Genomic DNA, 56,393 nt, shown 5'->3' with positions numbered 1-56,393 from the left:
AAAGGCCTCGGCATAACTTGCAATGGCGCGAGCAATGCGGCCATAGCCATAGAGCCCCAACTGACGCCCCCTCAGCGTCTTGCCCACGCCCGCCTGCCAGTGCCCTGCTTTGACCGAGGCCATTTGTGCGGGCAAATTCCGCATCCCGGCCATGATTAACGCCCAAGTAAGTTCGGCTGCAGCATAAGACGGCGTCCCGCCATGCATGTTTGAGCACAGCAGCACGTCGTGATCTGTGCAGGCCTCAACATCGACATGAGGATAAACGCTGCGCTGGCTGATCAGTTTCAGGTTTGGTAATTTCTCCAGCAAGGCGCGGGTGACTTTGGTACGTTCGCGGAACAGGACAAGCACCTCTGCGTCCTGCAGTCGTTCGGCCAGAGTGTCAGCGTCTTCGACATGATCCGTCCATACCGTCACCTCATGAGCGGTGAGTTTCTCAAAACAAGGCAGGCCACGCAGCGTGCCAAACCAGTCATCAAGAATGTGGACCTTCATCGGCTTTCTATACCCTGCTCGGTGTTCAGTTTTCTTGGCGTCGGGACAAAATGCGGTGCGTCAAGGGCGGCCAGAGCGTTTCGGACCCGTTCGCTTTGATCCAGCAGATGGTTGAACTGCTCATCACACCCGGCGATCGGCGTTGGGTATTCTGCCATATCTCGCCGCAAGGCCGCTTGCGCCAGCTTTAGTTCCAGACGCGCGATACCGAGGCATTCCGAATAGTCGACCATCGTGACCTCCTCTTTTGTATACCATAGTATACTTTATGGCTGCCACCTAATCAACTCCCGTCCCAAACAGATTGCGGCACATAAACATGCCCGTCAGCCAACTTGCGCGCAGTTCGAACTAAGCCCGCCGCGTTCACGGTGAAACCTTCGTCGGTAGAGAAATTGACCAGCACGTCTATTTTGCCCGAGGCGTGTTCCAGAACAACTTCGGCTGGGCTTTTAGTGGGGCGATCCAGCAAACCGTCGGCGACGGTTCCGGGCGTCAAAGCACAAGACGCCATGCATTGCGCGCCGGTGACCGCCATGGTCGGGTGGGTTTTCCACGGCATGAAATACCGCACCGCAAGCGTTCCGCACTCTCTGGCCGGAGCAACAAGGCCGAACTTAGGGGTGACCGATTTGGACACATCCCCCATACCCATCCGCTGGCCTGCTTCGATCCTAACGGCCTCCATCCGGTCAAAGAACGCGCGGTTTGCGTCCAGCTCCTTGGCGCTCTCATAGCCCGTCAATCCGAAATCTGTGGCGCGGGCGATAGCCATCGGCATAGCGACATCCATGCAGGTCAGTTCGACGCCCTGAACTGCATCGCGCAGGTTGCCCGTAGGCAGGAACGCTCCGGTGGCCGAGCCCACCACGCCCATGAAACTCAACTGCACCGGCGCTGAATGACCGGGAACGCCGGCGATCTCCGCATCACCCTCATAGGTCAATTCGCCCCCGGGTGTATTCACCTTGGCCACGACCCGAGCCCCAGTGTTGACGGCCCGAATGCGAACTTCAGTTTCATCGCCCTGCGGTTTGAACAGGCCCATCTCGATAGCCGCAGGGGCAACCCCGGACAGGATGTTGCCGCAAGTCGGTTTGAAATCGACCAGCTTGTCCTCGACCGAGACCTGAGCGAAGAAATAGTCGATATCGGCCCACTCATCCTCACTGACCGACAGCATCGCGACTTTTGTGGTCACCGCCGCGCCGCCGCCGATGCCGTCGATGTTCAGCGACTGCCCGGAACCAAGGGCGGCTATCAGCACCTCGGCTAGCGCGTCCAGATCCTCGGGCAAATCCGAGCGACGGAAATACGGGCCTTTCGACGTGCCGCCACGCATCAGCATATAAGGGATTGCGGTTTGAGTCATTTTGAACCCCTCACTTCAACGGCCAGGGCAGGCTGACCATGTCCTGCAACAGACCCGGCGGGAAATCGCGGTTCAGAGCGCCCGCCATCAGGCACATGAACCCGATGCCGCAGGCGGTCAGGATCAGAGTCATCTGCCAGCTGGACCCGGCGCGGATACGGAGAAAGGCGATCAGGAACCCTATCAGGGCGAGGATGAAGCCCACCACCCACGTGGCCGCGATCAAACTGGCGAACCATGCCAGAGTGGACCACAGACCGTGGGGTGCGCTGGCGTCTTCACCGGCGATTTCCTTGTCGGCAAAGATCGCGTCACCCTCGGGCCGCCGCATCATCTGGATCAGAAGGATCACGCAACAGAACAGCGAGACGCTGCCGATCACCAGCGGGATGATCTTGTCGGTCATATTGTAGTCGGGGATCATGTTGGCGTTGACCAAAGCGACGATCAGATAGGCCATGATCACCAGCAGAAAGATAAGCGGCGCGCGTTTGGTACCGGCCTGAACATCACCCTCGGCCATGATCATCTTGGCCTGCCGGATACCCAGAATGACCGAGACGACTGTGACCACGATCAGGACGATCACGATGGGGCTGAATACATACTCCATCCCCTCGCCAAAGCTTTTGCGGAACCGGAATGAGGCGATCTGGAACGCCTGATTGGTGAACTTCTCAACCGGGTTCGACAGAACGAAACCGATCAGGAAGGCGGGGCGCGACCAGTCGAAGCGGCGCAGGAAGATGCCGATCAGGCCGATCACGAACAAGGCCAGCAGGTCTTCGAAGTTCTGACCGGACTGGAACGCCGCAAAGCTGATCAGCATGAACAAGAACGGGGCCAGATAGGTGAAGCGGATGGTCGTCAGCTTGGCGATCCCGCCCGATGCCGCGATGCACAAGATCGTGCCCACGACGTTGGCCAGCGCCAGCAACCAAACGATTGAATAGGTGATGTCGAGATTGTCTTTCAGCATGCTTGGACCGACCTCGATATCGCCAGACCCCAGCAGGGCCACCGCGCCGATAAAGATCGCCATTGAGCCGGAACCGGGAATGCCAAACAGCAAAGTTGGCACCAGCCCGCCGCCCTCCTTGGCGTTGTTTGAGCTTTCCGGGCCGATGACTCCGCGCACTTCGCCTTTGCCGAAATTGCTTTTGTCCTTGGTGGATTGAACCGAATGGCCATAGGCGATCCAATCGACGACCGAACCACCAAGACCGGGTATGACGCCAACAATCACGCCAATGATCGAACAGCGGACAGAAAGCCAGATATTGGCCGCCCAGTCTTTGACGCCGTCCAGCCAACCGGCGCCCAGTGAGGCCCCTTTGGCAATCGACCGATCTTGACGCAACAGCGATACGATCTCGGGCACGGCAAAGATGCCCAAACCGACGATGACCAGTTTCAGGCCATCCGTCAGGTAGGGAATGTCATAGGTCGCCATACGGAGTGAGCCGCCCGCGTCGGCCTCACCAATGGTACCGACCATCAGGCCCAATCCGGCGGCGGCGACGCCTTTCAGTGGGATACGCCCGGCAAGGATCGCAACCATAGAAAGGCCAAGAATTGTGATCATCAACATCTCGGGCAGACCGAAGGCAAGAACGATAGGCCGCGCGATCAGGATGAACATAGTCAAGAAGGTCGCGCCGACCAGGCCGCCGAACAAGGATGAGGAAAAGGCAGCCGACAGCGCCCGCGCGGCCTCGCCCTTTTTGGCCATAGGGAAGCCGTCCAGCACCGTCGCTTGCGAGGCGGAACTGCCGGGAATGCCCATCAGGACGGACGCGAATGTGTCCGAGGTCGGCACCACCGCCACCATGCCGATCATCAGTGCCAGACCAAGGATCGGGTCCATTCCAAACATGAAAGGCAGCAACAGCGAAAGGCCGGCAATGCCTCCAAGCCCTGGGAAAACACCTACAGCCAGCCCCATAACGACGCCGAGCACAAGATAACCCAATACGATAGGTTGCAGGATAAGACCCCACGCGTCACCAAGCGCAGGTAGAGCGGTGGCGAAAACCTCCATAGCGGCCGCCTTTCATTAACTGTTTTGTATGTAGAGAAACGCGCGCCCTTCGTTGGGCGCGCGACGACGTGTCAGCTTAGTTCAGCTCGACGCCGTAGGCCTCTTTCAGCCAGTTCAGGACGTATTGCTTGGCATTGTCGTCCACATTGGTCGCCGTCTGCAGAGCAGATTTTGAGCCTTCGCCGACAAAAACAGGATACTTACCAACGCGTTTCGAGGAGATATCAGCAAAATCGCCTCGCTCGGTCACAGCTTGGAACGCTGCTGTATAGGCATCGACGACCTCTTGCGGCGTGTCACCGGGCAGGAAGGCCAGCTTCTGAACCGGGAAGCCTGCCACGAAGAAGGCTTTCCACGCATCCCAAGCCTCACCGCTGGTTTCGCAACCATCTGTGGCCTCGCAAACCTCTTTAAAGGTCGGAATATCCGGGAATGTCGGGTCGCGCACGATATTGCCATCCGCATCCAACGCGCCCCACGTCATCATCGGAACGGCCTGACCAGCCTCGACCAGCGGGGCCGAGCCGCCCAGATAGCCCGAGGACGTTTGGTAATCGATATTGGCTTCACCACGTTCGAACATCAGGCGGCCATCACCGCGGCCCTTGATGCCAAAGACAGGCTCAACATTCATGCCCAGCATCTGCCAGGCCAGCAGCGGCACAAGGTCTAAACGAGTCGCGCCCTGCGAGCCGTAGATGAAGTTGGTGTCTTTCAGCGCATTGGCAGAACCATCAAACTTGGCTCCATCCTCGGCGTTCAGATAGGCAACGCCACCGGTACCCGACGCCATAACCGGAATCCAATCGTTGTATTCGTAGCGCACACGCGGGTCGCTCAGCAGATACGGGAACTGTGTTGAACCCGACGTGCCAAACAGCAGGGTGCCATCGTCGTGCTCCTGCTCCTGAAACCAGTTCGCACCTTTGGTCGATCCTGCACCGGGCATGAACTTAACTACCACAGTCGGCTGACCCGGCAGCGCCTCGGACAGAAGCGGGGCAAAGAAGTTGGCCCATTTGGCCGACCCGCCCGTTTCCGAGAACGGAATGACCCATTCGATGGTCTTGCCCGAGAAATCGACCTCGGCAGCGGCAGGTGCGGCGAGTCCGGCGGCGGCAATCAGCCCCACGACGGCGCGACGGGTGAAGTTGGAAATGGCCATTGGTTCCTCCCTGTTGACCAGACAACCACGTCAGCGCCCTCCGCACCACCGTGATTGCAAATAGAACTGTGGGGTTGATTCCCCCTCCCATCTGGCAATCATGGAGCGCCAACCTTGCGCGAAACTTGCAGGAGCCCGAATGCGGATCGTCATCGTCGAGGATAACGAGACCCTCGCCAACGCCATTGCCTATCGCCTGCGGGACAGGGGCCATGCCGCTGACGTGCTGACAGATGGTGTCGCGGCCGATTTGTATCTGGAACAGGAAGGCGCAGACCTGATCGTTCTGGACATCAACCTGCCGGGTCGGTCAGGGCTTGAGATCTTGCGGTCCCTGCGCAACCGGGGCGACAGCGCGCCTGTCATCCTGCTAACCGCACGTACCGAGACCAGCGACCGTGTTTCCGGTCTGGATATGGGCGCTGACGATTACCTCGTGAAACCCTTCGAAATGGACGAACTCGAAGCCCGCATCCGCGCGCTGTCCCGTCGCAAACAACTGGATTATGGCGCGCGCGAGACCATCGGAGATCTTGAGTTCGACCGCACCGCCCGGCAGGTGAGCGCAAAGGGCCAAATTCTCGATGTGCCGCGTCGGGAAATGGCTGTGCTTGAATGCCTGCTGGAACGGCGGGGCAGGATCGTCCCCAAAAGTCAGTTGACCGATTACGTCTACGGCGTGGGCGCCGATGTCGACGATTCAGCCGTCGAGCCGCATGTGTCACGACTGCGCAAACGCCTTCAGAACCTTGGCATCCGGATCAAGACCGCCCGTGGCCTTGGATATCTGCTAGAGGTGCAGAAGTGATCCGGCACGGCTCACTCAGGCTCAGGCTTTTCATTCTGATCCTGACGCCATTGGTGCTGCTCGCAATCCTGCTTGGATACTGGCGCTACACCGTGGCCCAGAAAACGGCGCAGGAGTTATTTGACGACAGCCTGCTATCCGCCGGTCTGGCCATTTCGCGCGACGTGGCTGTGTCAGAAGGCGATGCCTTGTCGCCCACCACGCGCAGCTTGATCCGCGATGCGTCAGGCGGGGAGATTTTTTATCACGTGACCGGACCCGGTGGCATCTACGTCACAGGGTATGCATATCCTCCGGCCGCTGCAAACCCGTCAGAGCAAGACGCATACCAGCCGCAATTTTTCGAAGCAGTTTATCGGGATGAGTCGGTGCGCGTGCTGAAAATGACTGAGCGGGTCACGTTGGATAACCTGGTGGGCGATGCGACAGTCACAGCGTGGCAACGCGTTGCGGACCGCAACGCTTTTGCCAACGAACTGTCGATCCGCGCCGCGATCCTGATGGGTATTCTGCTGGCCACCCTTGCCGTTGTCGTGTGGTTCGGGGTCGCACGCGGGTTGCGCCCCTTGCTGGATTTGCAGGATGCGATCGACCTACGCTCACCTGACGACCTGAGCGAAATCAGACGCCCGGTCCCGGTCGAGGTTCATGGAATTGTTCAGACGTTGAACCGGCTGTTTGGACAGGTCGAGCACAGCATCAACGCCCATCAGGTGTTTATCTCAGAAGCCGCGCATCAATTGCGAAATCCGGCGGCTGCGGTCCAGTCCATGGCTGAGGCATTGCGCGATGCAAAAACAGATGAGGACAAAGACAAACGGATAATCGAGCTGGTGGCAGCGGCAAAGAATTCGGCTACAGTGGCGGAACAACTATTGTCACTGGAACGACTGCGGCAACCTACGCATCAGGATCAGATGGACAAGATTGATTTCCGTGCGGTTGTGGAAGAGGCCTGCGCTGACATGGGCGTTCATATCCTCACACAAGGGATCGATTTTGAAGTCACATTGCCAGAACCAACAATCTTGGTCTCGGGAGATCGGATCTTTTTGGCAGAGGCTATCAAAAACCTGCTGGACAATGCGCTTAAGCACGGCGGCGCTGAACTGAGTCGAATATCAGTTGTACTGCGTTGTGACGCGGGGAACGTCAAACTAACCGTATCTGATGACGGAACCGGCCTTTCACCCGACCAAAGCGAAGCCGTTTTCAGTCGATTTTCGCAGCTGGAATATTCCGAAGGTAGCGGTTTAGGGTTGTCGATTGTCTCAGCTGTCGCGAAGCGTCACGGAGGAGTGGTCGCAATCAACCAAGTCGAGCAAGGAGCAAGCGTTACGCTCGAGCTTCCCATAGCCCTATAGTTTGTTTCTATTTCTGCCCGGAACCCGAAACCTTTCATAATCAAAGAGAATTATTGCGATTACAGCGAATGACCGGTTTCCGCCAGTTTCATTAGAATAACAATGCGTTCTTGCGCAAACAGTAAGGGCGCAGCCTGCTCCGCTGCACCTGCTTTGGGTCATCGGCATATGGACAATCCAAACGCCTCTGGCTGTAAAGGGTAAGACGCTGCCTTCCCACTCGGGCAACCCTATTAGACAACACCGTGTCCTCGGCTACGCCTGCGGGCCGCACCACTATTGTCGAATAGCATTGCCTCGCCCCCATCCGCGTTCGCCACGTGGCAGATCAGCAGGAACAGGCGCTTTCGGCGTCTGATCTGCAAATCAGCCCTGATTTTCCCAAAAAGAAGTCAGGATCAATGAGATCGGTCCAGGTGTTAGATGAAGGAAGTGAGGCGAAAATGGAAAGGTTCTGTCGCTGGTGGCAGAACTATGTGTCGCCTTACACAAGCACTGTGGAACGTCACTGATTCCTGACTCAATCGGCGCACAAAACCTCAATAAATGGGCAAATCACGTCATTCAATTCTGACCCAAACGTCAAGCATTTCTGACCCAATACCGGTAGCCCCTATTTATTGACACTGCGGCCAAGGTGTGTGGAGAGCCCATTTTGACAAATGCTGCGCGCGCACGAGCGACTTCGAAGCTCTGATTGCTGCCTTGGGTCTGCGCAAGGATCACACCTTGTAGAAGCCAACCAGACTATCTCCACGCTACGGTGCGGTCCGCCTAAGCTGCCATTGAAGTACTGCGACACAATCGCCGAAAGAGAAATTTTTTGTGGAAATTAATGCGAACTCTCCTCAATCGTCACGCAGAACTAGATCTTTTGACAGTTATTCGGTTTTCACCGAAAAACCAAAACAGACCCGCCTGAGGACGGGTCTGTATTTCGGCCGAACGATGTTTTGGGAGGAACATCGATTGGCCGTTTTGGTCTCGCCAGAGGTTCAACCAAAATGCTCTTTGAAGCGATCGATACAGCGGCGGAAACCGTCTTCGAAATTTCCGTTACCGGGATGGTAGACACTTTCGAATGATATCACCCCATCATAGGCGTCGGTTTTCAGAGCATCCGCCATCGGCTGAAACTGATCGGCCAGTTGGCCTTCGCCCATTTGTTTGACCGTCAATGTTGCGCGGGGCGTGTCGACTTGAACGTCCTTGATGTGGATGTGCCCGAGATAGCCATCTTTTACCTCGTCATACCCAGCAGGAAACGCTTGTTCGTGACACCAGCAATTGTTGGCCGGATCCCAAAGTACCTTTAACGTGTCTTTGGCATCCAGATCATCGATCAGCTTACGGGCGGTGTAATTCGAATTCACCATGGTCCCGTTGCCCGTTTCGACGACCAAAGTCACTCCGCCGTCCTTGGCAACGTCAATCGCCGGTGCAATCAGGGGCAGCATCGCGTCCCATGCACCCTTGGCGACGTTCCATTTTTCTGCACCTCCGGACCCCCACAGAATCTGCTCTTTCTTCGGAGTCATAATGCGCACCAATGGGCCGCCGACCACATGCGCCATGTCGATCACGCGCTTCAGAGCATCCATATGCTTGCTATGCAGGTCGTCCCCTGGTTTGTTCGCCCCGGTCATTCCCGCGAAGATGTGGCGCGACAGACAGGATACAGGCTTGCCCCGATCCCGAAGCAGCGCGTCAATTTCCCTGATCTCATCCGCAGAGTGATCGCCAACCTCCGTATCGCCGACAAATTGCAGTTCGGCATATTCGAGGTCAAACTCATCCATCACATCGACCGCGTGTTTCAGGTCGCGACTGATGCCATCACAGATAACGCCAAGTTTCATGTTCTTGTCCTTTCTCAGCGATGCAACTCAGCGCCGACAATGTCTTCGATCACGCGGGTGCAGGCCCAGTTGTCGCCATCGGGGAATTTGGTTTTGCCAGCATGGAAAATCTGCATGGCAGATGAAGCAGTATGCATTGGAACGCCGAGCTCTTCGGCCAGATCCAGTGAGATGGTCAGGTCCTTGTGCATGGTGCCGATGCCCGAGCCAGTGTTTTCGAATTTACGGTCGATGATGTTCTCCAGCGCTGTGTTGGTGCATCCGCATCCCGCGCCAGAGGTCGAAAAGACCTTGAACAGGTTTTCGCCCTTCACGCCCGCCTTGGCGGCAAGAACCGACGCCTCAAATGTTGCCGAAAAGATTGAACCGATCAGAGTCTGCAGACATGCTTTTACGGTCTGACCTTGGCCGGGCCCGTCCCCTACGCGGTGAATGGTGGCCGAGACCGCCTCCATCACTGGTTGGAATTCGTCCAGTACGGTATCAGGGGCCGCAGCCATCATGGTAAGAGTGCCGCCCTGCGCACCCGGAAAGCCGCCAGAGACAGGGCTATCGATCAGGTGAATGCCAGAACCGGCCACGGCCTCACCAATCTCGCGGGCTTCACGCGGTTTGATCGTGGCTGTCAGAATGACCGCCCCGCCCTGCGCCATGTGACGGACCAGACCGTCTTCACCAAGAATGACAGCCTTGGCCTGGTCGCCATTCATGACCATGACATAGACAGCATCCGCGTTGGCCCCCACATCTGCCACGCTGGTAGCAGGCACTCCGCCCATTTCACCTAGCGTCTTCAGTCGCGCCTCACTCAGATCAAACCCCGTGGTTTCGAACCCGTTTTTGATTAGGTTCCTGGCCAGCCCGCTGCCCATGTCTCCCAATCCTATGACACCTACACGTTGCATAATTGTCTTCCTAATGTGTCGCCCGGCTTGGCCGGCGTTGAGGTTTGGCGCCCAAAATTTTTGGGCGTCGATGTGTGCGGGGATTTCAGGCTTTGGCTGACCAAGGCCGGGCAGGTCCGGAAGACACCCCGCTGCCCAATTCTGTGTCGTTACGGTCCCATCACCGCGTCCGGTATCCACATAACCAGTTGCGGGAAGATCGCGATCAAAATCAGCACCACCACATTTGCCAGCAGGAACGGCGCGGCCCCGACGAAAATCTTTCCGATCGGCATACGGCAGATCGCAGCGCAGACATTCAGGCAATTTCCTACTGGCGGTGTGCATGCACCAACCGCGAGACCCGAGACCATCACCACACCAAAATGCACGCCGGAAACGCCCAGCTTTTCAGCAACCGGCAACAGAACCGGTGTCAGTAATAGAATGGCGGGACTAACGTCGATGAACGTACCCGCCATCAGGATCAAAATGGCTGTCAGAACCATGAAGGCGACCGGGCCAAGTCCGAGGCCCGAAACGAAATCGGCCAGTTGATTGGGTACACGTTCCAGCGCCAGTACAGTGATGAACACCTGACTGAACGCGATGATCATCATGATCTTGGCCGACATGATGATGGCGTGGCGCATGGCTCCAGGCAGTTCTTTGAGAACGCCGAAGCCGACGATGAATAAGCCGATGATCAGGCCATATACTACCGCAGCTCCGGCAGTCTCGGTCGGGGTCACAAAGCCGAAGACCACCGAGCCCACGATCAGGATCGGCATCAGCGCCACGGCGGCAGAACGTCTGGTCTGCCGACCGGCTTCAGCCAATGTGAACGGTACGTCTTCGGTCGGGTAATCGTTCCTCTTGGCCAGCACCCACACGACGATCAGCTGAAGTAAACCAACCATGATGCCGGGAATGATCCCGCCCAGAAACAGGCGACCGATGCTTTCTTCCGCGGCGACAGCGTAGATAATCATCGGCACAGACGGCGGGATGATCATGCCCATGGTGGATGAGGCCACCGTGATCCCCGCTGCGAAACTCTTGGGGTATCCGCGTTTTTCCATCTCGGGGATCAGAACGGACCCGATGGATGCGGTGTCGGAAGCGGAGGAGCCAGAGATACCGCCAAAGATCATCGAGCCAACCACGTTGACCAGACCCAAACCGCCCTTCAGGCGACCGACGAAGAACATGGACAGATCCAGTAGCCGCCGCGTGATGCCCCCGGAATTCATCACCAAGCCCATCAGGATGAAGAAGGGCAGTGAAACCAGCGGGTAGTTGTTGATGCCAGAAAAGAAGCGCTGCACAACGAACCCAGTCGCCGCAGGAGCCTCGATCAAGAAATACGCCAGCGATGCCAACCCCAGCGAATACGCAATCGGAACGCCGCAGACCAACAATATTCCAAGTGTGGCGAACAGGATCAGCATGTCAGTCCTCCGGCATCCAGAGAACATCGATGGAATCCCGACCGCCCAGTGTCAGAACCACACGAACGAAGCAGTAGAACACGGCAATCGAGCAGGAGATCGGAACAATGATGAACACATAAGCCTGAGGCATCCCGAAGGGTTGCCACATGTTTTTGCCTGGCCCCGCGATCCAATCGATGGACAGCCAGACCAAAGCCGCGTTCATCACTCCCACAAGGACAAGCCCTGCCACGTAGAAGGCCATTTTGACGTAGTAGGGCATCATGTCGATGAAGAATGTGATCGCGATATGCTCACGCTTCGTAATCGCCACGGCACCGCCCAAGGCCGAGGTGCAAAGAAACGCGATCTTGACCTGTTCGTCGACGCCGTAGATCGCCATGTCAAAGGGGCGCATCAGGACTTTGGTGACGACAATCACCAAAAACACCCCAAACAGCACGACCATCAGCGCTTCGATAACGCGCGTCAGTACACGGTCAATTGCAGAGAGCGTATCCATAAACCGGTTCCGTTAAAAAGGGACTCCGGGCGCAGAGTTAAGGCGCCCGGAATTGCCGTTTCAGATTAGCCGCAGGACGCCGCTGCAGCACGGGCAGCGTCAATATCATCCATCGTGAAATGACCTGCGTCGATCATCTGTTGATAGACTGGCGCAACGGCTTCCTGGAAACCCGCCAGGGCTTCGGGCGTCAGTTCGTTGATCTCCATGTGCTTGCCGAGTTCGCCGACGATGTTCGTTTCAGCATCGCGATACAGCTTGTCTGACATCGCCATCGCTTCGACCGCAACCTCGTCAAAGGTGGCCTGTAGGTCTTCGGGCAAACCGTCATACCATGCCTTGTTGACGATCAAAGGATCGGGGCCGGTCATGTGGTTCGACAGCGTCAGATACTTCTGCACTTCGTGAATATTGAAGTCCCAGATATTTTGCGGCGGGTTGTGCTGCCCGTCGATCACACCTTGTTTGAACGCCTGATATGCTTCAGAAAACGGCATGGCGACCGGAACAGACCCGATGGCCGTGCCCGTGGCGATCATCAGATCAGATTGCGGTTCGCGAATGCGCAGACCTTGCAGATCATCAACCGATGTTATTGGCTGAACGTTGTTGGTGTAGGCCCGGAACCCTTGGCTGATACCGGTGGCAGGGATGTGATATCCGTTCGCCTCGGCACGGGCCTGAACGCCCTTGGTGAAATCCGAACCCACCAGACATTCCATCTCATCCCAATTCGCGACGAGGAACGGCAACTGGTACAGGTTGAATGCCCCGGACGCGTCGGCAAAGAAACCGCCACGCGTGCCCTGCAGCAAACCGGCCGTCACCTGATCCATCATTTCACGCTCATTACCAAGCGCGGCACCAAAGAAATTCTCGACTTCGATACGACCGTCCGTACGTTTTTCAAGTTCGGTCTTGAACCAGTCCATGGATTGCGAACGGATCGAGGTTTCTGGCTGCTCATTGCCATATTTAAAGGTGAAATCCGCCGCCAGTGTAGTATTGGCCGTCATTATTAGGCCGGTTACCCCGGCCAGTAATTTAGCTGTGTAGGTCATATTATCCTCCCTGAACGGGACTCGATCCCGTTGCATGACGTTGGGATAAGCCCCCTTACAATTCGGTGGCAAGAAAAATTGCATCAAATGACGGTAATGATGGTTTTTGATGTTCTTAGAAGTTTATTTGAGGATGATTTTGATCGGGAATGATGTTAGCAGAGGCTTATGAGCGATGAAGCTGTAATAATCCCAAAGAAGGCACGTGTCTCCGAGATTGCGAGGATTGCGGGGGTCGGTACCGCTACGGTTGACCGGGTTTTGAACAACAGATCTAACGTAAAGCCTGAGACCCGCCAGCGTGTTTTGCAGGCCAAGCATGCGATCGAATCCGGCGCTCAATTGGACCAGCCTGCGCGGCCCTGGCGGCTGAAGATATTTCTGCCAGAGGAAGCCGGGCCCTCGACCGAATTTCTGGGCGACTGTTTCCAAAGTGTTTTTACCAATGGCCGCGCCACCGTCGAGTGTGTGTTTTCAACGAAACTGGAACCATCTGTGTTGGCGCGAAAACTGAGAGCCTGCGCCGGGCAGGGAATTGATGCAGTTGGCTTTCAGGCTTTGGATGATCCGCGGGTTCGCGACGCAGTTGAAGAGCTGCACGGTTTGAATATTCCCTGCATACCTGTCGTCTCCGATCTGATCAGCCCAGTTCTGGGCCAATTTGTCGGGACGGACAATATGGCCGCAGGACGAACAGCGGCCTATTTTATGGGTCGGATGCTACGGCAATCCGGAACCGTCGGCGTGATTTCCGGCGAGCAACTGTATCGCAACCATTCGGATCGCGAGATGGGGTTTCGGTCAGCCTTGCGAAGGGATTTCAACCACCTCCGCGTTGTGGGCACCTATATCGGCCACGATGATGTGCAGGAAAATCGCGTAGTGGTGGGCCAGATGCTGGACGAGCATCCTGGGCTGCTGGGCATTTATAACGTTGGCGGTGGCAACGAAGGCATTGTTGCGGCTCTGGCTGATCGCGATTTGACAGGGGAAATCATGCTGATCGGCCACAACCTTACGCCGAAGACGAGAAACTACCTGCTGGACAGATCAATGGATCTTGTCATCCATCAGAATATGCAACGGATCGCTGAACAAGCCGTTCAGACCCTGATCGCGACACTGGAAAACCGGCCCCATCAGGCTGAGGTCGTTCCAGTTGAAGTCATCACCCGTGAAAACATCAACGGCGCCACCTTCGGCTGATGTTCACAGGTTTTCAGATGTGCAGAGATCAAACGGAATAACTCCAACCTGTTCCTGGATTGGTTTTCCGGTCAGACACCGAGACATCATCTGAGTCACGCGATCAGCAACCTGATCCAGCGGGTTGTTAATCACCAAATCGATACTGCCATCGGCAAGCGCGGCTTCGGTAACCGGTGTCCGTTCATGGCAGATGTAGACAATCTCTCGCGATTGCCCTGCCTCGCGCAGCGCTTTCAATGCTCCGGTCACTCCGCCTCCGCAATGATAGACGCCGGAGAGGTCTTTGTTGGCCCGCAGCAATTCTGCTGTCGCTTCATATGCGACTGCCGCGTCATCCAGATAGACCACAGAGTCTCGAAGAGGTTTCTGCGGTGCAAATTCGCGCATGTAGCTTCTGAACCCACTCTCAAGCGCTTCGTGCCCCAGATACCTGTGCGACCCGATAAGGATGCCAACCGCGCCTTCGGTTCGATCAAGACGCGCCATCGCCCAACCTGCCGTCCGCCCCGCTTTTCGACTGTCGATCCCGACATAGGCAGTAATGTGAGGCGAAGACAGCGGCGAGAGCAATGCAATGACAGGGACATCAGCGCTGGCGATCGCACGATTGATCTCCGGGTGATCAATCGCAACCAAGCCTATGGCGTCTACCTTGCCGTGCATTTCGTCAATCGCAGTTGCAAGCTCGGACGGCGACAGACTTTCTACATACCGGACCACAACATTTGCCCGGATACTGCGCAACTGCTCTGCTTTTTGCTGCAACTCGATTGCCAATTCGCGATAAAACCACTTGCTTTCCTTTTGAAGAATAAAGCCCAACCGTTTAGCTGGAGCCATCTCCTCAACTCGGCGCCGCAACAATCCTGCCGAGCGATACCCCAACGCTTCTGCCGCTGAAAGAACCCGCGCAGTTGTCGCCGCAGAAACCGGCGCACGCGCATTCAGAACGCGGTCTACTGTTGCGACGCCTACCCCCGCCTTTTCTGCGACGTCTTTGAGTGTGACACGGGCCATAGCACGCTCCATGATAAAACGTATCATCTATTTTACAGAATATTCTGAGAGAAATGATAGAAAATATCACGACAGGTTTGACGATTCAGGCGCTCCTCGGTTCTGCTCGGCAACAGCAATGTAGAAAAGGAACCTGATGTGCTGCAGGACAATACCATTCCTTGGCGGGATTATTCGCTGACGGGCCGGGACAGCGGTCCAAGCTTTGCACCTAAACAGTGGTATTCTACTCCAGTCCCCCGGAAACGGATGAAGGAACTGATGAAGCGCCGCGATGCTCCGGCCCTGATCGACTACGGGATCTGGCTGGGATTTGTGTTGGCAACCGGTGCTCTGGTCATTCTGACCTGGGGTACGTGGTGGGCAGTGCCGTCTGTCATCCTCTACGGGGTGTTTTATGGATCCTGTGCCGACAGCCGTTGGCATGAATGCTGCCATGGGACTGTATTCAAAACGCCTTGGCTGAACACTGCAGCCTATCAGCTGGCCTCATTTATGTCGCTGAAAAACCCCTATCTTTGGCGGTGGAGCCATACACGCCATCACACGGACACGGTGATCGTCGGAAAAGACCCCGAGATTGCGTTTCCACGGCCTCCGCATCCACTCAACATCTTATGGAACATGCTGCATCTGCAATCTGGCTGGAGTGAATTGAAGAAGATGTTTCGGTTGTCGGCTGGTCGTTTGACCAAAGATCAGAAAACCTTCCTCATCGAAGCCGACCGTTCTAAGGCGTTCTTGGCGTCGCGTGTTCACCTCGCAATCCTCGCAATGACATTTGCTTTGGCAATGGTGCTGCAATCATGGCTGCCCATTGTACTGATCGGCGGTCCCACTTTCTATGGTTCGTGGTTGCATCACCTGTTGGCGTCACTACAGCATGCCGGGCTGGCAGAAGACGTCCCGGATCACCGATTGAACTCGCGAACCGTCTACATGAACCGGTTCTTCCGCTTCGTGTATTCGAACATGAACTACCATGTGGAACATCACATGTATCCAATGGTGCCGTTCTACAATCTCCCGGCCCTGCACGAAGAAATCAAAGGCGATTGCCCACCAGCTTACAAGGGAACACTGACCGCATTTCGCGAAATGCTCCCAGCCATTCTGATCCAGCGGCGCGATCCGTTCTACTTTGTCGACCGCAAGCCGTTGCTGCCCAAGGACGCTAACCCCAGCCCAGAATACACTCGACCAACAGCCATAGCGGCCGAGTGACCCACTCCCCGGAATACAGGAAAGCCTATGACGAACTGGACCCGCGCCTGCGCTTGCGATGACATCGAAACCGAAGATCTAATCCGTTACGACAATGGCGATCGTACCTTTGCCATCTACCGAAGCCCCGAGGACGAATTTTACTGCACAGACGGCCTGTGCACCCATGAAGAAGTGCATCTGGAAGACGGTCTGGTGATCGATCATCTGATCGAATGCCCCATGCACAACGGCCAATTCGATTATCGCACCGGCGAGGCAAAGCGCTCACCGGTCTGTGTGAACCTGAAAACCTACCCAGTTAAGGTCGAAGACGGAGATGTCTTTATCGATATCGGGTGACGTCATGAAACGTATCTACGACTGGGACGCGAAGTTCTCACTTAGAAACTACACCGCTTCCGACCTTCGTGCGCTAAAGGGTATCCGCAAGCTGGTTCAGACGACGGCGAATACAACCGAAGAGGCAGCAGCCGCGAAAGATGCCGGAATTGACTTGATCATGGGCAATGCCCACAACACGTCCACCGTGCGTCAAGGCGCGCCTGAATTGTTCTTCACCGCTGCACTCGGTCTCCCGGACTTTGCAACCGAAAGTGACGTGCTGACCGCCGCGTTTGAGGCCATGAAGGATGGTGCCGACAGCATCTACACGGCAAGAGGACCGCACATCGTTGAACTTTTAGCGCGCGAAGACATCCCCGTGATGTGTCATCTTGGCCTGGTTCCTCGCAAATCCACTTGGCGGGGCGGCCTGCGCGCCGTTGGTAAGACTGCGGAAGAGGCTATCGCGCTTTGGAATGCGTTTCGCACAATGGAAGATGCCGGAGCCTTTTCGGTAGAGGCTGAAGTAATCTGTGACCGAGTAATGGCTGAGATTTCCTCGCGTACGTCGCTGATAACATCGTCGCTCGGTTCGGGTCCCGGCGCAGACATCATCTACCTTTTTCAAAATGACATATGCGGAGAGCAACCTGAAAGCCCGCGCCACGCACGCGCCTTTGGTGATCTCAAATCACTATATGAACAGATAAAACACCAACGCCGAGTTGCACTTACGGCGTTCAGGGAATCTGTTGAAGAGGAGCAATTTCCAAACCCATACGAGTGCGCAACAATCTCGGACGCGGAGTTTGAAAGTTTTATTACACGACTAAAATAATCTATTTGGCTAAGGAAAGTTGCACCCAGAACCACATTTTGAGAACCGGAATTATCACCCAACGATGATCGATGTACGTTGGTCCCCATTCGCGACGGGCAGCAAAGAATTTTGTAATCGCGTACAAGTACCTTTCCCGCCCGACCAGCAGGGCGTTGTCGTCGCAACCCACCAGCAGCTGTCGTTCGAGCAACCGCAGCGAATTCGAACTTTGTCCCGCCCACTTGCCACATGACACTAGAAGTTGAACGTCCGGAATGTGCGGAAAGCGGTCATTCGCTGCGAATGCCGCAGGGATCGGCAGCGTGCGAAAAAGCGGACCTTCGCAAAAGCAGCTAAGGAACGATTGGGTGCCGCTCATCATCAGTTCGGTGAATGCAGCGCGGCGAGACGTTTGCAGAGCGTCCCACCAACTTGGACGCAGGAACATGTTGTCGGTATGGAGGAACAACAGCCTGAGTAGCACATCAGCCTTTCGACCGTCAGCAACTCCCGCAAACGAACTCGCAAACGCGCCAGCCGGTCCAACTTCGCTACCAATCCAGCCAAAACAGAAATTGTCTGGCCATTGAGCGACGTCACATTGACCGTAACGTGATCGTAATCTTCGCCGGTTCGGCCAAGCCGCTGTAACGGTTTGCCCTGAACGTCGTATTCGGGATGGAAGGCGCCGCAAGCCACGATAGGAAGGACGCGATCGAACCGGACCGCAAGAAAGTGAAAATCGTCTCGGGCGCCCGAAAGAAGTCGTTCGTCGAACTGTTTCTTCCATCGATCCACGTCGCGCATACCGATCTTCACGCCATTCTGAAAGTTCTTTAGGTGGGTTTGGATCAGTCTTTGTTGAAGGAACGGGAGCCCGCGGTCCAAATCTCGCTGCACCGAAATACCCTTGAGTTGCGCCTCCTTCGCAAACCGCTCATAGGCGATCGCCCGGTAGCTAAAGAGAAAAGCTGTGTCCTTGTTCAGCGACACAGTCTCCCCCTCAATTGGCTTGAACAGCGCCGTATCATGCTTATTGCAGAAGCCGGGGAACAAAGACGCATTGTTAACGCCGACCCTTCGGGGCGAGGGTTTCCCCTGGGTGTCGATCATGTCCTTCATCGTGGGCTTTGCAGTAAGAACATGGCCGGCCTCCGAGATTTCGGCGAACGGCACGCAGGTTATGGATGGCCGCTTCGAGATGGAGAGCTTTCTCAAAGAAGGCAGGTCGTGAGGATGACATTTCTACACAACCTATGACCGAACGTCAGTGCCTAATAATTGGTGCAACTAAACTACAAGGGCACTTTGCTTACACCACGAACTGCACGACCATCCGTTTGAGCCTTAGCAAACGGTTACGATCGGGAATTGGAACGACGTAAAGCCGACCTTCAATGAGGGCGCACAAAAGTCGTCTTACACCAACCCGGTGCGGTGCGGATTGCTCAGATCGCGAGCGTATTCTTGCAATGGTCTCAACTCATTCGCTGTTTTGCGTACACTGACCATGATCTTCGAGGTTTTCTGATCCATGTGCGGACAGTTCATACTTCATCGTGGGGAAATGTAGAGCGAGCGTCCAGACTTCGTTTTCTTTGATATGGATAAAGGTTACACCATCAAGGCCATGCGCGATCGTCGCAGACCCTTTGATGTCGTGAAACACTAGTTGCGCGTCTGCGCCTTCTTCGGGTTGTGAAATTCTGATCTCGTCGCTTGTTACATCTGATAAGCAGTGAAACTCCATTCCGCTTGCAACGGCACTCGAAGCACAGGCTACGCCGCTCATCAGAACCAGTTTTCCCAGCATAATACACCTCGTTTCACGTTTTCTTCTTACGACCATCGAACACGTCGTTTTCTATAGTGTTCACGTCGGGTTTGCCGAAGCTGACGCTAATCCTCAGCCCGGGATCGTTGTTATTGGCTGAAATCTTAGCGCCATGCCGTAGGGCGACGGCTTTGACAAGCGCCAGACCCAGGCCGTTTCCGCTTTCCTTACGAATCCCATCGACGCGGTAAAACGCGTCAAATATCTTATCAAGAAGCGGGCCGGGTACGCCAAAGCCATTGTCTGAGACCTCCAGCACCACCGAGTCGTTGCTGGCCACAAGCGAGACACGTATCCAGGCCTCGGGTGGGCAGTATTTAATCGCATTGTTGATCAGGTTGACCAGAAGTTGCTTCAGCATCTGCTCATCACCCCGGACCAGTATGGTATCGGCGTTAAAATCCGCTGTGATGTTCATCTGCTGGTCTTCGGCCACGGGCAGGAAGGTCTCAACCGCATCAGCGACCAGGGCACTCAAATTAACGGTCGAGAACGGCCGTCTATAAGTACCGGCCTCGATCCGCGATATCCTGAGAATGGTGTCGAACACGGCGCTGAGCCGTTTGAGCTCTTGTTCCAGTTCAAATAATTTTGGCCGTGGGTCGCCGCCATAGTCCAGCTCCGCAAAAACCTGCTGCAGTGCCAGAAATCCGTGGGATAGAGGAGTCTTTAGATCGTGGGCGATGGTGACGGCAGTGGTCTGCGTGCTGATCATCAAACTGGACAACCGGTCCAGATGGCGGTTCATAAGACGTGACACCCGATCAATCTGATCGTTAAGGCTTGAAACCGGAAGGCGGGCCTCAGTATTCCCTTTGGAAACCATGTCGAGTGTTTTTTCAATGCGCCTGAGCTTGCCGTAGCTGTAATAACTTACCCAATAGCCAAGCCCGAGAACGACGATGGTGGTTGCAATGGTGAGGAGCACCAGGCTTTCCCATAGAGTGGTTAATGCCTGGTTCATCGATGCCATGCTGCGTGCGACGACAGTGCGATACCCGAGGTAGTCGGATGCTCTGAGCAGATAAACAGGGCTACCGCCCCCGATCTCAACAAAATCAGGGTCAACTTCGTGCCAGCCATTTGTTTCGGGTATCTTGGCCACAGTGCCTGCAAGAGCAGAGTTATGCTTGTCGAACAGCGCAATTATATGCAGCGTGGTTCGGTTCGGGCTGTTCAGGTGGTCGACCGCGCGCTGGAGCGCGTCTGTGCCGCCATCCAGCAGGATTTCATGCAGCAGCAGTTCCTCTTCCAGAATTTGCTGCTCGAGATTGGCCCGCAGCGTGTCTTTCAGCGCAACATAGGCAGCGTATCCAAACACCGCCGTGATGACCCAGACAACAAGCGCCGCATAGCACGCGGTTCTAAACGGCGCCCCCGAGAAAATACTAGCGCGGTCCATGGAGGCTGTACCCGACATTTCGAATGGTATGCAAAAGCGCGACCTCGAACGGTTTGTCGATTTTGGTTCTGAGACGGCTGATATAGGTCTCGATCACCGTCGAGTTCGGATCGAAGTTGTAATCCCAAACTTGTTCGAGGATCATGTTTCTGGTCACGATCCTGCCCGAGTTGCGCATGAGAAGTTCCAACAGCGCGAACTCTCGTGGTTTCAGATCGATGGTTTGATCCTGTCGGCGAACCAGACGTTTCAGCAGATCCATCGACAAATCCAGAACGCGCAATTCCGTCGCCTCGACCTTGTCGGTGCGCCGTTTCAGCACGCTCTGCAGACGGGCCAGAAGCTCTGAGAAGTGAAAGGGCTTGACCAGATAATCATCCGCACCTTCGGTCAGACCTTCGACGCGATCACTCACGTCGCTAATTGAGGTCAGAAACAACACCGGCGTTTGATTTTGCGCCGCGCGCAGCGCTTTCAATATCGACATGCCGTCCATGCCGGGCAGCACCCGGTCAAGGATCACCGCATCGCATTGGTTGTACAGGCAGTATGACAGAGCATCGCGTCCATCCTCGAACCACTCAACCGTAAACCCGCTGGAGCGGAGCCCCGAGATCACGAACTCTGCGGTTTTGACATCGTCTTCGGCGACTAGAATTTTCATGGTTCCGGCTTTCAATCACATTGCAGAAAGCAACGCTGACGCAACAAGCCCTCGTACGGGTGGTTCAGGCACATTACTGCGCCTGAACCGTCGGCGCGAGGGGGTCATTTATAAACTCAACGTCTCTTCGACGGCTTTTACCTGAAGACGGGCCAAACCCAGATTGGCGGTCTTCTTGTCCAGCGCCACATAGACGAAGATATTCGGGTTCTTTTCCAGGGGCCTGATCAGATGGAACTGCTTGCCCAGCGTGATGAGGATATCCTCGATCACGTCATTCAGCTTCAGCGCATCGATTGCCTGCAGTTTGGCGCGCATGACTTCCACATTCGCCGCCCCAGCGGTTTCAAGGTCGAACTTGGCGCCACCTTCGGTAGCAAGTGTTAGACCGGTGTCACTGTCGACCAGACAGGCGCCGATCAAACCTTTGATTTCACTGAGTTTTGATATGTCCAAAGACATCATCTTCTCCTTCGTTAAGTTAATACCAGCAACTCTTTTTCTGTCAGAGGTGCCATTTAGCGGCTCAGATTCTTCATTCGCAGGGCCGGTGCCTGGGATCTTGATCTTGTATGTCCGGACCAGCCCAAACCGTTCGCCAAACCGCGTGGCGACCGACAGAGAGCTTTGCTTGTTTTTTTCCATCGTCTTCACTCACCGGTTCTGGGTGGAAAGTTGTCTCCGGGGTATGAAAGCAGCATCGTTTAGAACATCTCTGACGTGGTCCGCGGCCTTGCGCCCGGAGTCATCACGCTGTTTGTATGGTGCAGCAACGTGTCTATGAGTTGCTCGTCGATCTGCGGAAGCGCTCTTTGCGCGGCGGCACGCCGACGCGGCAAAGCGAGCGTGGTGGCCTGCAACCGAAACGTCGGCGCAGGTTGTATCGGCACAATATCCGCAGTCTGCCATAACAGCCGTGCAGCGCTCAGCACCGACCAATACCCAAACGGTGTCTGACACGCGAGTAGCAGAGAGATCGCATCGCCTTTGCCACCTGCAAGGACGCACCACAGGTTGGTGCACTCAAAGCTGACATATGCGATCGCGCAGATGATGATGCTTAACATGCTTGCCTACGACTCATACAAACCGACAGATGAGTGTAGAGGCGATATTCAGTTTAACTGAATTATTCAGAATCTTTAAAAATATGTAAGATTGGCCTGTGCAGGTCCGCTTATCAGTCAGGTAGCTTTCAAGGTTCCTAAATTATCATTTAGTATCAATTATTAAAGAGATTCTCTCTACATCTTTCAGCGCGAATCCCTGACGCAACGTAATGATGTCCAGAACTGTATCCTACAGAATGCAGCGCACTTTCCCGCAATACATTTGGTTCTGCAAAATATAAGATTTGACAACCCCAAGGCTAGCATGCACTGCCTTCAGCAGCCCGCCAGGTCACAAAATAGGCGACCTCCTCCACTGCGCCGAAACACCCGGAGAAGGCCGCCACGAGGATTGGCCGGGTTCTTGGAGTGAGTGGCATCGTCAGATGCCGGTGTGCCCCGGTTTGGGCGGGCTGTGAACCCACCAACCCTCGAAGTTCTGCTAATCAATCCACCCAGGCATCATGCGTGTGCTTTCTTGCAGTTACTTTTCACCAAGATCAAAATCATGACAGATTTGCAGGTTCTGGTTCTACGCGTCTACTTCTTGCGCTGCGCCAATACCGCACTCAGCCCATCCGGTATCCAACGTTTCTGAGCGTGACGATCCGCTGGCCTTCGGCCCCGATCTTGCGACGCAACCGGCCAACATAGACGTCGACTACATTTGTCAACGGGTCCTCGTGCACCCCCCAGACAGAATTCAGGATGCGTTCACGCGACAGCACACGGCCTGTGTTGGTAAGAAAGAGCAGCAGCAGATCACGCTCTTTCTTTGACAGCTTGATTTCTTGCCCTGCTACCGAAACCTGAAGCGAAGTCCGATCAAACTTCAGATCTCCGCAGATGATCTCGGTCTCGCTGAGATCGCGAGCATAGCCGTTGGCGCGGCGATGTAGTGCCTCGACCCGCGCGATCAGCTCGTCGAAGTCGAACGGCTTGGGCAGGTAATCGTCAGCGCCGATCTTCAGCCCTTCGACCCTTTCTTCCGGGCTATCCAGAGCAGTCAACATCAGGATCGGTGTCTTCGATTTGCGGGCGCGAAGCTTGCGGCACACATCTTGACCTTGAATGCCCGGCAGCATCAGGTCCAGAAGAATAACGTCATAGGTATTTGTCGCGGCAAGCTCCAAGGCATCTTCACCATCCGGAGCGTGATCCACCGCCCAGCCCTCGGCGGACAAACCGCGCCGTATGAAATCGGCAACGCGGGCCTCATCTTCGACAAGCAAGATATTCATGACGTGCCTCAACTCTTTCGCTGTTCGAAACTGCGCCGACAAAATCAGGTTAGCCCTGATGTCCGCGCATCAACCCCTTTTTTGCATCGTGCCGGTTTGAACAACTTTCATCCGCGCAGCCTTTGGCAGGCTTATGACGACCCGCAGCCCGCCCTCTGGCCGATCCTGAAGATCGACAGCTCCACCATGCGCTTCGACGATGGATTTTACCACCGGCAGCCCCAGGCCGCTGCCTTCGATACCTTGCCCCGACGCGTTCGAGCCCCGAAAGAACCGATCAAAGGCCTGGGATTTCTCTGCCGCGCTTAGCCCCGGCCCGTCATCCTCGATGGCTATCGTGCACGAAGCAAGCCCCTCGTCCAGCTTGACCCCGATCGTCGGCCCTCCATAGCGCCGCGCATTCTGTAGCAGGGCCAGCACGGATTGGCGGAGACGCACCTCATCGACCGATGCCATCACTTTGATGTCGAGGCTATCGAACCGAACCGGGTCGGGGAACATTGCGACAGCATCATGAACGATCTTGCGCAGGTCGGTTTGCCTGCGATCCAGCCTCAACTGGCCGGCCTCAAATCGTGCAACGGTCAGCATGTCATCTACGATCTGATTGGTATGCTTTGCTGAATCCCGAATACGCGCCAGCGAATCCGAGGCCTCGTCGGGCAGGGAATTCGACGTCCGCAGGGTAACATCGGCCTCGCCCAGAATAATGGCCAGGGGGGTGCGCAGCTCATGGCTTATGTCCGCCATCAACCGCTTGCGGTTTTCCTCGCCGGTTTCCAGCTTATCGATAAGCTGCTGCAGCTCGGCCGTTCTGGTGGCAACGGTATCTTCAAGCCGCCGCTTCTGCTCGGCGCGGCTGGCCTCACGCGCGGCGAGGCCCTCGGCCATGCCGTTCAGCACGGTGCCCAGTTCGCGAAACTCCAGACTGCCACCAAGATGGACCGGCTCGGAATAGTCGGCCTTGCGCAGGCGACCGATGCCATCTGCCAACCGTGTCAGCGGCTTTCTGATCTGCCGGTTGAACGATACAAGCCCCACCAGCAGGACCGCGATTGCGGCCAGAACAATCATGTAGACCAACCGCTCGTTCCATTGCCGAAAGGCGATTGCCTCGGCCAGAACATCCTCGACCTCCTCAATCTCTTCATCCAGCGCGGCCTGAATCTTCTGATCAAGCGCGTCATCGATATCTCCATCAAGCAGACCCGCCAGGCGTTCTATCTGAACAAAGGTCTCAATCGGGTTGCCTTCGGCTGAGAGGCTTGCGATGGCCGCGTTGACGGATTCGATATCATCCTCAATCTCATCAAGCAGTTCCAGTTCCTCAATCTCTTCGTCGCCCACCATCTGAATCTCACGCGCGATGGTCTTACGGATCGCTTCCAGAGTCTGGGCGATCTTTGCCCGCAGTTCGACTTCACTCACCCCGTCGTCCCGATCCCCGATAAGCAGCGCATCGCCGTGCTGCTTGAACAGGCGGTAGAGGTCCGCTTCCAGCCGCAGATGCAGCCCATAGGATTCCTGCGCCAACTGTATCCGCGCATCCCACCACCGGGTTTTTTCGAGGCTGTATAAGGTCAGGCCCGCCAGCCCCCCAAGAAAACCGACAAGAACCATTGCATAGATACCAAACAGGGTAGATGAGCGCATGTCAGACGACCTTTGAGTTCTCTTCCAGATTAAGAGGGATGGTTTCTTCGACCAATATGATCGTAGCACCGGACAGAGCCCGCAGCGTCGCAAGCAAGTCAGCCTGATGGGATTTGCACAATTCCCACCGCACCGAGGCGATGACAATGACATCTGCCTTGCCAAGAACGGCGCGGGTCAAGTCCAGCCGCAATGTCTGATGCGGCAACAACCCATTGCCGTTTTCTGCCAGGCGCTGATCAAGACCGCGCGGCGCAGACAGCAGATCAGACAAGCCAAAGCGCCGCATGACCTCTGATATCCTCCTGTCGCCAGGCCGCTTCCGGCACATTAGGCTTGCCGACCAGCGCAAACTGCCCTGAAGGCCGATATGATCATTTCCGACAAAGGCCACTTTGGGGGCCTTGTCCTGCCTGCTGAAGCGCACGTTGATCCCCGCGCGCCGGTCGAGCCCCGCGATACACCGCGCGATGGTCAACGCGTGTTTACCTGTCAGAGTCGAGACGGCGCTATGTCCAGCCATGAACGCGATGGGCGTCTGATCAACTTCTCCGGTGATTTCGATTGCAATGGGGCCGGTGCAGGGCGTCGCTTTCCGCAGCACCTCGGGTTCCGACAGCAGCCTCTCGGCCTTTTCGCGCGCCACACGCCACGCGCAATACTGGTCCCATGCCCCGGCGAGCCTCTGCAGCGGATGGGCGACCAGCGCAATGACCGAAAGACAGGCAGCAACCGTGGCTGGCGATATGCCGGTTTGGCTGGCTTGCCAGAGCATCAGAAGACCGGCAAAGGCTACACCCATCTGCAGCGTTGCCTGAAGACTGGCGGTTCGCCCCCTGCGCGCCAGAGCATCGCTGCGAAGCGATGCGCCTTGAGCGTTCAACCTGCGCAGCTCTCGACCGGTGCGGCCCATTAGGTCCAGTTCCGGCGCAATCGCGATCCGTTCGATCATTGAAATTGCGATATTTGCCCGGCGACTGCGCAGATTTCGATGCCGACGTCCCAGATGCCACGCCAAGGCCGCCATCACCGCAACAGAGAACCCCAGCGCAGATACGCCGCTGATCGCAAGCGCCGGGCTCAGCACATAAAGAATGGCGGCAGCGCCTGGGATCACTATGGTAGCAGACCACACATCAGGCAGACCGCGACCAAACCAGAGGCGGGCGGCCGAAAGATCTCCAACGAAACGCAGAGACAAAGCCCCCAGCCGACGTTCTTCGTGGCGGGATTTCGGTAGGCGGGCGATCTTCCGATACAGAACCTGACGCAGCGAGATCGCGTAGCTCTGGCCCAACGCCTCGGCGCGGTATTGCGATATTAGCAGACACAGCGCCGCGACGACGCCTGCCATTGCCAGTTGCGCGACGGTTTCCACGGCCAGGACATTGCCACCGTGCAGTGTTGCGAACGCATCCCGGGTGGCAAAGGCGGCAACGGCCAATGCGCCCGCCTGCAGGATGCTGCTGGACACCACCAGGACCGCATCGATGATGCGGTCCCTTGTGGCCAATCCGGGGAGGAGTTTCATGCGGCCACATCTTCAGGTGCACGGCGCATCAGCGGCACGACATGCCGGGTGATGATCTCGGGCGACCACAGGTCTTCGCGCGACAGGATCGGGCGGCCCGTGACCTCGATGGCTTCGGCAGCGGCCAGAGGCGAGCAACTGACCATCCCCGAAATCGCAAAGGGGCTGAGACCCGCCTGATCCAAAACGGTCACACCGCCAAGAGCGCTCAGCGCATCTGGGGCAGCGAATAAGATGCCATCCAGACGGTCGCGAATGCGCGAGGATTGCAGGATGGCCCGGGTTTCCTGTTGGAACACACCATCGGCAATTTCAACCACCACAACCTCGGCCCCGCGCGCGGCGGCGGTGGCAACCAGCGTGTCAAAGCCGGCTTCGATCTGCGCCAGGGGCATACGGTAAGTAGTGGCCATCCCAACATCCGTGAAATCCAGAGCCGGAGCGCCGCCGTCCTCAAAACTGTTGAAGTCGCCAAAGGCGCCGGTTCCGGTGGCTTTGATCCCGGCCACGGTAAAGCCCGACCGCATCAGGCCGTGCCCAAGGCTCGACGCGGCGGTTGTTTTGCCAGAGTTCATTGATGCGCCAAAAACACCGATGACAGTGACCTTTTCATTGGATGGCAGGCTGGGCAGAGCATAATCTGCCACGTTGATCACCCGCCCCTCCGCAGTCGTCAGAAGGCCGAGAGGTTTCAGCCGGGTGGGGTCTTCCATACGGACATGGGCCGCGTCCACCCGCCCGGCGACGCCGCCGCCTGCCACCAGATCAATCAGATCGTCATCAATGATTGCAGTGGCCAGAAACTGATCTGGCGCATAGCGATCCCCCAGGCAAAGGACGACGAAATCGCCCGGATAACTGGCCGAAGCGCGGCGCTCGGCCAATTGGATTTTCTTGTGGTGCCCGATCTCAGCAATCTCGCACAGGATCAGATCACCCGCCTTTGCGGCGTCCATCCGCGTGGAAAGTCCGCGCACGTCGGATCGATCGACCCTGCGGGTGGTAAAGGCCCATTTTGCAATGTCGCAGGCAAAAGGAGAGGTTTGGGGAAACTGTGTCATGCTTAACTCCGTGACTGGCTGTTCGATGCTTTCGTTTTGCCAGCGCCATGTGAGAAAAATCGCAAAACCGGATGAAACTACGGCGTGTGATCAGATGAATGACAGATGAACGCGACGGGCCTAGATCAATCGTCATCCTTATCATCATCGTCGCCGTCATCGCGGTCATCATGGCCACCGTCATCTCTATCGCGCTCACCGTCGTCTCCGTCTTCGTTTTCCCGCTCGCCCCGATTACCCGCGTCGGTCTCACGCGTGCCTCGGTTGTCTTGACTGTCCTTCCCGTTGTCCCGTCCACCACGCAGTTCCATGATCGTGATGCGATTGTCTGCGTTGCGATCTATATCCTGAAGCAATTTTCTTGCCCCCGCCGTCCCAAAGGCGGCGACAAGCTCATCAAAACTCAGAACACCATCCGCGTTCGTATCCACCGAGCGAAAGCTTGCAGTTTGCGCCTCGGCCGTGCCGACGTGCCCCAACCCGACGCATAGAATACAAGTCAGAAGTATGACGCAGACCGCGTGACAGATTGCCCCCGGCCAGCGCTTGGTCCTACATCCATTCCCCGACACAAATGTTCCTTTGCCCATCGGCCCTTCGCGGGAACCAGTGTTTTCTTAACTCCAGTAGGGCAATATGGCGCGTGCAAATGAAGCGCGCATATTCAAAAAATGAACAGAAAATGAACGTGCGAGAGGAATTTCAGAAAACGCATTGATGCAATGTCGGTTGGAAAACCTGTTAATAAGGCATCGGCGTCGCGACTTCGCGCCACCGTGAAACTTGGCTAGCCTCGGTCGTTAGCGCGATCAAGGACGAGTCTAAGTCAGGTCAGGTCTTCGATCCGCGCATCAGGGGCGTTGCGCTTGACGGATTCGATGCCGTTGTCGCGTCCGGATGCACTTGTATAGCTTTCGCTGGTCCCGATAACCTGGCCATTGCTGGCTTTCAGGTTGAACATATGGCCACCGGATTTGGTTTCCTTCCGCTCATACCTATCGTCGTTCGGAGCGTTTGTTTTTACCGATGCGACGCCGTTTTCGGCGCTGGCCTTTTGGACATACCCTTCACTGGCCAGAATGATCTCTCCATTTCCCGCCTTTAGCCGGAAACGGTATTCTCCGGCTTTGTCTTCGTAAATTTCAAATTTTCCTGCCATGTAAGCCACCTTATTGTTTTAGAATCCAAACGCGTTACGACGGTGCGATTTTCGTCAGCCAGTCACAAGAAGAAATTTGTTTTGTGGAACTTCAGCTTAAGGGGCGACCGCAGAGTCTGACAAACAAAGGACCTGTTGGTTCCGCGCTGACCCGGATCATCCACGCGTTCAAGGATTTCCACCTGTTGTTGATGGAATACAATGACACGCTGTAAGATCACCTGCATTCGCATATGGTATGAAATTATTCTCAGACGGAACGCACACTTCAACTGCCCTAATTCAAAACAAGCAGTCCTACCCCAAAATCAGAGCTATGCCGCAGATCGTGAAGTCGCTTGGGATCTCCGCAAAAAACATAAAGCCCCAAAACGCTACGAAGGCCTCATGTGCATCACCAAATGCGGCAATAAACCGAGGTCGTGGCAACTGATAGCTGCGGGCAAGTGGGATGCGGCCGCAGCATTCAAACGCCGTATAATAAGTCAGCTCTGGGCCGCCCTAATCCGTGCAAGCTGGTCTGATCTCCAAAATGCCGCGGTTGCTCCGATGGCAGCAGGAAGCCCGTGTTTCACAGGGCTTTATTGACGCACTGCGGGACGTTCTCGACGTCCCACACTCTGAATGACATAGTTTCTCATAGTGATTGGAAACGGAATGAGACAATGATGGCAGTCGATGAATCTTTTTGGCACAGATACTACGACATTCCTAACCAAGCGCGATTTGTCGAATTGGTGGACACCTTTTACGATACGAACGCGTCATTTGCTAACCCCCGAAAGCAGTTTCGTGGACGCGATGAGTTAATAAATTACTTTCAAGGTGCTGGAGAGTTTGCAAAGCTGACACTTTCCCCTACCGAGATATGGGTCAAACCCGGTGTCACGGCGACGGAGTTGGATTTTACGGCTGAGGCAACGCAAGACATCCCAAATTTAGTTACTGGTCCTCTCGAAGCCGGGCAGATAGCCAAGATAAAAATGGCAGCAACCTATCGGATGAAAGAAACTTTGATCGTTCAGGCGTTTGTGTTTTGGGGCCTAGAAAGCAGCTGAAAATAAATTGGAACGGGAGCTTTTTCCGCGCTGTGATTTCTTCCATCATCTGATTTTGCGAGCGCAGCGAATGGCCGGTTTGAGGGGCCGCGCCGCAACGAACTGAGACACGGGCGAACGGCCGCAATGGGCCGAATGTCACTTTTCGCTATTAAGGGAATTTAATGATCGTCAATGGTGGCTATCATCCTTCACGCCTCATTCCTTTCGTGGGCCAGCGGGATTTGGACAAGCCAAACGCCCCTGGCCGTCAGGGTGAGGGCGCTGCCCTCCCCCTAGGGTAACCCTATTAGACAGGCCGTGTCCTCGGCTGTGCCTGCGGGCCGCACCACCCCTATCGAATAGCGTTGCCTCGCCCCCTCCCGCGTTCGCCACGTGGCAGATTAGCAGGAACAGGCAGCTTCGCTGTCTGACCTACAAATCAGCTCTGATTTTCCGATATGGATGTCAGATCAAACCATAATGTCTGCGGGAGTATGAAATCGGGGCGGCGTGTTAGTTGATGACTCAAAGATCAAATTCAACTGATATCCAACGTTGGGGGCGCCTTCCGATGTCGAACGTTCACTGAATTTCTGGTCCAACTGTGACGGTTGGGTCAGGTTCGTGTGACGTTCAACAAGCACCAAGTGGCGGACCGAGGAGGATTCGAACCCCCGACCCCTTGATTCGTAGTCAAGTACTCTATCCAGCTGAGCTATCGGTCCGCGTTGGTGAGGCGGTATTTAGACCCGGGGCGGTGGACGTGCAAGTCGATTCTTCAAAAAACTTTCAAAAAGTCACGTCGCCGCGGGGAAGCCTTATTTCAAAGGTTGTTCCGCTTGCGCTGGTGTCTTTCAGAAGCAGATCTCCGCCATGGCCGCGCACCAGTTCCTGTGAAATCGCAAGGCCCAGACCCGAGCCTCCTTTGCGGACGCCGCCCTGAAAGGGTGTGAACAGATTCTCGCGCGCCTTTGGCGGCAGACCGGGGCCCGTGTCGCTGACTTCGATGCACCAGCTGGTCTCGAACTCGCATCCGGCGATGGTCACGCGGCCGGGTTGGCCTGATGCGACCAGGGCCTGTCTGGCATTGCGCACAAGGTTCATGATGACGCGGAACAACTGCTCGGGGTCGGCGCGTACGACCAGGTCCTCGGGGACTTCGTTGACGATTTCGACGTGGGCATCCGCAACGGCCAGTTGTTCGCTGGCCGCCACATCCGCCGCCACGTCTCGAACCCGGACCATTGTCAGGGTCGGCGCGGGCTCTTCAGCGCGGCCGAAGGCCAGGGTGCTTTCGCACAGTGAGACGGCCCGGGTGATCGAGTTGACCAGTTTCGGCGCCAGACGACCAACCAGCGGGTCATCGCTGGATTCGATCCTGTCGGTGAACAGCTGCGCCGAGGTCAGGATGTTGCGCAGATCATGGCTGACCTTGGCGACGGCTCCGCCAAGTTGCGCCAGACGCTCGCGCTGCTTCAGGGCCTGGGTCAGATCGGTCTGCAAGGTTTTCAGTGCCTCTTCCGCCTCGCGCAGTTCCGTGACTTTGGAGGCAGGTGCAATGATACCCCGCGCGTCCTCAGGCGCGCTGGCGTAGCGCTGCATGTAGCCGACAACGCTTTTGATCGGACGCACAAGGACGACACGAACCGCCAGAAACAAAAGCGACGCCGTGATGATCGAGATTACAAAGGACAGGCCGAGAATCCGAAGGCCGTAATCCACCATCGCCATGCGCAAAGGCGCGCTGTCGATGGTCACCTCGATCAACAGCCCGGCCCCTTTGACCGGCTCTCCGATCACGCGAACGACTTCGTTTTCGACCGTGAAGATACGGTTCACCGCGTCGCGGATCAGAATCCAGGGGCCCGCATCGCGCAGATCATAGGTGTTGGTGATCTGCTCGGGGATTGGCGAGGACAGCATCAGCTGCCGGACCTCGTCACGCCGCAAAACCACGTTATAGACACCGGCATTGGCCAGCAGTTCGGCCTCAAGCTCATCGGCCAGCATGTCGTCGGCCAGCAACGCGAGCGAGGCGATCTGCGCACGCTCAAGCCTGTTCAGCAGAAAGTCTTCGCGAAAGCGCGCAATCGAGGGGACAAAGATCAGGATTTCGGCCAACATCACGAAGACCGTCGTCAGGATCAGGAAACGGCCCGAAAGCGAGTTCAATTGGCGCTCCTTCTTTAGGTCAGGGGATCCAGCGCTGGACGAACCTGACCACTCGTTTAACTGTCTGATTCTCAAACAGCCTCGGCGAGAAATAAGCACCCGCCACACGTTTGTTAAGCTCTCCTATCGTCGGATAGGGGGAAACCATCGCGGCGATCTGACCCATCTTAAGGTTATTGGCAAGCGCAAGAGACCACAAGTTGATCAGTTCCCCGGCTTGATGCCCCACGATCGTTGCACCGACAGGTCGGCCTTTTACGACCATAACCTTGATAAACCCTTTCGTCTTGCGCTCGGAAATGGCGCGGTCGTTGTGGTGATAGTCGAACCGGGCGATTTCCACCTTCTCCCCATGCTGTTCGCGCGCCTGCGCTTCGGTCAGGCCAACCTGGGCCAGTTCCGGGTCGGTATAGGTTGCCCATGGGATATGCACGGTCTTGGCTTTGGATGGCAGGCCAAACAGCGCGGATCGGATGATGATACCGGCATGATACCCGGCGACATGGGTGAATTGCAGCCCGCCGGCGACGTCGCCGATGGCATAGACCTTGCGGTTGCTGGTGCGCAGAGCGTCATCGACCCTGATACCCGTCCGGGTGCGGTCGATCCCCGCCGCCTCGAGGTTCAGGCGTTCAACGTTGGCCTTGCGTCCGGCGGCCATAAGAAGGTGGGTACCGGCAAAGACCTCTCCGGTTTCTGTCACAACCTCGACCGCGCCGTCTGCGCCCCGGATCTCGGCGACCATCGCCTGTTCGCGGATATCGACGCCTTCCGCTTTCAGGCTATCCAGCACGATTGCGGCGGCCTCGGGGTCATCCTTGCCCAGCGCCTTCAGGCCCTCGATCACCGTAACTTTGCAGCCCAGCCGGATATGCGCCTGCGCCATTTCTATACCGATGGGGCCGCCGCCGATGATCAGCAGGTGATCGGGCTTTTCGCGCAGGTCAAAGATTGTCTCGTTGGTGTAGAACGGTACCGTCTCCAGACCCGGGATCGGAGGCACAAGCGGCGATGAGCCCGTTGCGATCACCACGCGGCGGGCGGTGATCACATTGTCCCCCGCCTGCACCTGCGTTGGCGACAGGAAGGTCCCAAACTCGCGAATGACCTTCACGCCGAAACCTTCGAACCGGCCCTGACTGTCCATCGGTTCGATCTGCGCGATTACGTCATGTACGTGGTCCTTGGCAGCCCCATAGTCCACCTGTGGGACGACATCCGACACCCCAAAGGGTGATGCGTGGGCTTGCGCATAGGCGGCCTTGCCACTGGCAATCAGCGCTTTGGACGGGACGCAGCCGAAATTCAGGCAATCGCCACCCATCTTGTGACCTTCCAGCAGAATCACGTCGGCCCCCATCTGGGCGGCCCCCGCAGCCACGGACAGGCCACCTGACCCGGCACCGATCACCAGGATATCGGTCTTCAGTTCGGTCATGAGTCAGGCGTCCTTTTTGCCGCGCAGGGCTTTGATCACAATCGGCAGAGCAGCCAGCACACACAGACCAATGATAGGCCCGATCACAAACGGCTCCCACAACAGGGACACGTCTGGGGTTTCACCCCGGTCGAACACCCCGCCCAGCCCGACGCCGATCCAAGTGTAGACAATGCCGCCCGGAATGATACCCAGCGCGGTTGTGATCAGGAAGTTGCGGAACTTCACGCCGACCAGCGCGGGCACCAGATTGGCGACAAAGAAGGGAACGACCGGAACCAGCCGCAACAGGAACAGGACCGAGATCTCATTCTCACGCAGCCCGTCTTTCAGCTTTTTGACCGTACCTTCCGAGGATTCCAGCCGCGCCGTCAGCGACTCGCCCAATCCCCAACGCGCAGCCAGGAAGATGGCAGATGCGCCAACGGTCGCTGCAAAAACGTTGAATACCGTGCCCGCGAACAGGCCGAACAGGAACCCGCCGGTCATGGATGCCACAGCCGCGCCGGGCAGCGAGAATGCAACGATCACGATGTAGATCGCCACAAAAGCGGCCGCCATTGCCCAGTAATTTGCATCGCGCCATGCCAGCAGCGCCTCGCGATTGTCGCGCAGGGTCTCGAAGCTCAGGTAATCGCCAAGCGTAAAGAACCCGACCGCAGCAGCGGCAAGGATAACAAGCAAGGGGATATGACGCGCAATTCCGCTGCGCGGTGCCTGGGTCGTTTCGCTCATCTGGCCATCCGGCTTTGTCTGTTTCATTCCTGACCCAACATGCGCTGCCCGAAGGCCAAGCAACAGGGCCCTCACGCGGCCTTGAACTATGTGGCAGTGAATGTGAGGGTTTCGGGCGCAAAACCCGGAATTTGAAACCTTTTCCGGGGCCGGGATACAGAATTGTTGCAAAAGGCGTCAAAACCCCGGTCTTGGGGTTTGACTTACCCCCCGCTTAGCAGTAGAGGACGGGCTTCGAACACTAGGGCCAGGCGAATCCGCGCCGCACCCGGCCGCTATAGATTGGAGACGGAGCGATGAAACGCACCTATCAGCCTTCGAACCTGGTTCGCAAACGCCGCCACGGTTTCCGCGCGCGCATGGCCACCAAGGCCGGCCGCAAGATCCTGAACGCACGCCGCGCACGCGGTCGCAAATCGCTGAGCGCATAAGCCGCTCACCGATCAGGTTGTGAACATGACGCCGCCGGAGGCCCCTGAGGATGGTAGAAACCACCCCCGGGAAACGCCCCCGGCGGCGTCCGTTTGCGCGCCTGTATCTCTGACGGTTCTCAAAACCCGATCGGATTTCCTGAAAGCGGCACGCGCGCGCCGACAGGGCACGTCGTCGATGATGGTGCAGGCCCGCAAGCGCGCACCTGACGAAGCCCCGGGGCTGCGCGTTGGGTTCACCTGTTCCAAGAAAGTGGGCAACGCTGTTGCACGCAACCGCGCCAAACGGCGCTTGCGCGAGGCTGCAAGGGCCGTTTTGCCACAACATGGACAGGACGGGTGGGATTACGTTCTGATCGGCCGCGCCAATGTCACGGCAGATCGCCCATTCGCGGCGTTGCTGGATGATCTGCGATACGCGCTGCGCAAAATACATGCGCCGCGCAAGTGACCTTTCTCTCCCATATCATCGCGCTGCCAATCCGGGCATACCGGCTGATCTTCAGCCCATGGGTCGGATTCAACTGCCGCTATCAACCGACCTGCTCGGCCTATGCGCTGGAAGCGCTTGAAAAGCATGGCCCGATCAAAGGCGCATTGCTCGCCGCGCGTCGCATTGGCCGGTGCCACCCCTGGGGCGGCGATGGCTATGACCCGGTGCCCGAAAAGACCACCAAACCGCCCGACTAGAACAGCGCCAGATTGCCCCGGTCAGTGAACTTTCGGGTCGGAATGACTTCGCGGTCCAGTTTGCCCGTCAATGTGTGGTGCAGGTCTTCATAGAACCGCGACGAATCGAAGTACCAGCTATGGGTGGCCGATGGGCCGTCCGGATAGTCATCGCGATTGTCTTTGAAATACGCGCCGCAATACAGGTTCACGGCCTTTTCCGGATGATCGTCCGGCATGCCGACACGCCCCAGCCTGCGCGACACGCCGACCCGTTTGACCTCGGACACCGACAGCACCTCATCAAAGGGGCTGTAATAGCATGTCAGCCGTGTGCAGTGGCGCATCAGGGACGAGGTTTTGGAACTGCCATCCCGGAACGACTTTGCCGACACATCCGCCGCGACGAAAGCGATCTGGCTGGTCATCCAGCTGTGTTGTGCGATTTCGTGGTCATCATCGGCAAAGTCCATCGCCTCGCGCACCAGAAACGTCCCCATGGAATGGGCCAACACATGGATGTTGTATCGGCAATCCGGCGTCTGCATGCGCGACAGACGTCTGATCCCATGGGTAAACAGCTTGTCTGCCGAGCGCCGCGCGTCGGCCCGGTCGGAACTGTAACCCAGTACCGATCCGTCACTGGGCCAGTCAAAGCTGACAAGCACGCCTTTGAAGCCATGCGCCTCCAGCCCCTTGCGGATTTTCCGGTGCCGCTCCAGCATCTCGTACTGTTCGGTGTTGAAGCCGTGCACAAAGATGACGATGTTGCCCTTTTCATCATCCGTCGCACCGGCCTCGTCCTGAACTTTTCCGACCCATTGCGACACCGGAACTTCGTGTTTTCGGGCCGGTGTCTTCACGTTCGACGGAATCGCCAGATACCGCGCTGTGCCCAGTTTGTTCAAATAGTGATCTCCGCTGCGCCCGCGGACCGAGAAAAAATAGTCCATTACTAGCTCCAACTCCAAATCCCGCGAAGATAGCATAATCGGGGTGGTTTCCCAAACCGACGAACGCGCAACACCTTGCCCGGACCAACGGTCCGCTGTAACCACGGCCCATGTTTGATGATGCAGACGATATCCACCCGCTATTCGCCGGCGCGCCCTCGACCACCGAGTTCAAGAAGCTGCGCAAGCGCATCGTGCGCCAGACGCGCGAAGCGATCGAGCAGTATGACATGGTGGACCCGACCGCGCATGACAAGGACCGCAAGCCGCCCCGCTGGCTGGTCTGCCTGTCGGGCGGCAAGGACAGCTATACGCTGCTGGCGGTTCTGTATGAGCTGAAATGGCGCGGCCTGTTGCCCGTGGATCTGCTGGCCTGCAATCTGGATCAGGGCCAACCCGGCTTTCCCGCAACCGTCCTGCCCGAGTTTCTGGAGCGTATGGGCGTACCCCATCGGATCGAGTATCAGGACACCTATTCCGTCGTCATGGACAAGGTCCCGCAGGGGCGCACCTATTGCGCGCTATGCTCGCGCCTGCGCCGCGGCAACCTGTACCGTATTGCCCGCGAAGAGGGATGCTCGGCCGTGGTGCTGGGCCATCATCGCGACGATATTCTTGAGACCTTCTTCATGAACCTGTTCCACGGTGGGCGTCTGGCGACCATGCCGCCGAAACTGGTGAATGAAGAAGGTGACCTGTTCGTCTATCGCCCCCTCGCCCATGTGGCCGAAGCGGATTGCGAGAAATTCGCCAACGCCATGCGTTACCCGATCATCCCCTGCGATCTGTGCGGCAGTCAGGACGGGTTGCAACGCCAGCAGGTCAAACAGATTCTCGACCAATGGGAAAAGAACAGCCCCGGTCGCCGTCAGGTGATGTTCCGCGCCCTGACCAATGCCCGCCCCTCGCATCTTTTGGACCCGAAACTGTTCGATTTCGCCAATCTTGCGCTGAAACCGGACGAAAAAGCCGAAAATTCGGATGAAATTCCTCGGTTGCGTTAACGACTGACTCAGACTGATTTCCTACGGTTGGCCCGTGCGATCACTGCCAGGGGCCAAAAGACCGATGCGGAACCGACCTTCACTTGACCGTCTGGCGCGTAGCCTGACGTCCCTTCTGAACAGCTCTTCCGCTTTGGCATTTGTCCCCGCTCTCAGCCTTGGTGCGTTCTGGATCGGGGGTGAGCGTGCTTTGGTTGCAACAGCACTTGGCCTTCCGCTGCTGATCGCTGGGGCCAGCACGCTTGAGGCGAAAGCCGGGCGCGGGCAACACTCGGGCGGTCTGCTGGCCAATGATCGGTTCGACATTGAACTGAGCGGGATATTTGATCGTTCAAAACAAAGCGGCGATGTGTCGGCCTGCCTTGCCATCGCGCTGGATGACCACACGCAGATCCTTGATCTGCACGGGCAGGCAGCGGCCAACCATATCATGGAACAGGTCTGCGCGCGCGTCCTGTCGATGATCCGTGGCCAGGATATTGCAACACGTCTGGGCGAAAACAAGATCCTGATCGCCCTGCGCCCGTCGCAACATTTGGACCTTGAGGCCTGTATCCAGATGTCAGGGCGCATTCAATCCGCCGTCGAAGACCCTGTCATGCTGAATGGCACAGGTATCTATGCGTCCTGTTCTATCGGCTTCTGCCTGAGTTCACGAGAGGCGGACGGTGCAGCCGAAAACTGGAAAGAGGCCGCGATCAGCGCCTTGATCGAGGCACAGCAAAACGGCCCCTCAACGATTCGCGCCTTTTCCTCGGACACCCGCCGCCGGTCGCGCATTCGCACCAACCTGCGGAAAGAGTTCGACGCAGCCCTGAATGGCGGCGAAATCCGACCGTGGTTCCAGCCGCAGGTTTCGACCGATACAGGCCGCGTCACGGGGTTTGAGGCTTTGGCCCGGTGGGAACATCCCCAAAAAGGCGTGCTGGGGCCGCATGTGTTCCTGCCCTTTGCCGAACAGGCCGAATTGATGGAACGCTTTGGTCAGGCCATCCGCCACCACGCCTTTCAGGCCATGCGCGACTGGGATCAGGCCGGGGTCATCGTGCCCCGGATCGGCATCAACTTTTCATCTGACGAGTTGCGCGACCCCGGTTTGATTGACCGCCTCAAATGGGAACTGGATCAGTTTGACCTGACACCGGACCGTCTTGCTGTCGAGGTTCTGGAAACCGTGTTTTCCCGCCGACCGGACGATGTGATCACCCGCAACGTCACCGGCCTTGCGGCGCTGGGATGCTGCATTGATCTGGATGATTTCGGCACCGGCCATGCCTCGATCGCGTCGATCAAACGGTTCCACGTGTCCCGGATCAAGATCGATCGATCCTTTGTCGCGAAATCCGATCAGGACCCAAGCCAACAGCAACTGGCCAGCGCGATCCTGACCATGGCCGAACGGCTGAAAGTGGAAACTCTGGCCGAGGGCGTCGAGACACCGGGTGAACATGCCCTGATGGCACAACTGGGCTGCGATCACGTTCAAGGGTTCGGGATCGGAAAGCCCATGCCGTTTGAAAAAACGCTGGACTGGATTGCCGCACATGGCAACAAGGTCAACGGTGTTCCGAAGATTGGGCGCCAAACGGGGTCATAAGGCGAACTTTAGGCCGATCAGACCCCTGCCGTGACGAAATAACAACCGATTCCGCTTGACCTTTGGGCCTGCACTCTGTTGAACCCTGCGGGTGTCTTTCACTGCTCAAGGTGGCTGTCCCAGATGGACGATCAGAACAAGAATCTCATCCTCGCAACCGCGCTCAGCTTTCTCGTGATCCTGGTCTGGTTCGTGCTGTTCCCCCCGCCGGAACCCACACCTGCCACCGATCAGACCGAGATCGCCGCCACCCAAGAGTCCGAGATTCAGACACCCAGCGCAACAGCGACCGGTGCTGTGGGCGAAGCGACCGCCGCCACCGAAGAGACACTGCCCGAAGAACAGGCCCCGCGGGTCGCGATTGACACCCCGCGCCTGAAAGGCAGCCTTTCGCTGTCGGGCGGGCGCATCGATGAGCTGTTCCTGAAAGACTACAAGGTTTCCATCGAAGACGGCGCGCCCATTGTCGAGTTGCTGGCCCCGGTGGGATCAGACTCGGCCTATTACGCGCTTTATGGCTGGGCTCCGGGCTCGGGCGTGAGCGGCACGGATGTCCCCGGCCCCAACACCCTCTGGACGCTTGAGCAGGGCGAGACATTGGGCGTGGACACTCCGATCACGCTGGCCTGGGACAATGGCAACGGCCTGACCTTCCGCCGCACCGTCTCGGTCGACGAAAACTACATGTTCTCGGTGACCCAATCGGTTGAAAACACCACCGCAGCCGAGGTCAGCATGGCCCCCTATGGCATTCTGGCGCGGCACGGCATTGGCGAAGATGGCGACCTTCCCGGCCTCAAGAACTTCTTCATCCTGCACGAAGGCGTCATGGTCATGGCCGACGGCGTTCTGGATGAAATCGACTATGGCGATGTGCGGGACTTCGACATCGACCCCAACGAGCGCGCGCAGGCCGAGGTGTTTCAGGTCAAGGAAGGCGGTTGGGTCGGATTTACCGATCACTATTGGATGACCACGCTGATCCCGGCAGAAGGCGCAACGTTCAAGGCAGCCGCCAAATACGACGCCCGCCGCAAGATCTACCAAACCGAAACCGTGCTACCCACCCTGACCGTCGCGCCTGGCGCGACCGAGCAGGTGACGACGCAGCTGTTTGCCGGTGCCAAGGAATGGGACACCATTCGCGAATATCAGGCGGAAGGCGTGCAGAAGTTCATCGACAGCATCGATTGGGGCTGGTTCTACTTCCTGACCAAGCCGATCTTCTGGCTGCTGCACAACATCAATGTGCTGATCGGCAATATGGGTTGGTCGATCATCGGTCTGACCCTGATCATCAAGGCGATCCTGTTCCCGCTTGCGTTCAAATCCTACGTCTCGATGGCGAAGATGAAGGAATTGCAGCCGCAGATGGAGGCCCTGAAAGAGGCCGCTGGCGACGACCGTCAGAAGATGCAGCAGGGCATGATGGAACTGTACAAAAAGGAAAAGGTAAACCCGGCTGCGGGCTGTCTGCCGATCCTGATGCAGATCCCGATCTTCTTCTCGCTGTATAAAGTGATCTTTGTCACCATCGAACTGCGTCAGGCCCCATGGTTCGGCCCGTTCCAGGACCTGAGCGCACCGGACCCGACCTCGATCTTCAACTTCTTCGGCTTGCTGCCCTGGGCGGGACCTGCACCCGAAAGTTTCATGGCGCTGATCTTCATCGGTATCCTGCCGCTGCTGTTGGGTATCTCGATGTGGCTGCAGCAAAAGCTGAACCCGGCCCCAACCGATCCGACGCAGGCGATGATCTTCGCGTGGATGCCATGGGTCTTTATGTTCATGCTGGGCGGGTTTGCCAGCGGGCTGGTGGTCTACTGGATTGCGAACAACACAATCACCTTCACCCAGCAATATCTGATCATGCGCAGTCAGGGCTACAAACCTGACGTGTTCGGCAACATCAAGTCCGGCTTCAAGCGGACGCCCAAGACGGACGGAAAATGAGCGGGACAGTCTCAGCCCTTTGGCGGCACCCGATCAAAAGCCATGGGCGTGAAGCCCTGGATCAGGTCACAGTAATCCCCGGGCAGACCATGCCCGGGGATCGCGTTTGGGCCGTCGCGCACGAGGCGGCGCAGACCGATGGCACCAAATGGGCGCCTTGCGTCAATTTCAGCCGTGGTTCAAAGGCACCCAAGCTGATGGCGATCTCGGCCCGGATGGAAGGGGACCGCGTCACCTTGCATCACCCCGAACGCCCGGATCTGAGCTTCGCGCCCGATACGCAGCAGGATGTGTTTCTGGACTGGGTCAAGCCGCTGATGCCTGCGGATCGCGCAGCTTCGGCCCGGATTGTCCGGGTACCGGGGCGCGGCATGACCGACAGCGACTACCCCTCGATCAGCCTGTGCAATATGGCCTCGCATCGCGCGGTCGAACAGAAACTGGGCCGCGAACTGTCGCCCAAGCGCTGGCGCGGCAATATCTGGTTCGAGGGCCTGCCCCTGTGGGAAGAATTCGACTGGCTGGGTCGCGACGTGCAGATCGGTCAGGCCGTATTCCACATTCGCGAACGCATCACCCGCTGTCTGGCGACAACAGCCAATCCCGAAACGGGTGAGCGGGACGCAGATACCCTGGGCGCGCTCAACAGTTGGGATCATCAGGATTTCGGCGTCTATGCCGAGGTCATTCAGGGCGGCGAGATCCGCCTTGACGATAAGGTTAACCTGCTATGACATCGCTGCCCTTCCCGCTTGCCGAAGACCCGGACGAGTTCGCGCAAGAGCGTGGGCGCAAGCTGTTCGCCGGGCCTTCGGAATTTGTCAAAGGGGTCGTTGCCATGAACGGCCTGCCCGCCCCCGACCGGCTTGAGGTCTGCTTTGCCGGGCGTTCCAACGTGGGCAAGTCCAGCCTGATCAACGCGTTGACCGGCACCAAGGGTTTGGCGCGCGCGTCGAACACGCCCGGCCGCACGCAGGAAATCAACTTTTTCACCCAAGGCCCGGAACTGTATCTGGTGGACCTGCCCGGCTATGGCTACGCCAACGCGCCGGTCAAGGTGGTGGAGAAATGGCAACGGCTGCTCAAGCAATATCTCAGCGGCCGCCAGACCCTGCGCCGCGCCTTTGTGCTGATCGATTCGCGCCATGGGGTGAAGCCGGTCGACGCCGAGATCATGAAGCTGCTGGACACCAGCGCCGTGACTTTTCAATGCGTCATGACCAAGGCCGACAAGGTCAAAGCCAACGACCGTCAGAAGGTTCTGGATCAAGTGCGCGCTGCGCTGTCCAAACACCCCGCTGCCTTCCCTGAAATCGTGCTGACCTCGTCCGAGAAAGGCGACGGAATTCCCACCCTGCGCTCGATCATTGCACATCTGGAATAGCTTGGCCCTTGGCAGCGCCGTGCAAACCTCCTAACACGGAACGCCAGAGGGACTTAGCCATGAAGACACGTGACATGAACCGGGATTGGATCGCCACCGCCGCCACCTTGAACAGCGCCCTGCCCTATCTGCAGCGCTATGACGGGGCCATCGTCGTCATCAAGCTGGGCGGTCACGCCATGGGCAGTGACGAAGCGATGGAGAGCTTTGCCCGCGACGTGGTTTTGATGCGGCAGGTGGGTGTGAACCCGGTGATCGTGCATGGCGGCGGACCGATGATCAACGCGATGCTGGGTCAGTTGGACATCCAGTCCGAGTTCGTGAACGGCAAGCGCGTCACTGACAAACCCACCGTTGAGGTGGTCGAGATGGTGCTGTCCGGCCTTGTGAACAAACGCATCGTGCAGGCGATCAACGGTCAGGGTGGCAGTGCCGTGGGGCTCTCCGGAAAGGATGCCAACCTGATTGTCTGCGATCAGGCCGATCCGTCGCTTGGGTTTGTCGGATCGCCGTCCGAGATGAACCCGAAAATTCTGCACGATCTGTTCTCACATGATGTGATTCCGGTGATTGCACCTCTGGGTGCGGGCAAGAATGGCGAAACCTTTAACATCAACGGCGACACCGCAGCCGGGGCGATTGCATCGGCGTTGAAAGCGGATCGCCTGCTGCTGCTCACCGATGTATCCGGTGTGAAAAACGCAGGTGGTGAGGTTGTGACCGAGTTGAAAGCCGGTCAAATCCGCGAGATGACGATGGACGGCACCATTGCGGGCGGCATGATCCCCAAGACCGAAACGGCGCTGGACGCGCTGCACAGCGGCGTGCGGGCCGTGGTCATTCTGGACGGGCGCGCACCCAATGCGGTCCTGCTGGAGCTGTTCACCGAGCACGGCGCGGGTTCGCTGATCCGGCCCGACTGATCCAATCTGCGGAGGAGAGATGACCGGATATCCCCCACCCTCCTCTTACATGGCGGCAATCAGCTTTGGCTGGGTGGGGCGCGTTGCGCATCAAGCGGGTCTGATCGTCATGGGTGCGACCCATCCACGGATCAGCGGTGCCAAAGGGCTGGACGGGGGGACTCTGGTCTTACTCGGGGCGGGTTCGGCTTTTTGGCCGGTTTTGAAAGCGTCTCCCGAATGGCAGGGTCCTGATCCGGTGGACCGTTGGTCCAGGCGTGTCATCGGCGGGATGGCACAGTCACTGGGCGCAGAGGCCCATTTCCCATTCGGTGGACCGCCTTACGCCCCGTTCATCGACTGGGCGCTGAAATCCGGACGCACCTTCAGCAGCCCGGTTGGCGCATTGGTTCATGACACGGTCGGCATGATGATCTCGTACCGTGGCGCGCTGCATTTTGTGCAGGAATTCGACATCCCCGAGGTCAACGCCGCCTCGCCCTGCCTTACCTGCCCGGCCCCCTGCACGACGGCCTGCCCGGTCGGGGCGCTGAATGCCGAAGCCTTTTACAGCGTCGATGCCTGCCATGACCATCTGAATACGCCCGAAGGGCAAAGCTGCTTGACCGGCGGATGCCTTGCCCGGGTGGCCTGCCCACTTAGCAGCGGCGCGGGCCGCGACCCGGAACAGTCCGCCCACCATATGAAAGCGTTCCACCCGTCATGACCCGCACTCTGATCCTGACCCGTCACGCAAAATCCAGTTGGGATTATCCAGCGCTTGACGATCACGACCGCCCGCTGAACAAACGCGGGCGCAAGTCGGCCCCGGCGATTGCCGGATGGCTGCGCGAAAACCGGTGGCTACCGGATGAGGTCATCAGCTCCACCTCAGCCCGGACGCGCGAGACATGGGACAGGATGGGCCTGTCGGCTGAAACGGTCGGCTTTACCCGCACCCTTTTTCATGCCGGGCCAGACGAGATGCTGACCGTCCTGTCAGGCGCAATAGGGGAAACGGTGCTGATGCTGGGGCACAATCCGGGCATCGCGGGTTTCGCGCAGCACATCGTGCGGCACGGCCCCGATCACGCCAGGTTCTACGATTACCCCACCTGTGCGACAGCGGTTATTCGGTTCGACATCACAAACTGGGCAGATGTAACATGGCGCAGCGGGGCGGTATTGGGGTTCACCATTCCGCGCGAGTTGCTGGAATAGAAAAAGGCGGGGCATAACCCCGCCTTTCCAAAATCTGATCCGGTTCAGTGCCCCAGGATCTGGCTGAGGAACAGCTTGGTCCGCTCGCTCTGCGGATTGTTGAAGAATTCTTCCGGTTCGTTCTGTTCCACGATCTGACCGGCATCCATAAAGATCACGCGGTTGGCGACCTGACGGGCAAAGCCCATCTCATGCGTCACACACAGCATGGTCATGCCTTCCTCGGCCAGTTCGATCATGGTGTCGAGCACCTCTTTGATCATCTCCGGGTCCAGCGCCGAGGTCGGTTCATCGAACAACATGATCCGCGGCATCATGCACAGGCTTCGCGCAATCGCCACACGCTGCTGCTGACCACCGGACAGCATACCGGGATACTTGTCGGCCTGTTCCGGAATCTTCACCTTTTCGAGGAAATGCATCGCACGCTCTTCGGCCTCTTTCTTGGGCGTCTTGCGCACCCAGATCGGGGCCAGCGTGCAGTTTTCCAGAATGGTCAGGTGTGGGAACAGGTTGAAGTGCTGGAACACCATGCCAACCTCGGACCGGATCTTGTCGATGTTTTTCAGGTCATTCGACAGCTCGATCCCGTCCACCACGATCTTGCCTTGCTGGTGTTCTTCCAGCGCGTTCAGGCAGCGGATCAGGGTGGACTTACCCGACCCCGACGGCCCCGCGATCACGATCCGCTCGCCCTGATTGACGGTCAGATTGATGTCACGCAGCACGTGGAAGGACCCGTACCACTTGTTCATGTTGTTGATTTCGATGGCGACCTCGTCGCTCACCTGCATTTTCGAGCGGTCGATTTCGCGTTCTACTGCAAGTTCAGACATGTGTTGAACTCCTTAACGATGATCCGTGGCAAGGCGACGCTCGAGCCACTGGGAATATTGAGAGATGCCGTAACAGACGACGAAGAACAGAAGCGCGGCAAAGCCCAGAAGCTCCCAATAGACGCCGTTCCATTCGGTTGACGCCAGGATCGGACCCCGGATCATGCCCACCAGATCGAACATCGAGATGACCGAAACCAGTGTGGTGTCCTTGAACAGGCCCACGGCCACGTTGACGATACCGGGGATCGAGATCTTCAGAGCCTGCGGCAGGATGATCAGCCGCATCGCCTGCGGGTAATCAAGGCCCAGACTGTCTGCTGCTTCGTACTGCCCACGTGGAAGCGCGGCCAGGCCGCCGCGGATCACCTCGGCGATATAGGCGGCCGAGAACATGGTGATCATGATCACAACGCGCAGGAACAGGTCGACCGTGCTGTCAGGCGGGAAAAAATAGGCCAGCATCACCGAAGCCACGAACAGCAGCGTGATCAGAGGCACGCCACGGATGAATTCGATGAAGATAACGCAGACCCACTTGATCAGCGGCATGTTGGACTGACGGCCCAGCGCCAGGGCAATGCCCAGCGGCACCGACAGCGACACACAGGTCACGCCCAGCATCATGTTCAGCATGAAGCCACCCAGGTCACGGCTGGGAACAGCCGAAAGCCAGGCGTTTTCTGACGCACCTTCCGGGATCAGCGCCCCGCCGACATTCCATATGATCAGCGCTACGACAATCGCGCCGAAGAACCCGGCGGCAAAGCTGTTTTTGCCCAGTTTCTGGAAAACGGCACCTGCTGCCACACAGCCCACCAGCGCAACCAGTGGCGCAAGGATCGTGCCCCCCCAGATCAGCCAGAAAGCGATGAACGGGTACAGGCCGGTAAAGATCAGCAGCTTGCGCGGCAGATCGAAGAACAGCACCGGAGCAAACGCCACCAGCATCAGCACAAAGGCCAGATTCGGGCGCCAGTAAGCTTCAGCCGGGTATTTGAACCCATAGATCAGCTGCGGCCAGCGTTCCGTCAGAACCGCGAAACAGGCCCCGGTCTTGCCCGCCAGAATCTCGCGGCATTCCGCCAGCGAGTTTGCATTCCAGACCCCGTTGAGCATCCATGGCAGGATGTTCTTCAGCAACAGATAGATCAGGACCAGCGACAGCAGTGTCAGGATGGTGTTGGTGACGCCCGAAAACAGGTTCTCGCGCAGCCATTTGATGGCACCCGTCTGGTTTGCAGGCGGTGGCGAGGGCGGGATTGTCCCGTCGGCCACAAAGGCGATCGGATTTGTTGATTGATCGGCCATGGCTCAGCGCTCCTTCAACTTGACGGATGCGTTGTAGATGTTCATCACCATCGAGATCGTCAGCGACGCCGTCAGGTAGAACAGCATCAGCAGCAGAACACACTCAATCGCGCGACCGGTCTGGTTTAGCGTGATACCACCCAAGGTCGCGGTGATATCTGCATATCCCACGGCAATGGCCAGCGACGAGTTCTTGGTGATGTTGAGGTACTGCGAAATCAGCGGCGGGATGATCACCCGCAACGCCTGAGGCAGAACCACCAGGTTCATGATCCGACCCGGACGCAGGCCAAGGGCCGCAGCAGCCTCGGTCTGACCTTTCGAGATCGCCTGAATACCCGCCCGCACGTTTTCAGCGATAAAGGCACCAGTGTAGATCGACAGCGCGAACCACAGGGCGATCAGCGGGCCACCGACCTTGATACCACCGCTGAAGTTGAAACCCTTCAATTCGGGGATGTCCCAGGTCAGGCCCATCAGAACCATCAGAACGACAAGCGGACCCAGCCAGATGGCCAGTTTGATCATGAACGTCTGGGGGCGCTCGCCAGTCTGTTCTTGTTTCAGCGTGGCGCGTTTTTCGACTTCGTGCGCAGCGAACCACGATCCCACCAGACCGGCAATCACGAGTAGCCAGTTCAAAATTGTCGCGCCAAACAGCCCGTTGGTGAATTCGGGCCGCGGGATATAGACACCCCGGTTGGTGAATGCGAACGCATCGAACAGCATGGTCGAAGACGGGTCTTCGCCCCGGAACGCCCTTGGCCCCGGCAGCACGGCCGTCATGATCGTAAAGATGATGATGATCCAGATCAGAACCGGGATGTTCCGGAAGATCTCGACATAAACCGCCATCAGTTTCGACACGAGCCAGTTGTTGGACAGTCGCAGAACCCCCGCGATCACACCAAACACCGTGGCAGTGATACAGGCCAGGAACGCGACCAGAAGCGTATTGAGAATACCAACAATCGCCGCGCGTCCATGCGAGGATTGGCTGTCATATTCTATCAGTCGCTGGTTGATGTCATACCCGGCTGAGTCGCCAAGAAAGGTATAAGAAATATTGAGCCCTGCGGCTCGAAGATTCTGGATCAGGTTATTGCCAAGATACCAGATGGATAGCGCAATAACGATGGCCGCAATCACCTGAAAGGTCAGCGATCTGTAGCGGGTATCGTTTATGAGCATAGACAACCGAAAATCAGCTTTCGGTGGGTCAGTCATAGTCGACATGTTTTGGGATCCCCGTAGCTTGTGGACTGTTTTTACCCCGGCGAGGTTGTCCCCGCTCCGTTTCTGTCCACAGCAGTTATAGTAGAAGAGGGCGCAGGTTGCCCTGCGCCCTCTCCCGTTGATGACTTAGCGGAACGGCGGCGAGTACAGCAGGCCGCCTTCGGTCCACTGAGCGTTAAGGCCGCGTGCCAGACCGATCGGAGTTTCTTCACCGATGTTTTTGGCAAACACTTCGCCGTAGTTACCACCGGCTTTGATCGCCTTAGCAGCCCAGTCAGCGTCCAGACCCAGCATTTCGCCCAGGGTACCTTCGGTGCCCAGCAGACGGTTCACTTCCGGGTTGTCAGTGCCGCTCGACAGTTCGTCGATATTGGCCGAGGTCACCCCCAGTTCTTCAGCCGAGATTAGCGCGTTCAGGGTCCAGCGGACAACATCGCCCCACTCGTGATCGCCGTGACGGACCAACGGGCCCAGCGGCTCTTTCGAGATGATTTCGGGCAGCAGGACGTGATCACCGGGATTTTCGAACGTAGCACGTGTCGCGGCCAGGCCCGAAGCGTCGGTGGTGTAAACGTCACATGCGCCAGCCAGATACTGCTGCTGCGCTTCTGCGTTGGTTTCGATCGGAACCGGCTCGTAGCTGATGTTGTTGGCACGGAAGAAATCAGCCAGGTTCAGCTCGGTGGTGGTGCCAGTTTGGATGCAGACAGTTGCGCCGTCCAGTTCCTTGGCCGAGCTGACGCCCAGTGCCTTTGGAACCATAAAGCCCTGACCGTCATAGTAGTTCACACCGGTGAATTCGAACTTCAGGTCAACGTCACGGCTGAAGGTCCAGGTGGTGTTCCGGGCCAGCATGTCGATTTCGCCAGACGCCAGCGCGGTAAAGCGAGTCTTGCCGGTGGTCGGAACGAATTCAACAGCGTTCGCATCGCCTAGAACAGCAGCAGCTACAGCACGGCATAGCGAAACGTCAAAGCCCTGCCATTCACCATTCGCGTCGGGTGCCGCAAAGCCAACCAGACCGGTGGTCACACCACAGTTCAGAGTCCCACGCGCCTTGACGTCGTCAATGGTACCCGCCACTGCTGCGCTTGCGGCCAGACCGGCAACTGTTGCCGCGCCCAAGATTACGGATTTTTTCATTTTTACCTCTTCCTGATTTTCCGCCCTTTGAAAGGCGGCTCTGTCCGGCAAGTGGATGCCGGTAAGGTTACCCCAAAGGTGTCTCCCCTTTAGTGGGCATGAGTTTGGGCGCAATCATAAACAAACGTCAAGGGCCGGATCAGTGAAAACGATGGATCTGGCCCGCTGGTTCATGCACTTACGCCCAAAAATCAGGTTGTGACGGATCAAACTGACAGGTCGAAGAACCTCTTGGCGTGCAGAAAGGCGGCTTTCTTTACCTCACTGGCTGCATGGGCCTCGTCGTCGTGGCCCCATTGCTCGATTTGCCAGTCCTCATCCAGACGCGAAATGCGCCATATCTCGTCCGGATTGCGCCAGTTCATGGCCGCAGCAAAGCCCAGGACCAAGGACCCGGACAGGCTGACCAGATCGTGGAACGCCGCCAGCTGGAACGCATCCATGTCATGCACGCGGGCGCGCAGATGCTGCAACGCCTCTGGCGATTGCGGCTTGTGCAGGACACCCGCGACGGGGATCAACCGGGCTGACAAATGTTCAGCGGCCCAGTCCAGCGCCGGGTCCCATTCCGTGGCCTGACGCATCTGCAGCTCTTGCGGGTGCGTGGCGCGGTAGCACAGCAGATCAGAGTCGCCGTAATCCGCCAGCATATCCGCCACTTCGCCGTGCTGAATGCGCACCTTGTCGATGGCGGCATTGGCCGAGCGGGTGAAGGGCATGGTGGCAGGGTCCACCTCTTTTTCCTGTGCCTCCCATTCGGCAGCCACGGCCTGAGCCATCGCATGTGTCGGCAGGATCAACGCCGCTTTGGCCGGGGTCTTGACCCGGCGACCATCCAATTCGACCGTGTGGCCACCCTCGGCCTCGACCACGGTGCTGTTTGTCCAGAAGCGTTTCGGTTTCCAATCGCTCATGTCTCAGGTCCAAATCGTGTCCAGCGCGCGGGGCAACTGGTCGAAGGTTTCGATCATACAGGTGGCAGAGGTCAGCGCTGATGAATCGTGATAACCCCAGGACACACCGATCCCGGCAACTCCGGCAGCGGCGGCCATGTCCATGTCATAGCTGGTATCCCCGATCATCACCGCGTTCGCCGCCTCGACGCCGGTTTCCGCCAACGCGGTCTGCACCATCGAAGGATGCGGTTTTGACGGGTGATGATCGGCCACCTGCCGGGTCACAAAGTAACGCTCCAGCCCATGCGCCTCGATCAACGCGTCCAGACCGCGCTGAGATTTGCCGGTTGCGACACCCAAAAGGATTTCGGGCACCGCATACAGGGCTTCAATCGCCGCGCGCGCACCAGGATACAGCGGCGAACTGGCGGCACCCAGGTCCAGCCGGTGGGCGTGGAAGGCTTGCTTGTAGCCCTCGACCAATTGCGCCTGCACCGCGTCGGACTGATCCGGCGCCAGCCGCGCAATGGCCTGTGGCAGGGACAGGCCGACGATCGACAGAATCGCCTCTCGGGGCGGGACAACAACCGAAGCCGCCTGAAAACTGGCGGTCATGCAATGGACGATGCTGCCCTGACTGTCGACCAGAGTGCCATCGACATCGAACAGAACCAGCCGCAGGGGTGCGCTCATTGCAGCTCCTCAAACGGGTCGTCGGCGGCAAGGTCTTCGGTCCAGCCGAACGTGTCCCAACTGTGCTTCATATGCTCAGGCAGGGGCGCTTCGATGGTGATCGGTTTGCGCGTCATCGGGTGCTGAAAAGACGCACGCCGCGCGTGCAGGTGCAGCTTCTTGCTGATGATCCCACCCAATTGCGCGCCCCAGCCATCGCCGAGGTTTTCCTGACCCGATCCGCCGTATTTCCCATCCCCGATGATCGGATGCCCAATCGCGGCCATATGGGCGCGCAGTTGGTGGGTCCGGCCAGTGATCGGCTCCATTGCCACCCAGGCGGCGCGCCCCGCCACACGGTAGAGCGTTGCGTAATGCGTATGGGCGCGTTTTGCACCCGGCGTGCTGTCGATGTCGCCCATATGCACCGGGATCATCTTCTCGCCCTCGCCCTGCTTGCCATGGCCTGCGGCCTTGACCAGACCGGTCTTGATCTCTCCCAGATAAGGCGTGGGCACACCTGCGACCAAGGCCCAATAGATCTTGCGCGTGTCGCGGTGCCGGAAGGCGGCGGTCAGCCCTTTGGCGGCCTCGCGCGTCCGCGCCAGCAGCAGAACACCGGATGTGTCCTTGTCCAGACGATGCACCAGACGCGGGTTTTCGTCATAGCCAAAGCGCAACGCTTCGGACAGGCTGTCCACATGACGTGTCTGGCCGCTGCCGCCCTGCACCGGCAGGCCATGCGGCTTGTTCAGTGCCAGAACATGATCGTCGCGGTAAATCACGCAGGACTGGATCATCTTCGCATCCGCGTCGGACACGCTCCGCTTGACCTCGGCTGGTTTGTGATCCGCGTCGGGTAAGGGTGGCACGCGCACGACCTGCCCCACCTCTAACCGGGTCGAGGCTTTGGCCCGGCTGCCATCCACGCGCAACTCGCCCTTGCGGCACATCTTTTCGATGCGCCCCTGGCTGACATGCGGGAACAGGCGGCGCAGCCAGCGGTCTACCCGTTGATCTCCGTCGCCGTCTGCGACCGTAATCATCTGTACGCCACTCATGCCATTGCCCCTTGCGCCGCGCGGCTGACCCGCCCGGATTGCGCTATTGCCAGTGTCCTAGAAAACATGCGCGTCTGTCGCCCGCAACGGCGCAAGAGTCAAGCAATCAGCGGCCCGTCAGATGTTCCGGAAATCTCCGTGCCGCCCGGCCCCGTCCCGGAACCGCCCCGCGCCTGCGGTGCCTTCGCGGCGGATCGCTTCCAACCCGTTGGCCCATTCGAGCTTCAGCCCATCGCGCACAGACATCCCGCGCGTTTCGATGATCGAGCGTCGGTCAGCCCGCACCGCCTCTTGCGGGAAACGCGCGATGTCATGGGCCATGGCCTCGGCAGCGGCCCGCGCCTCGCCATGGGGCACAACCTTCTCGGCCAGCCCGATGCGATAGCATTCCTCGGCCTCGACCTTGCGCCCGGTCAGCGCGATTTCCAGCGCCTTGCCCTGCCCGACCAGACGCGGCAGGCGGACTGTCCCGCCATCCATCAGGGTCACGCCCCAGCGGCGGCAAAAGACACCTTGATAAGCGGTTTCGGCCATCACCCTGATATCGCACCACAAGGCAAGCTCCATCCCGCCCGCCACGGCGGCCCCCTCTATCGCACCGATCACCGGTTTCGACAATTCCAGACGCGATGGCCCCATTGGCCCCAATGTCGACGGGGCTGATCCTATGGGAAAGCCGTGTCTCTCGTAATACGCTTCACCCAGTTCCGGATCGGCCAGGGTTGCGGCCATCTTCAGGTCCCACCCTGCGCAGAAATTGCCGCCTTTGCCCCAGAACACCGCCACCTTGGCGTCGCTATGCTCAAACTCCAGAAAGGCATCGGCCAAGGCCTTCGCGTGATCGGCATCCACTGCATTGCGGGCCTCGGGCCGGTCATGAATGACGGTCCAGACATCCTCGGATTTTTCGATTGATACGGGCATGACGCGTCCTCCCTTGCAGTCACTGACCCAAGGGAAACCCGAGTTGCGCCACCTGTCTCCTGTGACGCCACGGCAGCAGCGGACCTGACCCTGCGTTACCCGCTGTTTCGCTGCGACCGCAGCTTGGCAAAGTAATCCAGTCGTTTCTTCAACTCACGCTCGAACCCGCGCTCGACCGGTTGATACAGAACGGGCCGTTTCATCGTCTCGGGAAAGTAGTTCTGGCCTGAAAAACCATCTTCGGCATCATGATCATAAGCGTAACCTGCGCCGTAACCCTGATCCTTCATCAACGACGTCGGCGCATTCAGGATGTGTTTGGGCGGCGGCTCGCTGCCCGATTGCTTGGCCAGCCGCATCGCCGCCTTGTAGCCCACATAGGCCCCGTTCGATTTCGGGGCCAGCGCCAGATAGACCAGCGCCTGCGCCAGCGCCAACTCTCCCTCGGGCGAGCCGAGCCGTTCGTAGGTTTCCCACGACTGCAAACAAATCGCCTGCGCTTGCGGGTCGGCCAGCCCGATATCCTCGACCGCCATACGGGTGATGCGCCGCGCCAGATAGCGCGGGTCCTCGCCGCCGGTCAGCATCCGGGCAAACCAATATAAGGCAGCATCAGGGTCTGAGCCGCGCACCGATTTATGCAGGGCCGAAATCAGGTTGTAATGTTCGTCCCCCGACTTGTCGTACTTGGCCGCGCGGCGCATCAAACGCGTCGACAGCGCATCCGGGTCCAGCGGTGCATCGACCTTCCAGGCAGCCACCTGTTCAATCAGGTTCAACAAGGCACGTCCGTCGCCGTCGGCCATTTCCTGCAACGCATCGCGTGCCGCCGGTGTCAGAGGTAAGGTTTTGCCCAGTTCCTTCTCGGCCCGTTGGGCAAGACGCTCCAGATCGAAAAGGCTCAGACGCTCCAGCACCAACACCTGCGACCGGCTGAGCACAGCGGCGTTCAACTCGAAGGACGGGTTCTCGGTCGTTGCCCCGACCAACAGGATGGTGCCATCCTCCATATGCGGCAGGAACCCGTCCTGCTGGGCTTTGTTGAAGCGATGGATCTCATCCACGAAAAGCAAAGTACCCTGCCCGTTCTGACGTCGGATCTTTGCCGCCTCGAACACCTTCTTCAGGTCCGGAACGCCGGTGAAAATCGCGCTGATCTGAACGAAATGCAGATCGGTTTCCTGCGCCAGAAGTCGAGCGATCGTTGTCTTGCCAACACCCGGCGGCCCCCAGAAAATCAGGCTGGACAGGCTGCCCGAGGCCAGCATGACGCCCAAGGGCGCATCCGGTCCCAACACCTGCTGCTGCCCGATCACCTCGGCCAGCGTTTGCGGGCGCAGCCGATCCGCCAAAGGGCGATGAGGGGCCGGTGCAGGCTCGGTCGCGCCAGTGTCGAACAGGTCGCTCATGACGTTACAGCCGGAACCGCAGTGACAGGGTGCGACCGCCGCGCTGGATCGTCATCTGCACCCGACGGCTGGGATCGGTCAGTGCTTGCACAACGTCGCGCGGTCGTTCAATGGCGGCACCGTTGATCGCGTCCAGAACGTCCCCGGTGCGCAGTCCGGCGCGGGCACCATATGGCCCGGGATCAATGACCACGACCCCGGTCTGCGTCAGGCGCAGCCCCAGCCTTGTGATAACCGCCGGGTTGACCCCTGATACCTTCAATTCGGGCAGCACCGTACGGTCGTCCAGAGTGGTTTCTTCAGCGGCAGGTGTTTCAGGCGCTTTGATCAGGGCCACTTCCACGTCATCGCGATCCTCGCCGCGCAACCGGGTCAGAACCGAGGTTCCACCAACCCCGGCAACGGACATGCGGAATTTCATCTCGGCGGGAGAGTTCACCTCATCCCCGTCCACGTGCGTCACCACATCGCCGACCCTCAGACCGGCCTCGGCCAGTGGGCTAAGGTCATGCAGATCTGAAATCACCACGCCCAATGGGATGGCCAGACCCAGCGACTCGGCGATATCAGCGCTCATATGCTGGCCAGTGATCCCCGCCCAGGGGCTGACGAAACTGTCATTGCCGGCCTGCGCCTGCCGCAGAAACTCGGCCACCAGATTGGCCGGAATGGCAAAGCCGATCCCGTTTGACCCGCCCGAGCGGGTCAGGATCGAGGTATTGATCCCGATCAGATCGCCATTCACATCAATCAGCGCACCGCCCGAATTGCCCGGATTGATCGCCGCGTCGGTCTGAATGAAATACCCCCGCGCATTGCCCGTGGCGGTCCCGGTCCGCGCCAGACCCGAGATGATGCCCGACGACACCGTCTGCCCGACCCCGAACGGGTTACCGATGGCCAGCGCAAGCTCTCCCACCTCAACCTGATCCGAGTCCCGCAGGTTCAGGTAAGGCAGGTCAGACGCATCCTCTAGCCGCAGAATGGCGATGTCGCTTTCCTCATGCCCCAGAACAACCGTCGCCGAAAACTCACGCCGGTCGGTTGTCACCACGCGGATTTCGGTCGCCGAGCCCACAACATGGTAATTCGACACCACATAGCCGTTATCGGACAGGATCACGCCCGAACCCAGCGAGTTTTGCACTCGCGGCTGCGGGGTGCCAAAGCCGCCACCAAAGAAATCCTGAAAGAACGGGTCCGAGAACAACGGGTTGGTGCGCCCCTGCCGGACGATCTTGGCATAGATGTTCACAACCGCCGGGGCGGCTTGTTTGACGACCGGGGCAAAACCCAGACTGATGTCAGCCTGGGACTGCGGAACCCGTGTTTCCGCCGTGGCAAGTGATGCCGACAAAATGGAGAAAGCTAAAACTGTCGCGCGCAGCATTCCGACCTCAATCTTCAGAGACCCGTAGGATATGCGGCCACCGGGCCGGTAATGCAAGCGCGGCATCCGTGACCGCGTTCGGGAAAAAGAAAACCCCCACGTCCGGGACGCAGGGGTCTGACAGTCAGATCGTCGGATCGACTTATTCTTCTGCGGCCTCTTCGGCAGCAACGCGGGCCTTGTCGGCCGCGCCTTTGGCATCGACGTCACGATCAACGAATTCGATGATCGCCATCGGCGCCATGTCACCATAGCGGAAGCCAGCTTTCAGGATGCGGACATAACCGCCCTGACGCTCGGCGTAGCGGGGGCCCAGAACTTCGAACAGCTTGGCGACGTCTTTGTCTTCTTTCAACTGTGCTGCGGCCTGACGGCGGGCGTGCAGGTCGCCGCGCTTGCCCAGAGTGACCAGCTTTTCGATGATCGGGCGCAGTTCTTTTGCCTTGGGCAGAGTTGTTTTGATTTGCTCATGCTCGATGAGCGAGCCAGCCATGTTCGCAAACAGCGCCTTGCGGTGCTCATGAGTACGGTTCAGTCGGCGGTAACCACGTGCGTGACGCATTTTTCAGTTCCTTCTTTCGCGTTTTGCTTTGTCTGGCACCCGATGCGTGTCAGGCGCTCTCCTTGGGGCATCATTGCCCTTGTTGTCCCCGGTAGTCCGGGCATTTGTTGTTGCGTGTGCCGGGCTGGAGCCCGGCCTACGGGTTGGTCCGAAGTAGGGCGGGCTTCCGGCCCGCACCACTTCCAGAACGCTCCTCCG

The 56,393-nt window shown here is 58.0% G+C and carries 57 protein-coding genes and 1 tRNA gene (1 of these 58 running past the window's edge); 18 read left to right on the top strand and 40 right to left on the bottom strand.

The features are described 5' to 3' along the window. From ACR0MO_RS20240 to ACR0MO_RS20220, 5 genes are all read right to left on the bottom strand, one after another. Window positions 1-498 carry the 5' portion of a D-2-hydroxyacid dehydrogenase family protein gene (locus ACR0MO_RS20240; RefSeq protein ID WP_170456740.1) on the bottom strand. It extends 483 nt beyond the left edge of the window, so only the first 498 of its 981 coding nucleotides appear in the window; it begins with the start codon at window positions 496-498; the stop codon falls past the left edge of the window. Continuing rightward, window positions 495-731: a hypothetical protein gene (locus ACR0MO_RS20235; protein ID WP_170456743.1), complete on the bottom strand. Its 237-nt coding sequence runs from the start codon at window positions 729-731 to the stop codon at window positions 495-497. The genes ACR0MO_RS20240 and ACR0MO_RS20235 overlap by 4 nt, the downstream gene beginning before the upstream one ends. 50 nt (window positions 732-781) lie before the next feature. Beyond that, entirely contained in the window at window positions 782-1,870 is a 1,089-nt protein-coding gene (locus tag ACR0MO_RS20230) for a 4-oxalomesaconate tautomerase (protein WP_170456745.1), read from the bottom strand. Window positions 1,871-1,880: 10 nt separating this feature from the next. Beyond that, window positions 1,881-3,911, bottom strand: a complete 2,031-nt coding sequence (locus tag ACR0MO_RS20225; protein ID WP_170456747.1) for a tripartite tricarboxylate transporter permease — start codon at window positions 3,909-3,911, stop codon at window positions 1,881-1,883. Window positions 3,912-3,987: 76 nt separating this feature from the next. Then, window positions 3,988-5,076, bottom strand: a complete 1,089-nt coding sequence (locus ACR0MO_RS20220; RefSeq protein ID WP_170624810.1) for a type 2 periplasmic-binding domain-containing protein — start codon at window positions 5,074-5,076, stop codon at window positions 3,988-3,990. Between the two features lie 139 nt (window positions 5,077-5,215). Between ACR0MO_RS20220 and ACR0MO_RS20215 the strand changes: the two genes are divergently transcribed. Both ACR0MO_RS20215 and ACR0MO_RS20210 read left to right on the top strand, forming a co-directional pair. Beyond that, complete coding sequence (locus ACR0MO_RS20215; RefSeq protein WP_170456751.1) at window positions 5,216-5,884, top strand: response regulator transcription factor; 669 nt, start codon at window positions 5,216-5,218, stop codon at window positions 5,882-5,884. After that, window positions 5,881-7,248 carry a sensor histidine kinase gene (locus ACR0MO_RS20210; RefSeq protein WP_480875366.1) on the top strand — a complete coding sequence of 456 codons (1,368 nt, stop codon included), beginning with the start codon at window positions 5,881-5,883 and terminating at the stop codon, window positions 7,246-7,248. The genes ACR0MO_RS20215 and ACR0MO_RS20210 overlap by 4 nt, the downstream gene beginning before the upstream one ends. Before the next feature lie 995 nt (window positions 7,249-8,243). Here ACR0MO_RS20210 and ACR0MO_RS20205 read toward each other — a convergent pair. From ACR0MO_RS20205 to ACR0MO_RS20185, 5 genes are all read right to left on the bottom strand, one after another. Then, the gene (locus ACR0MO_RS20205) at window positions 8,244-9,107 is read right to left on the bottom strand and encodes a sugar phosphate isomerase/epimerase family protein (protein WP_170456752.1); all 864 of its coding nucleotides are present in this window, start codon (window positions 9,105-9,107) and stop codon (window positions 8,244-8,246) included. 14 nt (window positions 9,108-9,121) lie between these two features. Continuing rightward, on the bottom strand, window positions 9,122-10,012 hold the full coding sequence (locus tag ACR0MO_RS20200) for an NAD(P)-dependent oxidoreductase (protein WP_170456754.1): 891 nt from the start codon (window positions 10,010-10,012) through the stop codon (window positions 9,122-9,124). 149 nt (window positions 10,013-10,161) lie between these two features. Further along, on the bottom strand, window positions 10,162-11,442 hold the full coding sequence (locus ACR0MO_RS20195) for a TRAP transporter large permease (RefSeq protein ID WP_480875370.1): 1,281 nt from the start codon (window positions 11,440-11,442) through the stop codon (window positions 10,162-10,164). 1 nt (window position 11,443) lies between these two features. After that, window positions 11,444-11,947: a TRAP transporter small permease gene (locus tag ACR0MO_RS20190; protein ID WP_170410378.1), complete on the bottom strand. Its 504-nt coding sequence runs from the start codon at window positions 11,945-11,947 to the stop codon at window positions 11,444-11,446. Window positions 11,948-12,012: 65 nt separating this feature from the next. Further along, a complete protein-coding gene (locus tag ACR0MO_RS20185; RefSeq protein WP_170456758.1) occupies window positions 12,013-13,008 on the bottom strand; it encodes a TRAP transporter substrate-binding protein in 996 nt (331 codons plus the stop codon). A gap of 168 nt (window positions 13,009-13,176) precedes the next feature. On the opposite strand from ACR0MO_RS20185, the gene ACR0MO_RS20180 reads away from it, so the two are divergent. Continuing rightward, window positions 13,177-14,214: a LacI family DNA-binding transcriptional regulator gene (locus ACR0MO_RS20180; RefSeq protein WP_170456760.1), complete on the top strand. Its 1,038-nt coding sequence runs from the start codon at window positions 13,177-13,179 to the stop codon at window positions 14,212-14,214. Between the two features lie 3 nt (window positions 14,215-14,217). On the opposite strand, the gene ACR0MO_RS20175 is transcribed toward ACR0MO_RS20180, so the two are convergent. Further along, window positions 14,218-15,234: a LacI family DNA-binding transcriptional regulator gene (locus ACR0MO_RS20175; RefSeq protein ID WP_170624814.1), complete on the bottom strand. Its 1,017-nt coding sequence runs from the start codon at window positions 15,232-15,234 to the stop codon at window positions 14,218-14,220. Window positions 15,235-15,372: 138 nt separating this feature from the next. On the opposite strand from ACR0MO_RS20175, the gene ACR0MO_RS20170 reads away from it, so the two are divergent. Genes ACR0MO_RS20170 through ACR0MO_RS20160 form a run of 3 tightly spaced genes read left to right on the top strand, consistent with a single transcriptional unit; the run spans window position 15,373 to window position 17,620 of the window. Next, window positions 15,373-16,458, top strand: a complete 1,086-nt coding sequence (locus ACR0MO_RS20170) for a fatty acid desaturase (protein ID WP_170456764.1) — start codon at window positions 15,373-15,375, stop codon at window positions 16,456-16,458. A gap of 27 nt (window positions 16,459-16,485) precedes the next feature. Next, window positions 16,486-16,800, top strand: coding sequence for a MocE family 2Fe-2S type ferredoxin (locus ACR0MO_RS20165; protein WP_170410362.1), 315 nt, complete (start codon window positions 16,486-16,488; stop codon window positions 16,798-16,800). Between the two features lie 4 nt (window positions 16,801-16,804). Continuing rightward, window positions 16,805-17,620: a 3-methyl-2-oxobutanoate hydroxymethyltransferase gene (locus ACR0MO_RS20160; protein WP_170456766.1), complete on the top strand. Its 816-nt coding sequence runs from the start codon at window positions 16,805-16,807 to the stop codon at window positions 17,618-17,620. 1 nt (window position 17,621) lies between these two features. Here the strand turns inward: ACR0MO_RS20160 and ACR0MO_RS20155 are convergent, their stop codons facing one another. The 13 genes from ACR0MO_RS20155 to ACR0MO_RS20095 form a co-directional block, all read right to left on the bottom strand. Beyond that, a complete protein-coding gene (locus tag ACR0MO_RS20155; protein WP_480893072.1) occupies window positions 17,622-17,981 on the bottom strand; it encodes a hypothetical protein in 360 nt (119 codons plus the stop codon). A 2-nt stretch (window positions 17,982-17,983) separates the two neighbouring features. Next, entirely contained in the window at window positions 17,984-18,715 is a 732-nt protein-coding gene (locus tag ACR0MO_RS20150; protein ID WP_170623138.1) for a hypothetical protein, read from the bottom strand. A 370-nt stretch (window positions 18,716-19,085) separates the two neighbouring features. Then, complete coding sequence (locus ACR0MO_RS20145) at window positions 19,086-19,415, bottom strand: hypothetical protein (protein ID WP_170623135.1); 330 nt, start codon at window positions 19,413-19,415, stop codon at window positions 19,086-19,088. 13 nt (window positions 19,416-19,428) lie between these two features. Continuing rightward, the gene (locus tag ACR0MO_RS20140) at window positions 19,429-20,838 is read right to left on the bottom strand and encodes a sensor histidine kinase (RefSeq protein ID WP_170623133.1); all 1,410 of its coding nucleotides are present in this window, start codon (window positions 20,836-20,838) and stop codon (window positions 19,429-19,431) included. Further along, on the bottom strand, window positions 20,825-21,502 hold the full coding sequence (locus ACR0MO_RS20135; protein WP_170623130.1) for a response regulator transcription factor: 678 nt from the start codon (window positions 21,500-21,502) through the stop codon (window positions 20,825-20,827). The genes ACR0MO_RS20140 and ACR0MO_RS20135 overlap by 14 nt, the downstream gene beginning before the upstream one ends. A 108-nt stretch (window positions 21,503-21,610) precedes the next feature. Further along, the gene (locus ACR0MO_RS20130; protein WP_480893078.1) at window positions 21,611-22,147 is read right to left on the bottom strand and encodes a roadblock/LC7 domain-containing protein; all 537 of its coding nucleotides are present in this window, start codon (window positions 22,145-22,147) and stop codon (window positions 21,611-21,613) included. 59 nt (window positions 22,148-22,206) lie between these two features. Then, window positions 22,207-22,569: a hypothetical protein gene (locus ACR0MO_RS20125; RefSeq protein WP_480893069.1), complete on the bottom strand. Its 363-nt coding sequence runs from the start codon at window positions 22,567-22,569 to the stop codon at window positions 22,207-22,209. A 611-nt stretch (window positions 22,570-23,180) separates the two neighbouring features. Then, a complete protein-coding gene (locus ACR0MO_RS20120; protein WP_170623126.1) occupies window positions 23,181-23,852 on the bottom strand; it encodes a response regulator transcription factor in 672 nt (223 codons plus the stop codon). 69 nt (window positions 23,853-23,921) lie between these two features. Then, the gene (locus tag ACR0MO_RS20115) at window positions 23,922-25,505 is read right to left on the bottom strand and encodes a sensor histidine kinase (protein ID WP_480893067.1); all 1,584 of its coding nucleotides are present in this window, start codon (window positions 25,503-25,505) and stop codon (window positions 23,922-23,924) included. Window position 25,506: 1 nt separating this feature from the next. Next, on the bottom strand, window positions 25,507-27,036 hold the full coding sequence (locus ACR0MO_RS20110) for an ABC transporter transmembrane domain-containing protein (RefSeq protein WP_480893065.1): 1,530 nt from the start codon (window positions 27,034-27,036) through the stop codon (window positions 25,507-25,509). Then, entirely contained in the window at window positions 27,033-28,097 is a 1,065-nt protein-coding gene (locus ACR0MO_RS20105) for a DUF1611 domain-containing protein (RefSeq protein ID WP_170623121.1), read from the bottom strand. The genes ACR0MO_RS20110 and ACR0MO_RS20105 overlap by 4 nt, the downstream gene beginning before the upstream one ends. 125 nt (window positions 28,098-28,222) lie before the next feature. Beyond that, window positions 28,223-28,687 (bottom strand): EF-hand domain-containing protein, encoded by a 465-nt coding sequence (locus ACR0MO_RS20100; protein ID WP_170623119.1) that lies wholly within the window; start codon window positions 28,685-28,687, stop codon window positions 28,223-28,225. A gap of 236 nt (window positions 28,688-28,923) precedes the next feature. Next, window positions 28,924-29,256: a YegP family protein gene (locus ACR0MO_RS20095; protein WP_480516711.1), complete on the bottom strand. Its 333-nt coding sequence runs from the start codon at window positions 29,254-29,256 to the stop codon at window positions 28,924-28,926. 665 nt (window positions 29,257-29,921) lie between these two features. Here ACR0MO_RS20095 and ACR0MO_RS20090 point away from each other — a divergent pair. Further along, complete coding sequence (locus tag ACR0MO_RS20090) at window positions 29,922-30,314, top strand: nuclear transport factor 2 family protein (protein WP_480893062.1); 393 nt, start codon at window positions 29,922-29,924, stop codon at window positions 30,312-30,314. Window positions 30,315-30,944: 630 nt separating this feature from the next. On the opposite strand, the gene ACR0MO_RS20085 is transcribed toward ACR0MO_RS20090, so the two are convergent. The 4 genes from ACR0MO_RS20085 to ACR0MO_RS20070 form a co-directional block, all read right to left on the bottom strand. Next, window positions 30,945-31,021 (bottom strand) — tRNA-Arg (locus ACR0MO_RS20085). Between the two features lie 64 nt (window positions 31,022-31,085). Then, window positions 31,086-32,468 carry an ATP-binding protein gene (locus tag ACR0MO_RS20080; protein ID WP_480583054.1) on the bottom strand — a complete coding sequence of 461 codons (1,383 nt, stop codon included), beginning with the start codon at window positions 32,466-32,468 and terminating at the stop codon, window positions 31,086-31,088. Between the two features lie 19 nt (window positions 32,469-32,487). Beyond that, entirely contained in the window at window positions 32,488-33,906 is a 1,419-nt protein-coding gene (locus ACR0MO_RS20075; protein ID WP_480893060.1) for a dihydrolipoyl dehydrogenase family protein, read from the bottom strand. 3 nt (window positions 33,907-33,909) lie between these two features. Next, window positions 33,910-34,641 carry a TVP38/TMEM64 family protein gene (locus ACR0MO_RS20070; RefSeq protein WP_480583060.1) on the bottom strand — a complete coding sequence of 244 codons (732 nt, stop codon included), beginning with the start codon at window positions 34,639-34,641 and terminating at the stop codon, window positions 33,910-33,912. 296 nt (window positions 34,642-34,937) lie between these two features. On the opposite strand from ACR0MO_RS20070, the gene rpmH reads away from it, so the two are divergent. Genes rpmH through yidD form a run of 3 tightly spaced genes read left to right on the top strand, consistent with a single transcriptional unit; the run spans window position 34,938 to window position 35,762 of the window. Next, window positions 34,938-35,072: a 50S ribosomal protein L34 gene (gene rpmH / locus ACR0MO_RS20065; protein ID WP_005980833.1), complete on the top strand. Its 135-nt coding sequence runs from the start codon at window positions 34,938-34,940 to the stop codon at window positions 35,070-35,072. A 25-nt stretch (window positions 35,073-35,097) separates the two neighbouring features. Continuing rightward, window positions 35,098-35,523, top strand: coding sequence for a ribonuclease P protein component (rnpA, locus tag ACR0MO_RS20060; protein ID WP_170624821.1), 426 nt, complete (start codon window positions 35,098-35,100; stop codon window positions 35,521-35,523). Continuing rightward, window positions 35,520-35,762, top strand: a complete 243-nt coding sequence (gene yidD, locus ACR0MO_RS20055; RefSeq protein WP_480708722.1) for a membrane protein insertion efficiency factor YidD — start codon at window positions 35,520-35,522, stop codon at window positions 35,760-35,762. The genes rnpA and yidD overlap by 4 nt, the downstream gene beginning before the upstream one ends. On the opposite strand, the gene ACR0MO_RS20050 is transcribed toward yidD, so the two are convergent. Then, a complete protein-coding gene (locus ACR0MO_RS20050; protein WP_480893058.1) occupies window positions 35,759-36,694 on the bottom strand; it encodes an alpha/beta hydrolase in 936 nt (311 codons plus the stop codon). The two genes, yidD and ACR0MO_RS20050, sit on opposite strands and share 4 nt — an antisense overlap. Window positions 36,695-36,804: 110 nt before the next feature. Between ACR0MO_RS20050 and ttcA the strand changes: the two genes are divergently transcribed. From ttcA to ACR0MO_RS20010, 8 genes are all read left to right on the top strand, one after another. After that, window positions 36,805-37,698, top strand: a complete 894-nt coding sequence (gene ttcA, locus ACR0MO_RS20045) for a tRNA 2-thiocytidine(32) synthetase TtcA (RefSeq protein WP_480893057.1) — start codon at window positions 36,805-36,807, stop codon at window positions 37,696-37,698. 64 nt (window positions 37,699-37,762) lie between these two features. Further along, window positions 37,763-39,295, top strand: coding sequence for a putative bifunctional diguanylate cyclase/phosphodiesterase (locus tag ACR0MO_RS20040; protein WP_480893056.1), 1,533 nt, complete (start codon window positions 37,763-37,765; stop codon window positions 39,293-39,295). 123 nt (window positions 39,296-39,418) lie between these two features. After that, window positions 39,419-41,248 carry a membrane protein insertase YidC gene (yidC, locus tag ACR0MO_RS20035; protein WP_170456091.1) on the top strand — a complete coding sequence of 610 codons (1,830 nt, stop codon included), beginning with the start codon at window positions 39,419-39,421 and terminating at the stop codon, window positions 41,246-41,248. Next, window positions 41,245-41,982, top strand: coding sequence for an MOSC domain-containing protein (locus tag ACR0MO_RS20030; protein WP_170456093.1), 738 nt, complete (start codon window positions 41,245-41,247; stop codon window positions 41,980-41,982). Before yidC ends, ACR0MO_RS20030 begins: the two co-directional genes overlap by 4 nt. Then, entirely contained in the window at window positions 41,979-42,632 is a 654-nt protein-coding gene (yihA, locus tag ACR0MO_RS20025) for a ribosome biogenesis GTP-binding protein YihA/YsxC (protein ID WP_170456095.1), read from the top strand. The genes ACR0MO_RS20030 and yihA overlap by 4 nt, the downstream gene beginning before the upstream one ends. Before the next feature lie 59 nt (window positions 42,633-42,691). Next, window positions 42,692-43,555, top strand: a complete 864-nt coding sequence (gene argB / locus ACR0MO_RS20020) for an acetylglutamate kinase (RefSeq protein WP_170456097.1) — start codon at window positions 42,692-42,694, stop codon at window positions 43,553-43,555. A gap of 19 nt (window positions 43,556-43,574) precedes the next feature. Then, on the top strand, window positions 43,575-44,261 hold the full coding sequence (locus ACR0MO_RS20015) for a ferredoxin (protein ID WP_480893054.1): 687 nt from the start codon (window positions 43,575-43,577) through the stop codon (window positions 44,259-44,261). Next, window positions 44,258-44,755, top strand: a complete 498-nt coding sequence (locus ACR0MO_RS20010) for a histidine phosphatase family protein (protein WP_170524935.1) — start codon at window positions 44,258-44,260, stop codon at window positions 44,753-44,755. The genes ACR0MO_RS20015 and ACR0MO_RS20010 overlap by 4 nt, the downstream gene beginning before the upstream one ends. 44 nt (window positions 44,756-44,799) lie before the next feature. Here ACR0MO_RS20010 and ACR0MO_RS20005 read toward each other — a convergent pair whose 3' ends face one another. The 11 genes from ACR0MO_RS20005 to rplQ form a co-directional block, all read right to left on the bottom strand. Further along, window positions 44,800-45,591: an amino acid ABC transporter ATP-binding protein gene (locus tag ACR0MO_RS20005; RefSeq protein ID WP_480583087.1), complete on the bottom strand. Its 792-nt coding sequence runs from the start codon at window positions 45,589-45,591 to the stop codon at window positions 44,800-44,802. Between the two features lie 12 nt (window positions 45,592-45,603). Continuing rightward, window positions 45,604-46,902, bottom strand: coding sequence for an amino acid ABC transporter permease (locus tag ACR0MO_RS20000; RefSeq protein ID WP_170456101.1), 1,299 nt, complete (start codon window positions 46,900-46,902; stop codon window positions 45,604-45,606). A gap of 3 nt (window positions 46,903-46,905) precedes the next feature. After that, window positions 46,906-48,138 carry an amino acid ABC transporter permease gene (locus ACR0MO_RS19995; protein ID WP_480893052.1) on the bottom strand — a complete coding sequence of 411 codons (1,233 nt, stop codon included), beginning with the start codon at window positions 48,136-48,138 and terminating at the stop codon, window positions 46,906-46,908. A gap of 126 nt (window positions 48,139-48,264) precedes the next feature. Beyond that, window positions 48,265-49,281 (bottom strand): amino acid ABC transporter substrate-binding protein, encoded by a 1,017-nt coding sequence (locus ACR0MO_RS19990; RefSeq protein WP_170456105.1) that lies wholly within the window; start codon window positions 49,279-49,281, stop codon window positions 48,265-48,267. 206 nt (window positions 49,282-49,487) lie between these two features. Then, the gene (locus ACR0MO_RS19985; protein WP_170456107.1) at window positions 49,488-50,195 is read right to left on the bottom strand and encodes an ATP12 family protein; all 708 of its coding nucleotides are present in this window, start codon (window positions 50,193-50,195) and stop codon (window positions 49,488-49,490) included. A gap of 3 nt (window positions 50,196-50,198) precedes the next feature. Then, entirely contained in the window at window positions 50,199-50,870 is a 672-nt protein-coding gene (locus ACR0MO_RS19980; protein WP_170456109.1) for an HAD-IA family hydrolase, read from the bottom strand. Next, a complete protein-coding gene (locus ACR0MO_RS19975) occupies window positions 50,867-51,910 on the bottom strand; it encodes an RluA family pseudouridine synthase (RefSeq protein ID WP_170624830.1) in 1,044 nt (347 codons plus the stop codon). The genes ACR0MO_RS19980 and ACR0MO_RS19975 overlap by 4 nt, the downstream gene beginning before the upstream one ends. A 117-nt stretch (window positions 51,911-52,027) precedes the next feature. Beyond that, window positions 52,028-52,834, bottom strand: a complete 807-nt coding sequence (locus ACR0MO_RS19970; protein ID WP_480780904.1) for a crotonase/enoyl-CoA hydratase family protein — start codon at window positions 52,832-52,834, stop codon at window positions 52,028-52,030. Between the two features lie 95 nt (window positions 52,835-52,929). Continuing rightward, window positions 52,930-54,243: a replication-associated recombination protein A gene (locus ACR0MO_RS19965; RefSeq protein ID WP_170624832.1), complete on the bottom strand. Its 1,314-nt coding sequence runs from the start codon at window positions 54,241-54,243 to the stop codon at window positions 52,930-52,932. 4 nt (window positions 54,244-54,247) lie between these two features. Continuing rightward, window positions 54,248-55,633, bottom strand: coding sequence for a trypsin-like peptidase domain-containing protein (locus ACR0MO_RS19960; RefSeq protein WP_480708736.1), 1,386 nt, complete (start codon window positions 55,631-55,633; stop codon window positions 54,248-54,250). 142 nt (window positions 55,634-55,775) lie between these two features. Then, entirely contained in the window at window positions 55,776-56,195 is a 420-nt protein-coding gene (gene rplQ, locus ACR0MO_RS19955; RefSeq protein WP_170334079.1) for a 50S ribosomal protein L17, read from the bottom strand. Window positions 56,196-56,393: the final 198 nt, after the last annotated feature.

The sequence above is a fragment of the Ruegeria sp. K5 genome, from assembly GCF_056531805.1.
The sequence above is the reverse complement of the archived record's forward strand: the minus strand, read 5'-3'. Positions and strand labels throughout refer to the sequence as shown.

Bases quoted from the DNA above. Each gene is read 5' to 3' on its own strand.
- ACR0MO_RS20235 (WP_170456743.1), bottom strand. From the start codon at position 731: ATGGTCGACTATTCGGAATGCCTCGGTATCGCGCGTCTGGAACTAAAG.
- ACR0MO_RS20230 (WP_170456745.1), bottom strand. From the start codon at position 1,870: ATGACTCAAACCGCAATCCCTTATATGCTGATGCGTGGCGGCACGTCG.
- ACR0MO_RS20225 (WP_170456747.1), bottom strand. From the start codon at position 3,911: ATGGAGGTTTTCGCCACCGCTCTACCTGCGCTTGGTGACGCGTGGGGT.
- ACR0MO_RS20220 (WP_170624810.1), bottom strand. From the start codon at position 5,076: ATGGCCATTTCCAACTTCACCCGTCGCGCCGTCGTGGGGCTGATTGCC.
- ACR0MO_RS20215 (WP_170456751.1), top strand. From the start codon at position 5,216: ATGCGGATCGTCATCGTCGAGGATAACGAGACCCTCGCCAACGCCATT.
- ACR0MO_RS20205 (WP_170456752.1), bottom strand. From the start codon at position 9,107: ATGAAACTTGGCGTTATCTGTGATGGCATCAGTCGCGACCTGAAACAC.
- ACR0MO_RS20200 (WP_170456754.1), bottom strand. From the start codon at position 10,012: ATGCAACGTGTAGGTGTCATAGGATTGGGAGACATGGGCAGCGGGCTG.
- ACR0MO_RS20195 (WP_480875370.1), bottom strand. From the start codon at position 11,442: ATGCTGATCCTGTTCGCCACACTTGGAATATTGTTGGTCTGCGGCGTT.
- ACR0MO_RS20190 (WP_170410378.1), bottom strand. From the start codon at position 11,947: ATGGATACGCTCTCTGCAATTGACCGTGTACTGACGCGCGTTATCGAA.
- ACR0MO_RS20185 (WP_170456758.1), bottom strand. From the start codon at position 13,008: ATGACCTACACAGCTAAATTACTGGCCGGGGTAACCGGCCTAATAATG.
- ACR0MO_RS20180 (WP_170456760.1), top strand. From the start codon at position 13,177: ATGAGCGATGAAGCTGTAATAATCCCAAAGAAGGCACGTGTCTCCGAG.
- ACR0MO_RS20175 (WP_170624814.1), bottom strand. From the start codon at position 15,234: ATGGCCCGTGTCACACTCAAAGACGTCGCAGAAAAGGCGGGGGTAGGC.
- ACR0MO_RS20165 (WP_170410362.1), top strand. From the start codon at position 16,486: ATGACGAACTGGACCCGCGCCTGCGCTTGCGATGACATCGAAACCGAA.
- ACR0MO_RS20160 (WP_170456766.1), top strand. From the start codon at position 16,805: ATGAAACGTATCTACGACTGGGACGCGAAGTTCTCACTTAGAAACTAC.
- ACR0MO_RS20155 (WP_480893072.1), bottom strand. From the start codon at position 17,981: ATGAGCGGCACCCAATCGTTCCTTAGCTGCTTTTGCGAAGGTCCGCTT.
- ACR0MO_RS20150 (WP_170623138.1), bottom strand. From the start codon at position 18,715: ATGATCGACACCCAGGGGAAACCCTCGCCCCGAAGGGTCGGCGTTAAC.
- ACR0MO_RS20145 (WP_170623135.1), bottom strand. From the start codon at position 19,415: ATGCTGGGAAAACTGGTTCTGATGAGCGGCGTAGCCTGTGCTTCGAGT.
- ACR0MO_RS20140 (WP_170623133.1), bottom strand. From the start codon at position 20,838: ATGGACCGCGCTAGTATTTTCTCGGGGGCGCCGTTTAGAACCGCGTGC.
- ACR0MO_RS20135 (WP_170623130.1), bottom strand. From the start codon at position 21,502: ATGAAAATTCTAGTCGCCGAAGACGATGTCAAAACCGCAGAGTTCGTG.
- ACR0MO_RS20130 (WP_480893078.1), bottom strand. From the start codon at position 22,147: ATGGAAAAAAACAAGCAAAGCTCTCTGTCGGTCGCCACGCGGTTTGGC.
- ACR0MO_RS20125 (WP_480893069.1), bottom strand. From the start codon at position 22,569: ATGTTAAGCATCATCATCTGCGCGATCGCATATGTCAGCTTTGAGTGC.
- ACR0MO_RS20120 (WP_170623126.1), bottom strand. From the start codon at position 23,852: ATGAATATCTTGCTTGTCGAAGATGAGGCCCGCGTTGCCGATTTCATA.
- ACR0MO_RS20115 (WP_480893067.1), bottom strand. From the start codon at position 25,505: ATGCGCTCATCTACCCTGTTTGGTATCTATGCAATGGTTCTTGTCGGT.
- ACR0MO_RS20110 (WP_480893065.1), bottom strand. From the start codon at position 27,036: ATGAAACTCCTCCCCGGATTGGCCACAAGGGACCGCATCATCGATGCG.
- ACR0MO_RS20105 (WP_170623121.1), bottom strand. From the start codon at position 28,097: ATGACACAGTTTCCCCAAACCTCTCCTTTTGCCTGCGACATTGCAAAA.
- ACR0MO_RS20100 (WP_170623119.1), bottom strand. From the start codon at position 28,687: ATGGGCAAAGGAACATTTGTGTCGGGGAATGGATGTAGGACCAAGCGC.
- ACR0MO_RS20095 (WP_480516711.1), bottom strand. From the start codon at position 29,256: ATGGCAGGAAAATTTGAAATTTACGAAGACAAAGCCGGAGAATACCGT.
- ACR0MO_RS20090 (WP_480893062.1), top strand. From the start codon at position 29,922: ATGATGGCAGTCGATGAATCTTTTTGGCACAGATACTACGACATTCCT.
- ACR0MO_RS20075 (WP_480893060.1), bottom strand. From the start codon at position 33,906: ATGACCGAACTGAAGACCGATATCCTGGTGATCGGTGCCGGGTCAGGT.
- ACR0MO_RS20070 (WP_480583060.1), bottom strand. From the start codon at position 34,641: ATGAGCGAAACGACCCAGGCACCGCGCAGCGGAATTGCGCGTCATATC.
- rpmH (WP_005980833.1), top strand. From the start codon at position 34,938: ATGAAACGCACCTATCAGCCTTCGAACCTGGTTCGCAAACGCCGCCAC.
- rnpA (WP_170624821.1), top strand. From the start codon at position 35,098: ATGACGCCGCCGGAGGCCCCTGAGGATGGTAGAAACCACCCCCGGGAA.
- ACR0MO_RS20050 (WP_480893058.1), bottom strand. From the start codon at position 36,694: ATGGACTATTTTTTCTCGGTCCGCGGGCGCAGCGGAGATCACTATTTG.
- ttcA (WP_480893057.1), top strand. From the start codon at position 36,805: ATGTTTGATGATGCAGACGATATCCACCCGCTATTCGCCGGCGCGCCC.
- ACR0MO_RS20040 (WP_480893056.1), top strand. From the start codon at position 37,763: ATGCGGAACCGACCTTCACTTGACCGTCTGGCGCGTAGCCTGACGTCC.
- yidC (WP_170456091.1), top strand. From the start codon at position 39,419: ATGGACGATCAGAACAAGAATCTCATCCTCGCAACCGCGCTCAGCTTT.
- ACR0MO_RS20030 (WP_170456093.1), top strand. From the start codon at position 41,245: ATGAGCGGGACAGTCTCAGCCCTTTGGCGGCACCCGATCAAAAGCCAT.
- yihA (WP_170456095.1), top strand. From the start codon at position 41,979: ATGACATCGCTGCCCTTCCCGCTTGCCGAAGACCCGGACGAGTTCGCG.
- argB (WP_170456097.1), top strand. From the start codon at position 42,692: ATGAAGACACGTGACATGAACCGGGATTGGATCGCCACCGCCGCCACC.
- ACR0MO_RS20015 (WP_480893054.1), top strand. From the start codon at position 43,575: ATGACCGGATATCCCCCACCCTCCTCTTACATGGCGGCAATCAGCTTT.
- ACR0MO_RS20010 (WP_170524935.1), top strand. From the start codon at position 44,258: ATGACCCGCACTCTGATCCTGACCCGTCACGCAAAATCCAGTTGGGAT.
- ACR0MO_RS20005 (WP_480583087.1), bottom strand. From the start codon at position 45,591: ATGTCTGAACTTGCAGTAGAACGCGAAATCGACCGCTCGAAAATGCAG.
- ACR0MO_RS20000 (WP_170456101.1), bottom strand. From the start codon at position 46,902: ATGGCCGATCAATCAACAAATCCGATCGCCTTTGTGGCCGACGGGACA.
- ACR0MO_RS19995 (WP_480893052.1), bottom strand. From the start codon at position 48,138: ATGTCGACTATGACTGACCCACCGAAAGCTGATTTTCGGTTGTCTATG.
- ACR0MO_RS19990 (WP_170456105.1), bottom strand. From the start codon at position 49,281: ATGAAAAAATCCGTAATCTTGGGCGCGGCAACAGTTGCCGGTCTGGCC.
- ACR0MO_RS19985 (WP_170456107.1), bottom strand. From the start codon at position 50,195: ATGAGCGATTGGAAACCGAAACGCTTCTGGACAAACAGCACCGTGGTC.
- ACR0MO_RS19980 (WP_170456109.1), bottom strand. From the start codon at position 50,870: ATGAGCGCACCCCTGCGGCTGGTTCTGTTCGATGTCGATGGCACTCTG.
- ACR0MO_RS19975 (WP_170624830.1), bottom strand. From the start codon at position 51,910: ATGAGTGGCGTACAGATGATTACGGTCGCAGACGGCGACGGAGATCAA.
- ACR0MO_RS19970 (WP_480780904.1), bottom strand. From the start codon at position 52,834: ATGCCCGTATCAATCGAAAAATCCGAGGATGTCTGGACCGTCATTCAT.
- ACR0MO_RS19965 (WP_170624832.1), bottom strand. From the start codon at position 54,243: ATGAGCGACCTGTTCGACACTGGCGCGACCGAGCCTGCACCGGCCCCT.
- ACR0MO_RS19960 (WP_480708736.1), bottom strand. From the start codon at position 55,633: ATGCTGCGCGCGACAGTTTTAGCTTTCTCCATTTTGTCGGCATCACTT.
- rplQ (WP_170334079.1), bottom strand. From the start codon at position 56,195: ATGCGTCACGCACGTGGTTACCGCCGACTGAACCGTACTCATGAGCAC.